Here is a 55231-nt window from a genome sequence, read left to right as displayed (position 1 = left end):
CCGCAACGGTCATCGTTCTCGTCGCTGGTGGCATCGGCTTCGTCGTCGGCACGACCGGCCAGAATCGCGGCAAGACGATGGACGTGCTCGGCGTTCCCCTGTTCGAGATGTCGCCAGTGACGATGGCGCTGTTCGGCATGGCGCTGACAGCGGTCGTACTGGCACTCCTGTTCGGTCTCGTCACCTACGCATCGCGGTACGACACCGAGCGCGCGACGTGACGAGTGGGGACTTCGCTACACCGTCGGCAGTTCCCACTCGTACCGAAGCGCGAGGAGTCGAAGCGTCAGGACGACCGCTGCACAGGCGATCGCACTTTCCTGGGTATCCACGCCAGCCTCTACCAACAGCCAGAACACCACTCCGCCGAACAGTGCGCAGGTCGCGTAGAAATCTTCGACCAGCACCGAGGGAACGTTCCGCAAGAGTAGGTCACTGATCAGACCACCACCGACACCCGTCACCGTGGCGAGCAACACGACGCCGAACGCGGTGAGTCCGGCGTCGGAGGCCACGAGTGCCCCGGTTGTGGCGAACGCTGAAAGGCCGATTGCATCCGGAATACGGACGACTGGGCGCTCGGTCAGGGTCTCGTCGAACTGCGAGAGGACGACGGCCAGCCCGACGCCTATCAGTGCGACGCTCACGTCGCCCATCGAGCGAAGTGCGACCGGCGTCGTGTTCACCAACAGGTCGCGGGTGACGCCGCCGCCGAGCGCCGTCATCACGCCGAGAACGGCGACGCCGAGCAGGTCGAGGTCGGCGTCACTCCCCCGGAGCGACCCGACGATGGCGAACGCCAGCAGGCCGACGATGTTCATCACACCGAACGCGTCTACGGTCATCTCGGTACTCCCATCACTCGCGTTCCCATCGTCATCGCTCCAATCGAATCTCGTCACCCAGTTCGACGCCGAACGCCTCGTCGCCGCGACCGCGATTCACCGCGAGTTCGACGTTGCCGTGGCTTCCGACGGTCACAAGTCGGTGCCCCGGTTCGACGTGTGCGTAGGAGGGTTCGACAGGTGCAGATTCGCCGTTCACCGCGAGCTGGTCTGCCGTATCGAGAAAGTCGCCGGGGACGTTCGTGATGGCGTTGCCGAAATCGTCCACGACGAGGATCTCTCCCGTGGCCTCGCGCTCGCTGACGCTCGGGTCCGGAAACACCAAGTCTTCGAAATCGTCCGCTGGAACGATGTCGGGCAGATCTTCGAAGGAATCGACGCCTGCTTCGTGGATTCTCGCGGCGGCGGGGGCGAACACGTCTCGTCCGTGGAACGTCGCGCTGTCGGTGTCCTGGTACTCCACCTCGAACACGTCGATGTCCCCCGGTTCGGAATCAGCCGATTCGGAATCCCCGTGTTCGGAGTCTACGTCTTCGGAGTTCGCCAGTTCGCGGGCAACCGGGAGTAGGACGCCGTTGTCTGGTCCGACGAGAACGTGGTCGCCCGCCCGAACTGCGAGGGCGGCACGGTCGGTGCCGACGCCGGGGTCGACGACGACGAGATGGACTGCGGGTGGAAAGTACGGGAGCACTTCGCGGAGCCAGAATGCGGTCGTTCGCACGTCCTGTCGCGGAAAATCGTGAGCAACGTCGACCAGTCGGGCGTCGGTGTGCTGGCAGATGACCCCTTTCATCGCCGCCGGATACGGCGTACCGAAGTCCGACGAGAGGGTTATCATTTGTCGCCGTTCGAGTCGGTCTGACTGACGCGCTGGATTCGCTCGATGCCGTCGATCTCGTCGATCACCTCGACGACGGAATCCGGCACGAGTTTCTGCCAGTCGTTCCCGTTGACCATCCGGTCGCGGACTTCGGTGCCTTCGAGCACCCCTCGATTGAACATCGGCGACTGACGCACTTCGACGCCAGCCTCCGTGAACAGTTGGATGACGAGCGGGTTGTTCGAGTAGGCCACGTCGAAATCGGGGCTCATACTCTGGACGTGACTCACCCACACCGAGTTCCTGTCCAGGTCCTCGATGGGAACCGCGTAGGTCACGAGGTCGAAGTCCACGAGCGATTTCGTGATCATCATGATTCGCTCGCCGGCCGTGAAGGGGTCGTGACGAGTGTGCGAGTCGCCCGCGCTCCCGATGCCGAGGACGAGTTCGTCGACTTCTTCGGCGATGGTTTCGACGACGCTGTGGTGGCCGTTGTGGTAGGGTTGGAAGCGCCCGATGTAGAACCCGCGAGTCATGGTGGATTCGACGGGGAACGTTTTTATAAGGGTGACGAGTCACGGTCGAAGAGATTCCTGAAGCGAATGGAACTGCTAGGGGTGGCATAACTGCCGCGAATGACGCTGTACGGGACGGACGTATGGGGTCAGCACGTACGGTCGGAGGGAGAAAGTATATCAGTTCGCCTGCCCTGTTTTCAATTACACCGAACGAATTCTATGAGTAACGACACCGAAGCTCCACCACCGGAGCAGGAGACCGAGCGGGAGTTCGAAAGCCTCGGTAGTGAAATGGACGTCGACCCCGACGACGTTTCCGAGGACGACTTGCTCGGCGGACTAGAAATAGAAAGCACGGAAGAGGTCGAGATACCCGACCGACTGGTCGATCAAGTCATCGGACAAGACCACGCCCGTGACGTGGTGATGAAAGCGGCAAAGCAGCGCCGCCACGTGATGATGATCGGCACGCCCGGTACCGGGAAGTCGATGCTGGCGAAAGCGATGAGCCAGCTCCTCCCCAAGGAGGACCTACAGGACGTGCTCGTCTACCACAACCCCGACGACGGGAACGAACCGAAGGTTCGGACGGTTCCCGCCGGGAAAGGCGAGCAGATCATCGACGCCCACAAAGAGGAAGCACGCAAGCGCAACCAGATGCGTTCGTTCCTCATGTGGGTCATCATCGCCATCGTGGTTGGTTACGCCCTGCTCATCGCTGGACGACCGCTCCTCGGCATCCTCGCAGCAGGTGTCATCTACCTCGCGTTCCGCTACGGTTCCCGCGGAAGCGACGCGATGATTCCGAACCTGCTGGTCAACAACAGCGACGTGACCAGCGCGCCTTTCGAAGACGCGACGGGTGCTCACGCTGGTGCGCTGCTGGGCGACGTTCGCCACGATCCGTTCCAGTCTGGCGGCATGGAGACGCCGAGCCACGACCGCGTCGAACCGGGTGCCATCCACAAGGCCAACAAGGGCGTGCTGTTCGTCGACGAGATCAACACGCTCGACATCCGCAGTCAGCAGAAGCTGATGACGGCCATTCAGGAAGGCGAGTTCGGCATCACTGGCCAGTCCGAACGCTCTTCGGGCGCGATGGTGCAGACCGAACCCGTCCCGACCGACTTCGTCATGGTCGCCGCCGGGAACCTGGACGCGATGGAGAACATGCACCCCGCGCTTCGCTCGCGTATCAAAGGGTACGGGTACGAAGTGTACATGGACGACACCATCGAGGACACGCCGGAGATGCGGCGCAAGTACTCGCGGTTCGTCGCACAGGAAGTCGAGAAGGACGGTCGGCTCCCGCACTTCGACGCGGATGCAGTCGAGGAGGTCATCCTCGAAGCCCAGCGTCGTGCCGGACGGAAAGACCACCTCACGCTCAAACTGCGTGACCTCGGTGGCCTCGTCCGCGTGGCTGGCGACATCGCCCGCGCAGAGGGAGCGGACTACACGACCCGCGACCACGTCCTGCAAGCCAAGCGCCGCTCGCGCTCCATCGAACAGCAGATCGCCGACGACTACATCGAGCGCCGCAAGGACTACGAACTCACCGTCTCCGACGGCGAGGTCATCGGGCGCGTCAACGGTCTCGCGGTCATGGGCGAAGACAGCGGTATCATGCTCCCCGTAATGGCCGAAGTGACGCCGTCGCAGGGGCCGGGCAACGTCATCGCCACTGGCCAACTCAAGGAGATGGCAGAGGAGTCCGTGAAGAACGTCTCGGCCATCATCAAGAAGTTCAGCGACGAGGATATCAGCGAGAAGGACGTTCACATCCAGTTCGTGCAGGCCGGACAGCAGGGTGTCGACGGCGACTCGGCGTCCATCACGGTCGCCACCGCCGTCATCAGCGCGCTGGAAGACGCGCCGGTGCAACAGGACGTTGCGATGACTGGTTCGCTGTCGGTGCGCGGCGACGTGCTCCCGGTCGGTGGCGTGACCCACAAGATCGAGGCCGCCGCGAAGGCTGGCATCAAGACGGTCATCATCCCGAAGTCCAACGAGCAAGACGTGATGATCGAAGAAGAGTACGAGGAGATGGTCGAGATCATCCCCGTCTCGCACATCAGCGAGGTGCTCGAAGTCGCGCTCGCTGGCGAACCCGAGAAGGACAGCCTCATCGACCGCCTGAAGAACATCACCGGAAGCGCCCTCGAACACGAGATCGGCGGCACCTCCGGCCCCGGCAGTCCCAGCCCGCAGTAAGCGGACACGCGGACTGATTCATTTTCATTTTCGTAACTCTGCGAAGCGTCGCGACGACCAGTTGTACTGAAATGTACTGATTCCTACTGAAATGTACTCGTGTCTGATTCGTCGCTCGTTCGCCCGTTGCCACCGGGAGAGGCAGATTCCATCGAAATCCGATCCACTCCTCGATTCTCGAAAACGGAGTAGACACCTTTTCCCCACCGGCCTTCGAACTCGCAGTCGAATGGCCGTGCCGAACTGGGACGCCTTCGCTGGCGTCACGCTCCTCGTCCTCGCCGTCCTGATAGCTCTGGCGCGGGCCTCACAGGCGATGTTGGCTGGTCCATCGGACGACCACGAAATCGAATCGCCCGACCACGAAACCGGCGACCGTCTCGACACCCCAGAGCAATCCAACGACGTGGAACGGTCTGACACCCCAGAACAGCTCGATACCGTGGAACAGTCCGACGCCGTGGAACACACTGACGATGTGGAACACACCGACGATGCCAGGGAGCACGCTGGACGGATGACCGCCGACGGCCCGATACCCAACACCTCCAACGAACCGGTCGCGCCGGCATCGCATAGCGAACCCGACGAACTCACGTCGGGGGCGCTTCTCCTGAACGTCGCGCTGAGTCAGGGGCTGTTCGGCGTGGTGCTGGTCGGTGCGGCGTGGTTCGCTGCGATTCCACAGACGGCACTGGGCGTCGAGGCGGTGGGCCTCTGGGAGGTTGGCACAGGTATCGCCCTCGGGGTGGCGCTGTTCGCGGCGAACGAACTCGGCCAGCACGGGGCGGATGCAGTGGGTATCGACTACGAAGACGGTCTGCGTGACCTGCTGATGCCCGAGACACCGACGGGATGGCTCGTGCTCCTCGGCGTCGTCCTCCCGATCATCGCCGGGTTCGAAGAATTCCTCTTCCGTGCGGCACTCGTCGGCGCGCTGGCCGCGGGCTACGGCATCTCGCCGTGGTTCCTCGTCGTCGGATCGACGGTCGCGTTCGCCGTGGGCCACGGCGCACAGGGGCCGGGCGGCATCCTCGTGACGGGGGCGCTGGGTGGCGTCCTCGCCACCGCGTTCGTGCTCTCCGGGAGTCTGCTGGTCGTCGTCGTTGCCCACTATCTCGTCAATGCACTGGAGTTCGTCGTCCACGCTGGACGAGAGACGTGAGAAAGTCGGTGAGTGGCTACCGCTCTTCTTTCGCTCACGGCTTCGCCGTTCGCTTCGAGGAACTACCGTTCCTCGCTATTCTCGTGAGCGACGGAAGGAGCGAACGAGAGTTAGAAGAGCTACCGCTCTTCGCTATCCAGCACGCGGATCTGGTCGCCACGCACCGTGACGGGGATCGGAACCGTCGCCTCGTACAGTTCGACCGTCACCTGGTCTTTGCCTTCGTCGATGCGCTGTACCTGCGCCTTCTCACCCTTGAACGGGCCAGCGATGAGTTCGACGATGTCGCCCTCCGCGATACCCTCCACGTCGGGGGTCGGGGAGAGGAAGTGCTCGACTTCGGAGATACTGCTTTCGCCGGGCACCATGCTTCTGGCGTGCGGGATCTCTTCCAGCACGCGCTGGATGACCGCATCATTGTCCGCTTCGACCATCACGTAACTCGTCAACGAGTCGGGGGCGAGGACGGCGTGAATCTCGTCCTCTTCGCGGTTGACGATCATGTCCGCGACGGTGCGTTCCTGACTTGCCGTGGTCTTTACTGCGTATATTGACATTTGATTCACCTACGCTGGGATGAAGCTCATGATCGCGAAGATGACGAAGCCGAGCAGACCGACGAGTAAGATACCGATACCTGCGATCTTCGAAATCTTCGAGAACTCGTCCCACGAGGGCGTACTCGCCAGTTTGAGCACGCGCACGTACGACGCGAGGTCGAGTTTGACATCCATTGTTGGTAATGCTTGGCTATCAGGCTTTTTCTATCTTTCCAAGGTCGTCCGTCGTTCGCCGGTTCGGGACATCATCATCGACAGGTGAAGATCGGGTGCATCTGCAGTGATATCTCGTTGAAACTAGATGAGCGACCGGAGTCGGGTCACGAGAACGGACGAGCGAAGAGCGAGTGAATCTATTCGACGTAGTCGATGTCTTCCATCCGGCTCTTGGCCTGTGCCTGCTCTGCCTCGTTGCGACCGTAGATCTGGGGCGACTGGACGCCAGTAACGACGATCATCGTCCGCATCGAGCCTTCCAGGTCTTCGTCGATAGACGTTCCCCAGATGATGCGGGCGTCGGGGTCGATGCGGTCGTAGATCTGCTCGACCACGCCTTCCGCCTCCTCGATGGACATGTCGTTGCCACCCGTAACGTTGACCAGCGCGGATTTCGCGCCGCTGATGTCTACGTCGAGAAGCGGCGAGCGCAGGGCACTCTTCACGGAGTCCTGTGCCTTCGAGTCGGAATCGCTCTCACCCAGACCGATCATCGCCACGCCGCCTTTCTCCATGACGGTGCGAACGTCGGCGAAGTCGAGGTTGACGAGTCCGGGTTTGGTGATGAGTTCCGTGATACCTTTCACGGAGCGCATGAGCACCTCGTCGGCCACCTTGAACGCCTGCTTGACGGGCAGTTTGCCCACGGAGTCCAGCAGTCGGTCGTTCGGGACGACGATGACGGTGTCGCTCACGTCGCGCAGTCGTTCCAGTCCGGCCTCGGCGTTGGTGCGCCGAACCTCACCCTCCGCCGTGAAGGGCGTGGTGACGATAGCGATGGTGAGTGCACCCGCTTCGCGGGCCGCTTTGGCGACGACCGGAGCGCTTCCGGTTCCCGTGCCACCGCCGAGTCCGGCGGTGACGAACACCATGTCCGATCCCTGGATCGCGTCGTAGATCTCCTCCTGACTTTCGAGGGCGGCCTCCTCGCCGACCTGCGGGAGCGACCCCGCGCCGCGCCCGTTGGTCTTCTGTTCGCCCATCAGGATCTTCGTGTCTGCTTCGATCTCTACGAGATGCTGTACGTCGGTGTTCGCCGCGACGAGTGACGCACCGTGGATGCCCTCCTCGGCCATCCGGCTCACTGTGTTTCCGCCACCGCCGCCACAGCCGACGACTGTGATGTTGGTCTGTAGATCTTTGAGTACGTCCTGAAGTTCCTCGTCGGTCATCGTGCCCGACGGGGTCGCTTTGTTGGTAGCACCACCCATCTGGTTCTGCTCGGGGGGCTGTTGCTCCCCCTCCGCCTCCTCTATGGCGTCTTCGACAATCGAATCCATCCTTGAAGCTTGAATTACGAACGCAGATTAATTATCTTTCCCCTCTGGCTGACGCATGTCAGACAATAGGTCACAAATGACATGGGCAGTGTCTCTACTCAGACGGAATAACGGTACGAACGCTCGGTCTGGACTGCCTCTGGCGGAATCGTCTCGTCGTTTATCGTCACCGCCACGCCGGACGAGAGTTTGCCGAAGGCAGGGCCCTCCGGAATACCCAGTTTGCGGGCTTTCTTCGGGTCGAAGGCGGCCTCGTGCGCGACGACTTCGTCCGCAGTCCGTTCGACCTCGTCGTACTTCTCACCGAGGATGGAGACCAGTCCGTCCACGAGCGCGTCGTAATCGCTCGAGTCACGAACTGCCGCGCTGCCTGCCGCCAGCGTTCCACCTTCGACCGTCTCGAACGCGATGGTGTGCTGTGCGACGAGATCGGACGTTGCCTCGCGGTCGATTCCCGAGACGCTGGCGATAAGTTCGTCGGGAAGTCGGACGACCTCGAACGTCGACGCCTCGCGCGCGAGATCGCCGAATCGAAGTCCCGATTCGACCGACGAGAGGTCGGATTCGAGTCGGTCGGCGAGTTCGAGCGAGACGCCGGACACCTCTCGAACCCACGTCTCGCTCACGACTCGATAGCCGATGTCGGCGATGACCGACGCTAGTTCGGGGTAGTCGCCTTCACAGACGGCGTAGGTCGCGTCGCTTTGCTCGAACGCTTGCCGGATCGTCTCCCGATTCGCTTCTGGCGGCCCCATCGCCTCCAGATTCCAGTCCGAAGCGATGTGCCCCACCGCCCAGTCCGTCTCCCGGACGATGCGCTCGAATCGTGGGACGTAGTGACCGCCACCGAACCCGACGAGCTGTCGCTCTCGGGTGGGTTCGACGTCCCGGAGGTCGAGGATGGCACGCGCGACGGCACGGGCAGCCGCCGAATCTCGCCACTGTTCCTCGTCGCTTCCGAGTTCGACGAACATCGACGGGACGCCCACGTTGCTCGGGCCGTGGTGGGTACACTCCATGCCGACGTCGTACTCCTCGGGCGCGTGTTCGTCGAACGCGCGGAGCAGACGAGCTTGTGCGTTCGGGCACGTGGCGGCGAGTCCTCCGTCCTCGCCGCCGTACTGCGCCGGACCGAAGTTCCCCGTGAAGTGGCCGGTGAGCAGTGGCCCGGTGTCGCCCGAATGCCGGGAAGCAAAAAAGAGCATGTCGGGGTCGGCGAACGCTGCTGCTGCGTCCTCGACGTCGAGGTGCAGGGCGTCGAACTCCCTGAGTTCGAACCCATCGGTGCGGTAGTAGCGACCCCCACCTTCGGCGTCGGGACGGGCTTCGTCTTCGTGTGCTGTCCACTCCGTTTCGGCGAGCAGGTGCTCGCCGATGTGTTCGGAGGCAGAATCGGCACGGCTGACGACGACGGCTATCACGACTTCGACTCAGCACTAAACCGGAAAAAGGGCGTCGATACCGTTAGATCTGTTCCGCCGATACTCGCTCTCGTCCAGCGATACGGTAGCAGACGCGTCCGACGAGGAGCTGGAACGCTTCACATCGAAGCGCGAGCAGGATAGTCAGGGGAACAAGAAGAACACGAAGATAGCGTATCCGACGATGAGAAACGCGCCGTTGAACCGCGACAGACGGTGTTGATGTGCCATGATACCCATGGCGACGACGGTGAACGCGACGAGGAACGGGAACTCGAACGCGCGAGTGCTCGCCGACACGTTCACCGGAACGATGATCGCCAACACGCCGATGACGGCGAGGATGTTGTAGATGTTGCTCCCGATGACGTTCCCGATGCTGAAGTCGGCTTCGCCTCGGACAGCACCGACGACGGACGCGGCGAGTTCGGGGAGCGAGGTACCGAACGCGACGACCGTCAGTCCGATGAACAAGTCGGTGAAGCCGAACTGACGGAGCAGATCCACGCTCCCCTCGATGAGGAACCGGGAGCCACCCAGCAAGACCAGACCGCCGAGGATGAACAGGCCGACGTTGCGTGCGTCGGTAGCGCCCTCTGTGTCTTCGACCTCTTCGGTGACGAGTCCGTCGTCGTCGACCTTCTTCACGTAGCGAAGGATGTAGACCGTGAAGAGGGCGAGGACAGCGAGCAAGAGCGCACCATCCTGCGAACCGAGCGTGCCGTCGCTTCCGAGGGCGACGAGAAGGACGACGGCGACGAGCATGAATGACCCGTGTCGTCGGAGGAGGTCACGGTTCACGGACATCGGCTGGACGAGTGCTGCTGCCCCCAACACGAGGCCGATGTTGGCGATGTTCGAGCCGACGATGTTCCCGAGACCGATACTCTCGGAGACGGTGATCGCCCCGATGACGCTGACGAACAGTCCCGGGGCGGTCGTCGCAAAGGCGATGATAGTCACCCCGATGGTGACCGGTGCGATGCCGAACCCCAGCGCGAGCGACGACGCGCTCTTGACCAGTATCTCGGCACCAACGTGCAGCAGAATGATACCGAGTAACAGATACAGCGTTTCTGTGGAGAATAGCCACGTCAGAAGTGGTGTGCCCATTGGTCACATGTTTTATTAAACTTGCTATATATAATATTACCGAACCATCCGAACTTATACACGCGGAGACACAGGGAGTGACATGGACGTGTATGGACTGGTCGGCGATCCGGTCGGCCACTCGCTCTCGCCGCCGATGCACGAAGCGGCCTACGACGAACTCGGTCTGGACGCACGCTACGTCACCTTCGAACCCGACGCTCTCGGCCCGGCGATCGAGGGGGCCGAGGCGCTCGGTATCCGGGGACTCAACGTCACCATTCCGTTCAAAGAGGAGGCTCTCGAACACGTCGAACCCGACCCACTCGCGGCGCGGATCGGCGCGGTGAACACGATCGATCTTTCGGAGACAGCAAGCGACAGTAGCCCGGTCGGCCACAACACAGACGCGGAAGGTGCGCGCCGGGCGTTCGAGCGCCACGACGTGACGCTCGACGGGCGATCTGCGGTCGTCGTCGGTGCAGGTGGCGCAGCCAGAGCGATCGCGTTCATGCTGGCCGACGAGGGGGCGACGGTCGAGATAGCGAACCGGACGGTCTCGCGCGCCGAGTCGCTGGCGGCGGACGTGTCGGGGGCGAGCGCGCACGGACTGGACGCACTGTCCGAGCTGGTTCCGGAGTCGGACGTGGTGGTCAACGCGACGAGCGTCGGGATGGAATCCGACGTTTCACCGGTTCCGGTGGAAGTGCTTCACGGCGACCTCGCGGTGATGGATGCGGTCTACCGCCCGCTCGATACGCGATTGCTTCGCGAGGCGGCGATGTGCGGGGCGACGACCATCGACGGGGCGTGGATGCTCCTCTTTCAGGGGGTGGCGGCGTTCGAACTCTGGACAGGTCGTGACCCGCCGGTAGACCGGATGGACGCCGCCCTGCGAAGACGCCTTTAAGTGAAGGGACTCTGTACTGTCTCACAATGGGGCTTATCACACGGCTGAAATCGTTGCTCGGTCTCGGCGAGGAACGGTCGCAGAAGCGTCAGCGCGACGCAGGCGTGACGATAGAGCGCGAACCGACCGAGACGACAGAACGACCCGATGCGACGAACGAGAGGGCAGTGAAACAGACAGACGAGTCCCCGGACGAAGACACGAGTGTCTCGACAGAAGACCTCGTTGACGAGGGTGAACCAACGGAACACATCGAAGAAGCCGAACCCGACACCGCCGCAGAACCGGCGGAGGCTACCGGGCCGGGAACCGAAGCGAGCCAACCGGCACAGACGGAATCGACCGAGCCGGAACCCGAACCGGAAGCGGTGGAGGAGGCGGAAGTCGACGAAGCGACGGACGAACCGGAAATCGAAGCGGAAGGAGAAGAACCAGCGGTCGAAGAATCCGAACCGGAAGTCGAAGAGGTGGACCAGACAGACGAATCCGAAGAAGCGGCGATAGAAGACGGGCGTCCCCTCGAAGACGTGAAAGGGATCGGCCCGGCGTACGCCGAGCGACTTCGGAACGCGGGCGTCGAGAACTCGGCGCAACTGGCAGTCGCCGACGCCGAAGAACTCGCGACGGAGACCGACCTCTCACCGAAACGGATCGAGGGCTGGATAGAACGTGCGAAGTCGATGTAAGAATCCGACCGTCGTCACCTCGCGGGCATCGTACCGTGAGACGGCCCGCGATGCACCGCCGGGGGCACGGATTCCGGTCGAGGTACAGGTGCAGGTGAGCGACCCGTTTCTCGCGTATCGACGGGCGCGTGACGGTGCTGGCGGCTTCTATCTGGCGACGACCGGTGGGCAATCCGGCTGGGGCTATTTCGGCGTCGAACCGGCACAGCGACTTCAAGCACGCCCGCAGGCAGCGTCGCTTACCGACGTGTCGGGACCGAGTCTCGACGCGGTGGCCGGTGTGCTAGACGACGAGCAACTGGTGCGCGGGGAGTGCAACGTGCCGTACCCCTGTGGGCTGTTCGGGTGGCTCTCGTACGACCTCGTGCGCGAACTCGAATCGCTTCCGGGGTCGGCGGACGACGACCGAGGATTACCGCGACTCCAGTTTGGCCTGTACGACCGCGTCGCGGCGTGGGAGACGCCGGACGATTCGGAGCACGTCACGCTTCGGGTGACCGCGTGCCCGCGACTCGATGACGGACACGAGATGGGTGATCTGGACGCGACCTACGACGCTGCTCGCGAGCAGGCGCTAGCGCTCGCGCGCGCGGCCACGCACGGAAACGCAAGCGTCGGCGCGCCACCCACCGACGAGCAGGGGTCGTTCGTGAGCGCGTGCGGAACTGAGGCGTTCGCTGAGCGCGTGCGGGCGGTCAAACGCTACGTCCGCGACGGCGAGACGTTCCAGGCGAACATCTCCCAGCGGCTCGAAGCACCGGCCAGCGTCCACCCGGTCGAGGCGTTCGACGCCTTGCGGCGAGTGAATCCGGCACCGTACTCCGCGCTGCTGGAGTTCCCCGGTATCGATCTGGTGAGCGCCAGCCCGGAACTCCTGCTCGACGTGGACGGTGACCGCGTCGTCACGGAACCCATCGCGGGGACGCGACCGCGGGGGGAAACGCCCGAGAAAGACGCCGAACTGGAAGCGGATCTACTGGGCGACGAGAAAGAACGCGCGGAACACGCGATGCTGGTCGATCTCGAACGGAACGACCTCGGGAAGATCGCCGAATACGGAAGCGTCGAGGTGACCGACTACCGCCGCGTGGACAGATACTCCGAGGTGATGCACCTCGTCTCGGAAGTAGCCGGACGGCGTCGCCCCGACGTGGGTCTCACGGACGCCATCGCGGCGGTGTTCCCCGGTGGCACCATCACGGGCGCCCCCAAACCCCGAACCATGGAGATCATCGACGAACTCGAATCGACGCGGCGGGGGCCGTACACCGGCAGTATCGGCATGTTCGGCTTCGACGACCGGGCGACCCTGAACATCGTCATCCGAACGCTGGTGCGCCACCGGGACGAGTACCACCTGCGCGTCGGCGCGGGCATCGTCCACGACTCGGTGCCTGAACTGGAATTCGAGGAGACGCTGGCGAAGGGGAAAGCGTTGGTAACGGCCGTCAACGAAGTTCTGGGTCGAGACGGCGGCTTTTCGGAGGAGTAGGGGATCCAGCGTCGTTCTCTACCGTCCTTCGGTTTGTACTGGAACGTACTGAAATGTACAGACTTTGGCGACGAATCCTCGAATATTCTCTTGGCAACGAACGAGTTATAGCGGTGTCTTCGAAAGCCCCGGTCGTTCACGGCGCTTCGCGCAGTGAGCTCCGGAGACGCAGTCTCCCGGTGCTCCCCCCGCCAGGCCGGATTCCCCCTGGCGGGCTGAAAGGGCGAGGAGTGCGAGGCGCGACGCGCCTCGGTTGGGAACGGTTAAACCGTGAGTGGGGTAGGCGAAGCCCGAACCCCCAAGCACCGCAGGAGCGAACGAAGTGAGCGACGGGTAGCGCAGGGCGGTTCGCGCGAGCCTAGTCCACGAGGGCTTTCTGGTACGCTGCTTCCTCGTTGTTGGTTTCCGTACGAAAAGATCGGCAGAGGCTTCGACGGATACTGGGAGAGAGAATCGTCCATCCCGAACGACGACCAGCACCTTTTACCTGTGAGACTTCCAACATCGACCAACACGTTCGTGCGCGGTTCACACACTACGCGAACCGCGCACGAACACTCCGCACACGAAAATGATCCTGGTCATCGACAACTACGACTCGTTCGCCTACAACCTCGTCCAATACGTCGGCGAGTTCGCCGACGAGGTGGTCGTCCGCCGTAACGACGCCATCGACGTCGCTGGTATCCGCGAACTCGACCCCGACGGAATCGTCGTCTCGCCCGGCCCCGGAACGCCGGCGGACGCTGGCGTCTCGGTCGCGGTGTTCGCGGAGACGACCTACCCCGCGCTGGGGGTCTGTCTCGGCCATCAGGCACTCTGTGCGGCCCACGGCGCACCGGTCGTTCACGCCCCCGAAGTCGTTCACGGCAAGCCCTCGACGGTAACCCACGACGGGAAGGGAATCTTCGCGGGATTACCGGACGAGTTCGAGGTCGGGCGCTACCACTCGCTCGCGGTCGAACGAGACGACATCCCCGACGTGCTGGTGGAGACGGCCCACACAGCGGACGAGCGCAAGATCATGATGGGCGTGCGACACGCCGACCGCCCCCACGTCGGCGTGCAGTTCCACCCCGAGAGCATCCTCACCGACGAGGGGAAGCGACTCGTTCAGAACTTCTGTGAGCAATGCGACAGCGCGACGGAAGACCGGCGACGTATCGCCTGAAGGACACCAGTATCGACCGAACTGAGATCCATGAATTTCGACCCATGCACTACCACGTGAACGGCGACCTCGTGCCCGCCGACGAAGCTACGGTGAGCGTCCGCGACCGTGGGTTCATGTACGGTGACGCGGCGTTCGAAACCCTGCGGACCTACGGCGGAGAAGTGTTCGAATGGGAGGCACACGCCGACCGCCTGCACGCGACCTGCGAGGCGCTCTCGCTCGACCACGGAATCGGCGACGACGACCTCCGAATGCGAATCCGCGAGACGCTCGACGCGAACGACCTGCGGGAGGCCTACGTCAAACTCTCGATTTCGAGAGGGGTACAACCGGGAAAACTCTCGCCCGGCCCTGTGGAAGACCCGACCGTCGTCGTCATCGTCGCCGAACTCCCGCGCGGAGGTAGAGGCGATCCTTCCGGCGGAACGGTGTGGGACGCCCCTGCCACTGCCGAGGTGGTCGAAACCCGGCGCATCCCCGACGCCGCGCTCCCCGCACACGCGAAGACACACAACTATCTGAACGGCATCCTCGCCCGACTCGAAACCGATGCCGACGAAGCACTCATGCTCGATTCGGACGGGGCTATCGCGGAGGGGGCGACGAGCAACCTGTTTTTCGTCCGCGACGGCGTGCTCCACACGCCCTTCCTCTCGGGGCCTGTCCTGCCGGGAGTCACGCGCCGGGTCGTCCTCGAACTCGTAGCAGACGCTGGAATCCCGACCGAGGAAGGCCGGTACGAACCTGACGACGTGCGGCACGCCGAGGAAGCCTTCCTGACGAACACGACGTGGGAAGTTCGACCCATCTCACGGATGGACGACAGCGAGTTCGAGGTCGGTCGCGTTACCCGGCAACTCGTGGACGCATTCGACGCGCTGGTCGAGTCACGTCACTATTGAAAACTCGTAGAATCGCGCCACTATTGAAAAGTCTCAAGCGTTCGCGTCGATAATCCGTATCCGATGGACGAGGACAGCCGAATCGCCGCCGTTGCCGAGATTCCGGACGACACGACCTTTCTGTTCACGATTCGAAACGGATTCGACGAAGAAGAGGCCATTCTCGTCGAGCAGGACGGCGAGATCGAGGCGTGGCGAAACTACTGTCAGCACTGGACCGACGTGCGCCTCGACAAGGGTGACGGCGCGACCGTGCGCGACGGCGAACTCGTCTGCGGGAAACACGGCGCGCTGTTCGAATCCGACTCAGGCGTCTGTACCTACGGTCCCTGCGAGGGTGCGGTGCTCGACGCGATAGAGATCACCGTCGAGGACGACGTGGTGTATCTCACCGACTCGGACTACGAGTTCGTCCAGCAGGGCTCGTCTCTGGAGTACGACCTCTCTTCGAATCGGTCGCTGGGATTCGATTAGGGTCCGAATATCCAACGGAGGCGAGCGCCAGCCATCGCTTCGACAGCGGCGAAGCCTGTGAGAGAACGAACGCACACAGTCAGTGAACCCCCGAGAACGGTACCACGAGTAACTGATCAAATATAAATTAACAGTATATACTACCGTCAGTATCGTGTTTGATTACGTTCATAAACTATACTTTCTTCATTTGATATACGTTCAGAAAATGCCCGTTAGCTTTCGAGGATGGGTTTCTGAATTTCGAGAGAACTTTCGAAAGAACCCCTCACGCGCACTGATGCAGGCCCTCTGGTGTACGTATCTCGGTTCGTGGTTCACCCTCACCTCGCGGCACTCGTTCGCGACGAACGTGTACGACCTCGATTGGGACGCGCTCATCATCCTCGACGCCTGCCGCGTCGATGCCTTACTAGCAGTCGCAGACGAGTACGACTTCCTCGACGAGGAGCGCATCGGCTCGATACTGTCTGTCGGCAGCGGCTCCTACGAATGGCTCGTCAAGACGTTCACTACCGACCATCTCTCGGACATTCGTGAAACGGCGCTCGTCACCGCCAACGGGTTCGACCGCAACGCCTTCATCGAGGAACGATACGCACCAAGCGTCTCGATGCCGTTCGGCTGGCCGCAAGATAACGTCGTCACCGACGACGACTTCAAAGCGTACGTCCCGGCGTGGCGACACGGCCACGACGACGACCTCGGTAACGTCCCGCCGCGGTTTCTCACCGACCGCGCCATCGAAACCGCCCGCGAGGTCGACGCCGAACGGTATCTGTTCCACTACGCACAGCCACACACGCCCTACATGTCCAGGGCGGCCCGTACCGGCGATCCGCTCACGCAGGTAGAGACGAAGCCCTGGCCAGCACTCCGCCGGGGCGACCTCAGCCGAGCGGAAGCGTGGGACATGTACCTCGAAAACCTGCGATACGTACTCGACGATGTCGAACTGCTCCTCGAAAACCTCGATGCAGAACGGGTCATCATCTCCGCCGACCACGGCGAGGCGTTCGGCGAAGGACGCATCCACGGCCATCCGACGGGCGTTCCGCTCTCGGTCGTCAAGCGGGTTCCCTGGGCCGTGACCACGGGCACTGACGCAGAGACCTACACCCCCGAAAGCGAGAATGGGGGCGAGGAAGAGAACGCGACCGCAGTCGAAGACCATCTCGAAGCGCTCGGGTATCGCTAAGTTGGGAAGCAACGAGCGTCCGTCTCAGAAAATCGGTTCGCCGATGGTGTCCTCTGGGCGCGTTCGGCGGTCACTCCTCACTGCGAATCGTGAAGGCGGGTTCTTCGATGGCCTCGCTCTTGCACTCCGGACACCGCGAGGGGCGATTTGCGGGGTCGTCGAAGGCGTCGAACCCACAGTCCTGACACGTTGGTGGAGCGACGAGGAGCTGTTCGCCACCCGATTCGACCGACCGGGCGACGTGTCTCACGTGTCGAATCGCCGCACCAGCAGTGATGTCGAACTCCCCTGCGAGCGTGCTCGGGGTGGCGGATTCCTGTCGGAGAAACGCCGCGATCTGCTCGCGGGTCGTCTCGTCGTCACGCATATCCCTCGGTTCGAGTCGCGTGTTCAAATTTCTACCGCGAGCAAAGTGACAAGGTAAACCGTTTTCCCATCTGGGTGCATGGGCTAACCTACGATGGGGAAGTGGCCGACCACTCCGAACGCATTCCGTATTCGACCTGCAGTTCGACCCCGCAGGCGATCCTCCTCACGACACGAACACAACCGACTTCACCATGCCGAGTAATCGTACCGTTCTCTTCGTGGAACACGAAACCGACGTCGCACCACGGTTCGACCGGGAACACGACGTGACCGTCTGCCTCGAATCGACCGCAGCGGACTGTCTCGCCCGTCTCGGAACCGAGGCGATCGACTGCATCGTCGCCAACTACGACCTCCCAGAAGGCGACGGACTCGAACTCCTCGAATCGGTGCGCGACGAGCATCCGAACCTCCCGTTCGTGCTGTTCACCGGCATGGGAAGCGAACGGATCGCCAGCGAAGCGATCGCAGCAGGAGTCAGCGACTATATCCCCCGAGATTCCGTCAGTGGGGGAGACGACCTTCTGGCACGAATCGATACCGCCATCGAGAAGCACCTCGGTGGCCGCGGTGAGAGCCGTATCGAGGCCATCATGACGGCGTTTCCGGACGTTGCGTTCCTCCTCGACGACGAAGGACGATACCGTGAGTTGCTGGTCGGGCCGAACACCGAACGACTCGCAACATCCACACCGGCAGATCTGGTCGGGCGACGACTCCACGACGTCTTTCCCGAGGAGCGGGCAGAGGAGTTTCTGAAACACATCCGCCGAACGCTGGAGACAGGCGAGATCGAGACGATGGAGTACCAACTGGACGTGACGATGGGACGACGGTGGTTCGAAGCGCGGACGACACCGCTCGGAACGAAGATCGACGGGCGAGACGCTGTCGTCTGGGTCGCGCGCGACGTGACCGACCGCCGGGAACGGGAGCGAAAACTGACTCGGCAACACGACGAACTGGAGACCCTGAACCAGATCCACCGGGTGATACAGGAGGTCATCCACGAACTCGTTCACGCCGCGACCCGCAACGACATCGAACAGTTGGTGTGCGAGCGGATGGTCGAATCGGGGCTGTACGAACTCGCGTGGACGGACGAGAGCGAAGTCAGCCGAGACGGCGTCACTCCCCGAAGCCGTGCTGGCGATATCGACGGCTACCTCGACACGCTCGTCTCGATAGGGGGGGCTATCGAAGAGGACCCTGCCGACATGGCGATGCGAACGGACGAATTACAGGTCATCCAGGACGTTCGGGAGACCGACCTGCTACCACGAACAGTGCAAGAAGAAGCACGGGATAGGGGAATCGAATCGGGGATCTCTATCCCACTCTCGTACGGAAACACGGTATATGGGACGCTCTCGCTCGTCTCGACGCACACGGGGGTTCTCAGCGAGCGAGCACAGGACGCGCTCGAAATCCTCGGCGATACGATTGGCTTCGCCATCAACGCCGCCAAGAACAAGAAGATCTTGCTGTCAGACACGTCCGTGGAACTGGAGTTCCAGGTGAACGACTCGCGAGAGGTGTTCCTGTCCGTCTCTCGTCGATTGGACTGTAGCTGTCACCTCCACGGTCTCGTGCCTGCCTCGGAAGGGCAGTTGCTCCACTACGTGCGCGTCGAAGGCGCACCGCCAGACCACGTCGAAGAGCTGGTTTCCGAGGCAGACCAGGTCACCGAATGTCGGCTCATTGATACCGACGAGTCAGGGTGCGTGCTCGAAACCGAGATGGGCGCCTCGACCGTCAAGCGATTAGTCGAGGCCGGTGCTGCGGTCCAGTCCGCCACTGCCGACGGTAGGACGGTATCCCTCGTCGCAGAGGTCCCCCACGACACGGACGTTCGGAGGGTCGTAGACACGTTCCAGGCCGCCTACCCCGATTCGGAACTGATCGGGAAACGCTCCGTCGACCGGCCCATCCAGACCGCCCAGGAGTTCCGGCAGGCACTCACCGAGCGCTTGACCGACCGACAGGAGACGGCGCTTCGAACCGCCTACTTCGCGGGCTACTACGACTGGCCGCGAGGGAGCACGGCGGAGGAGATCGCGGGATCGCTCGACATCGCATCGCCCACGCTCCACTATCACCTTCGGAAGGGTCAGTACGAACTGCTCACCGCCTTCTTCGACGATTAGGGTGTAACAGCTGACGATCAGGACGCTAACAGCCCGAGGGCGAGCAAGAGCGCGACGATAGCCAGCAGTCCGTAGCCGACACCCATCAACTGTTGGGTCGTCGCGTGGCCACCCGGCGTCACCGTCCAGACGAGATAGTAGTAGGTGCCCAGCACCGAGATGATGACCCCGACGGTCGAGAACACCAGCGAGTGCGAAAGAGGGAATCCGAGCGCCACGAGCGTCGGCGGCAACGACGAGTACCAGACCAGCATCCCGAGTCCCGAAACGACGAGAAACGGAACTGGGTCGACCGACAAGCCGTGACGGTTTCGAACCATCACAGAGCAGTACGGACGCGCTTGTCCTGACTCTGGTGGCCCTGCGAAAGATGAAAAAGGACTTACGGGTCCGGAGTGACGATGCGGCTATGAAAGCCGTCGTCCTCGCGGGCGGATACGCGACGCGCCTGTGGCCGATCACGAAACATCGGCCAAAGATGTTCCTGCCGATCGGCGAAACGACGGTCATCGACCGCATCTTCGCCGATCTCGAAGCAGACAACCGTATCGACACGGTCTACGTCAGCACGAACGAGCGCTTCGCCGACGATTTCCACACGCACCTCGATGAGAGTGAGTTCGAGAAACCGCAGTTGAGCGTCGAAGACACCTCGGAAGAGGACGAGAAGTTCGGCGTCGTCGGTGCATTAGCACAGCTGGTCGAACGCGAAGAGGTCGACGACGACCTGCTCGTCATCGCGGGTGACAACCTCATCAGCTTCGACATCGACGACTTCGTCGATTTCTTCGAAGCTAAAGATGCACCCTGTCTCGCGGCTTACGACGTAGGAAGCAAGGAACGGGCGAAATCCTACGGACTGGTCGAACTCGACGGCGAACGCGTCGTCGAGTTCCAGGAGAAACCCGACGATCCCAACTCGACGCTCGTCTCCATCGCCTGCTACGCCTTCACCCGCGAGAACCTTCCCTTGCTCGAACGGTATCTCGAGGACGGCAACAATCCCGACGAACCCGGCTGGTTTCTCCAGTGGTTACAGACCCGTGAACCGGTGTTCGCATACTCGTTCGAAGAAGCGTGGTTCGACATCGGGACGCCCGAGAGCTATCTCGACGCCGTCGCGTGGTATCTCGACGGCGGCACCTACGTCGCCGACTCAGCGACGGTAGAGGATGCCACCATCGGTGAAAACGTCCACGTGATGGACGGCTCGAAACTGGTCAACGCGAATCTCACCAACGCCATCATCTTCCCGGATGCGACCGTTCGCGATTGCGACGTGCGCGATTCGATCATCGACGAGAAGACGCACGTCGAGAACATGGATCTGGCGGGCGCACTCATCGGTGCTCACACACAGATCACGAACGGCGGACGAGACTGAGGATAACTGCAGCACGGTCTGTTTTCACGCACCAGCTTCCTCAATCGCACCTTCTTTCCGCTCGGGTGTCCTCGCGCCGTCGGCGCTGCGGGCACCGCTCGCACAACAAATCTGCACCAAAAAAGTCCGCTCGCTCACGACGTTCGCTCGCGGAGACGCTTAGCCTAACCGAGCATCCGTAACGCGCAGTGTTCCTCGTGTCCCATCCCATTCGGTCTCGTATTCCAACTCGATAGGTCGATCCATGTGCGGCGCGTCGGTCACGAGCGTCTCGAACTCTCCTCCCTCTCCCAGGACGTGGACGCCGTACTCGTCGTTGCGTCGTTCCAACTCGGCCAGTGCCTCTGCGTCCAGGGTTCGACCGAGCCACGACTCGTCGAGTCCGTAGGCAGCAACCTGTACGATTCGAATCTCGAAACCAGCGTCGACCATCGCGTGGCCGAGTTCGAGGGGGTCGCGCTGCCAGAGCGGAGCGAACAACTCGATGTCGAGACGGTCACAGAGCGCCTGGATTCGACTCGTCTGGAACTCGCTTTCGACCGCCCCCGCCGTGACGCCGCCGAGGTCGACTTCGAGGTCGCGGAGTGCGGTCTCCAGCGTCTCGATCTCTTTGTCCCCCTGTTCGCCCGCGTCTTCTGCCGATTCGGCGTCGAAGTCACCCGCCACCTCCACGAGCGGGATGCCGATACTCTCGGCGGCGAGGGCCGCGAGATCAGTCGCCGGAACGTGATACATGTACGAGTCGCCCGCCGGATGGACGGTGAGCAGTCGCTCGACGTTCAGACCTTCTTCGAGCGCCCGGTAGAGTGCCCATGAGGAGTCCTTGCCGCCGGAGAAGAGGCTGACCCACGCCTGCTGGTTCATGGCGGTGGGTTGCGGTTCCGGGGATAAATGGGACTCGGTTACTCGACCAGTTCTTCTTCCACCGTCGTTCCGCTCACGTAGGTGGCCACGCGAACGCCGAGCAGACTGACGAAGACGCCGAGGATGACGTACACCGCCAGTCGCGTGCCGGGGTCTAACGTGAACTGGTCGATGGTGGTCTGGCCGACCGAGATCTCCGGAACGACGACCGGGGCGATCTTCTCGGCCTGCTGTAAGAAGTACGCCGAGAAGCCGCGGACGACTAGCCCCACCGCGAGCACGCCGAAGGGCAGATTCAGATAGGAGTTGCGCACCCGGTCGTTGCGGATGGCTTCGTCCAGCAGGCGACCCATGCTCGCCGTGAGTGCGGCGACCGCGATCCACGGGACGCTCGCGAAGATGAACGCCATCGCTGGCATGAGAACGCCGTCGGAGGCATCCATCGGTGCGGCGTCGTACGCGCCAGCGAACACGCCGATGAGCGAGAGGCCCGCACCGACCACGTAGGTGACGATCGAAACCCGCCCGGAGTATAGCGCGTCGCGGGCCTGCGCGGGGAACTCCCGGAGGTAGTCACCGATGGCGAGTCCCTTGTAGAGCGTGAACAGACCGATGACTGCGGTGATGGCCGCCGCCGCCATCGCTGGTCCGGACAGCATGAGCAGGATCGGGAAGGCGATGAGCGCGATACCGGTCGGGACGAGCACGGTCTGGCGCAGTTCCTCGTCCGCGAGGAACTGCTTCAGCAGGTAGTAGGTCGATTCGATGTCGCGGGCCTGCCGGACGACGACTCGATCCACTGCATCGACGCGGACGCGACTCTCGACGATGGGGACGAGGCGTTCGTCCTCCGCACTGTCGATGACGATGATGGCGGAGTCCGGGTTGTGTTTTGCCACGAGTTCGTCCATCTGCATAGCGACGGCGCGGTCTGCGCCGACTCGCGTCTCGGCAGTGCCGGAGATGACCGCGACTGTCGTTTTCTCGTCTTCGTCGCGGAGGTCGCGCGCGACGCGGAGCGCTTCGAGCAGACAGTTGACACTCGAATCCTCCGGATCTGCGAGTCCGACGTCGGTGACGAGCGAGCGGACTGCCTCCCATCCGGCGACGGGCATCTCCAGTCCCGTCTTGCGACCGATGTCGTTGTTACGGTCGACACACACAACCAGCGTGCTCATTCGGTGTCTGCATCCAGACGGTCAGGGAATAAAAAGGTCGTCTTTATTCCACTATATTCGTATTCGAATATCACCACATTGATAGAGAGCCTCTAGCCTTTTGGCGCGCCTAAAAATCGGAATGTTTTAGTCATTTAGGTCTACCTAAACCAATATATGCAAACCGATAGACGGACTCTGTTGAAAGCGGGCGGCGTGACGCTTGCGAGTTCCCTGCTTGCTGGTTGTAACGCTCTCGGTGGCGAACAGGAGGAGAATGGAAACGGAAAACCGAACGGAAATTCGAACGGGAAACCGAAGAACGTCACGGCGAACGCAGCCGTCGCCGCCGAATGGAACGCCATGCGCGCACGACTGCACGATGCCTTCGCGCTCGGCATCGCAGGTGAGTTCGACGCAGGCGCGTCCGTCGCAGCAGACATCTTCGCTCGGTTCGAGAAATCGAGTGGTGAGTGGGGCGCACACGAGAAGCTCGAACATACGAGCGAGAAACATTACGAGGAGTTCGAGGAGGCGCTCGGACAGCTGAAGACCGCCCTGAAAGAGAAGAACCAGAAGGAGACGAAGATCGAACTCGATCTCGGCAACAAACACCTTCGAAAAGCACAGGTCGCGCTCGTCGGTGAGACGAACGTCGGCGCGCTCGACCTGCAACTGCTCGGCGCTCGCTTCGAGGACGCTGCCACGCTCGCCGGGGCCGGAAAATCGAGCGCAGCCAAGCGGATCGCAGAGCAAGCATTCTCCGAGTTCGAGAAAGGGAGCCTCCACGACGACCTCGAATCGGCGAGTTCGGAAACCTACGAATCGTTCGAGAGTGCGGCCAAGACGACGATTTCAGCTGCGAAGAAAGGAAAGCAAGCGGTCGTCAGAAAACAAGCGAACAACGCGGTCACCGCCGCAGTCTCGGGGTCGTACGAACTCGGTACCGAGAACACTGCCGGGGCAGGCCACCTCGCGGTGATGCAAGCGCAGGCCTTCGACGCGAAAGCACTCGCATCGCTCGGCGGCCCTTCCACTTCGTTCGCGCACGCGACGACACTGAACACGTATCGCACCCGTGCCGCAGACAGCGAGTGGTTGGCTGCTCAGGGAGCGACGAAGCAGGCGAAACAGATGGCCACCGACATCTACGCCCACTTCGAGGGCGCGAAAGCCCACGAAGCACTGGAGCACGCCGACCACGACGCCTACGAGAAGTTCGAGCACGGTCTCGAAGAGCTCGCACCTGCCGCAGGAAAGGGCAACTCGAAAGCCATCGAGCACTCGCTCGGAGAGATAGATAGCAGTCTCCGAAAGGGAATCGAAACGCTGGTCGGGGAAACCGAAGCCGCCATCCTCCAGTCTGGATTCTTCCGCGCACGCTTCGGGGACGCGATGGAACTCCACGCGCAAGGCAAGTCGAAGGCCGCCGCGACCATCGCCCAGTCGCTCTTCGAGCGCTTCGAGAAGGACGAACTCGGCTTCCACGAGACACTCGAACACGAGAGCGAGAAACTCTACGAACGCTTCGAACACGAGCACCTGAAAGAGGGGCTGATTCCGGCGCTGAAGAACGGAAACGACCCCGCGGCGAAGAAGCACTTCGAGGGCGTCCTATCGGCCTTGCTCGACTTCGAGAAGAAGGCCGGTAGTGCATCGCTCGTCTCCGGTGCAGAAGCGACGTTCATGGCCGGGCGGGCGTTCGACGCTGCGGAAGTCGCCACACTCGGCGACACGAAGCGTGCAAAGAGCGTCGTCGAATCGACGTACGAACACTTCGAGAACGGCGCTGGCGGCTATCACGAATCGCTGGAACACGCCAACCACGACCGCTACGAGTCGTTCGAGAAAGCACTCGGAAGCGTCGGTGGAGGGGACGACACCTATGCGAAATCGAAGCAGTTCGGCAACGAAGCGATCCAGTCGGTTTACACCATCGTGAAGAACGCTGGCGGTGACTTCAGCGGCCCCGCCACGACGGTCGTGCAGGACACTTTCAAGCAGTTCGAACAGGCGAAGGTTCACGAGGCACTCGAACACGCCAACCACGCAACCTACGAGACCTTCGAGAAGAAACTGATCGGCTACACCAAGGCGCTGAAATCGGGAGAGGGCGTCGATACTGCGAGCGAGGCGTTCGCCAGCGCCGCGCTTCGCGCCCAGTTCGCCGTCGTCGGCGAGGTCGGAAAGGCTCCTGTCGGAAAACGATCCGGCGAGAAAGAGTCGAAGAAGAAGCTGAAAGGCGGCCCGAACGTCCAGCAGGGCGTCGCCAGTGACGCAGACCACGTCGTCGAGATGAAGGCAGTCTCGTTCGCACCGAAGAAGCTGACGATCAAGAAGGGAGACACCGTCGCCTGGAAACACGTCGGTGGCGAACCCCACTCCGTCACCGCCTTCCAGGGCAAGATTCCCGACGGCGCGAACTACTGGGCGTCGGGTGGCTTCGAATCCGAAGATGCCGCCAAAGAGGGCTGGGAGAACGGCAAAGGCGCGGTGCAGTCCGGGCAATCGTTCGTCCATACGTTCGAGACGAAGGGAACGTACGAGTACTACTGCGTCCCCCACGAAGCGGCGGGCATGACGGGAACGATCGTCGTCGAGTGATCAGACGTTTCCGTTCAGTGCGTCGAAGATGCTGTCGGTGAACTCCCGATCGCTCCACAGGCTTCCCTCCAATCCGCCTGCCACGACCGCCGATTCGACCGGGACTTGCCCCCCGCCCATGCGTGCGTGGCCGCCCGCGTTGGCTCCGGGAATATCCGAGACGGCGGTCTGGAGTGCTTTTCCCATGTGAACGCGGTCGTCGCGTGATCGTCCCGAGAGGTGGAGCGTGTCTTCACGCCGCCCGTAAACGACGACGGCAGTCACTCCTTCTAACTGCATGAGTTCGTCTGCTGCCTGCGGGATGGCGTCCGCATTTGTCAGTTCACCGACGTTGCAGACCGCGAAGGAGCCACGAACCTCCCGTTCGGTGATGGCTCGCGATTTGACCTCCAGCACTTCTGCGCTCACCTGCGGGTTCGCGATCCGGTCGAGGCAGTGTTCGTCCACGCCCTGATAGAGAAATGCGCTCGCCGCGAAGTCGGCTTCGATACAGCCATTCGTGAGGTGTTTCGTGTCGGATTGGATGCCATAGAGAAGACCCGTGGCGATATCCGACGGCAAGACGAACTCGTCGTCGTCCGGTGAGACGTCCGGGCCGATGGGTGTCGCACCGAGTTCGACGAAGTACTCCGCGACGATGGTCGAACACGAGCCATAGTTCGTCCGTTTATCCGTGAACACTTCACCAGATCCGTTTCCGGGATGGTGGTCGATGACCGCATACGGTTCGATCCGTTCTGCGCCGTCGAAACCGCGAGGTGTATTGTGATCGACGAGGACGATGGTAGAAGCAGCGAGGTCGGTGACGTGTTCGACAGGTTCGAGTTCGAGGTCGAGAATCGTTCGAAACGCCCGATTCTCCTGATGACGAATCTGGCCGGAGTACTGGAGCGTCGTCTCTGTGCCGACCGTTTCGGCGAGATACGAGACGGCGATCGCACAGGCCATCGCGTCGGGATCTGGGTTCGGGTGCATCAGGACGACGAGTTCGTCGCGTTTCGCCAGTGCTCGTTTGAGTCTGGCTCCCATCGGTCGCCGAATCCAGCGAACGACTAGCCAGAGCGACACCGCGAGCACGACGACTCCGAGTGTGGCACCGACGATGAGCATCGGATTTTCGGTGCTGTAGACCTGCGCCGCCCGGAACAGTTCCCGAGCCGACTGGTCGGCCAGAAACTCCATACATCGTGGTCGATATGCGACGACAAGAACTTTTCCCAATGGTAACACTTGTCAGACGTTTGTGGTCTATCCGTATGACGAAACCACATCCCGATATCCTTCCCGAAACGTCGGATACCGAAGCTCGTAGCCCATCTCCCGCAATCTCTCGTTCGAACACCGCTTGCTCGAACGCGCTCGTTCCGAGGTCGCGGGTTCAATCGAGGGTCGTTCCACACCACATCGCTCCGCGAGCCACTCCGTGAACGTCGGTTTCCAAACCGGTTCGTCGTCGACGACGAGAACGACATCGTTCCGTGCTGTTCCTTCGTCCAGCATGAATCGTATCGCACCTGCCGCGTCGTCGCGGTGGACCAGGTTCAAGTACCGCTCCGACACCGACCCATCGAGATAGCGTTCCAGTCGGTATCGATTGGGCCCGTACAGCCCGGCGAATCGGGCGATCGTCCAGTCGGTTGCGCTCGCCTCGCGCACGATCCGCTCTGCTTCGGCCAGAATCTCCTCTCGCTCGGTTCGCGGTTCCAGTGTCGTCGATTCGTCCACCCACGACCCGTCTCGGTCGCCGTATACGCCCGTACTCGACGTGTAGACGAATCGTTTGGGTGACGAGTCACGCCCGGTGAACTGTTCGAGTGTCGTTCGAAGGCCATCGACGTACACGTTCCGTGCGGCGTCCGAGTCACGGGTATCCGCGCTCGCGGCGTAGACGACCGCGTCTGCGTCGGGAATCGACGAGAGGGAATCCGCATCTGTTGCGTCCGCCTGCACGCCATCGAATCCTGCCCGTTCGATCTCTCGAACCCCGTCGAGAGAGCGCCGGACACCGACCACGTCGTGGCCCGTTCGAACCAACTGCCGACCGAGTTCGAGACCGACGTACCCACACCCGATGATGGCGACGTTCATACGATTGCTTCGACCGGGTCGCGGATAACTCCGGTGTCTACCGATCTCCTCGTTCGGCGATGAAGTGGTGGACGAGGGCGTACTCTTCGAGCGTCATCGGGGCTCGCCCTTCGATCTTCTGTTGAATCGCTCGCGGGCCGAGGTCGCCATCGATAGCGGAGGCGAGCGTATCGACGTCGAGCAAGGCGGTCGTCATCCCCATCAGCAGATGGTCGCGCACTTCGAGCAGGATGTCATCTTTCGGAGGAGCGTCGTCGCTGGTAGCGAGGATGGCCGCAGCATCTTCGAGCGTGGTTTCGGGAGCATCGCCGTCGGCGATAGATTCGACCATCTCACGGTCGAGTGCCGTCTGCTCGACCACGTCGTCCGTACCGACCGATTCGACCGTCTCGGCGAGTTCCGCCACGTACTGTTCGCGCAGCGTTTCCGGCGTCGTCTCTCCCGGATCGTCGATCTCGTCGTAGAGCATGGTCGTCACGATGGTCGCGCGAGTCAAATGGGTTGTTACTCTGAATCGACCATCCTGGAGAGCGTTCGTCGGCATCACCGTCCACGTCGCCGACACCCGTCTTTCCGGGCGGTACCGCGACGAGGTCGGTCGTCGTCTTCGTCGGGTGGTGGAGTACTCCATCGTCACCATCATCTGGAAGTTCGTCTCGGTTGGTGAGTGTACGTTCGACGGCACGGAGGCGTTCGTCTACGGTTTCGAGGTCGGACATCGTCGAGGTTGGCTCGTTTCCCTACTTAAAATTGAGGTGTGTCGTGACAGAAAATTCATTACGGCTGAACGGGTGGGATGGCGCATGAAAGTCGTCCTGATCGGGTCGGTCAAGCTGGCGGTAAACTCACACAACGGCTCGTGGAATTCGACGCACAGATGGGGTTCGGTGCCATTCGCGGTGCCCTGGCGATCAACTCCGCGCGAACGGATCTACAGTCGCTCGACCTCGATACCGTGCTCGTCGGCCAAGACCGGGTGAAAGGTCACGGCGTCGGCAGAGACAACGAACTCGGTGCAGAAGTGATGCAAAGCGATTCGGGCGAGGTGATGAACGCTCTAGATGGCCGCATCACCGCTGAAGCAGAAGCGATCTTCGTCGTCGCGGGACTCGGTGGCGGTACCGGAAGCGGTGGCGCTCCGGTGCTCATCCACGAACTCCAGCGGATCTACGAGATGCCCGTCTACGCGCTCGGTGTCCTCCCCGGACGCGACGAGGGGTCGATGTATCAAGCGAACGCCGGTCGGTCGCTGAAGACCATCGTCCGCGAGGCGGACGCGACCCTCCTCATCGACAACGACGCGTGGCACGAGACGGGACAGAGCGTCGGCGAAGCGTTCGACGCGATCAACCAGCAGATCGCACAGCGCGTGGGGCTCCTCCTCGCGTCGGGTGAGGCAGTCGAAGGCGTCGGTGAGAGCGTGGTCGATTCGAGCGAGGTCATCAACACGCTTCGCTCCGGTGGCATAGCGGCGCTCGGATACGCGAGCGCGGAGGCGAGCGCGGAGAGCGGCGACAACATCAATGCCGTGACGAGCAACACCCGGCAAGCCATCCTGAGCAACCTCAGTCTACCGAACGCGACCGAGGCGGACTCCGCGCTCGTCGTCGTGGCTGGCGACCCCGACAGGATTCCACGGAAAGGGGTCGAACGAGCGCGGAGCTGGGTCGAAGAAGAGACCGGAAGTTTGCAGGTTCGCGGCGGGGACTTCCCGCTGGACAGCGACCGACTCGCATCACAGATACTGCTCGGCGGGATCGAGCGATCCCCGCGAATGACGGAGTTCATGGAGCGCGCGAAGGAAGCGAACAAGCAGTAGAGCGCAAGGAAGACCCCGCAGACCTGTTCCACAACGACCAACTAGACGACCTGTTCTGATCGGTGACTCGGCGATCGTTTTGCCAGGTGACGAGGCGGTCGTTCTGCTCACCGACACTCGTCTTCGACCATCCGTTCGAGACGATCGAGACCGAGTTCGATGCGCTCCATGCTGTTGGCGAAGCTCAGTCGCAGATAGTCCTCACCAGCATCGCCGAAACCGCCACCGGGTGCCGTGACGACACCGTACTCGGTGAGCAGTCGTTTGGCGATTTCGAAGCTGGTGCCATCGAACACGCTGACGTCGAGAAATGCGTAGAACGCGCCCTCCGGACGTGGACAGAAGATCTCGGGGATGTCCTCGATGCGCTCGACCAGAAAGTCTCGTCGCTCTCGGAACGCCGCACGCATCTCACGAACCGGTTCCTGTGGTCCCGTCAGTGCTGCCAACGCGGCGTGCTGGCCGATGCTCGACGGGCAGGCGGTCGTGCTCTCGCCGAGGTTCGTCGCCGCTTCGACGACGTCCTCAGGGCCGACGAGCCAACCGATCCGCCAACCGGTCATCGCGTACGTCTTCGAACAGGAGTCGACCGAGAGCAATCCCTCGTAATCCGTGTACGACGCGACTCGTCGGTGGTCGTCGCCGTAGGTCAGGCGGGCGTACACCTCGTCGGCGATGACGTAGGTGTCGTGCGCTTCGGCGGCCTCGACGACCGCTCTCACGGCGTCCTCGTCGTAGACTCGGCCCGTTGGATTCGAGGGTGTGGTCAGTATCACGGCAGCAGTGGCTTCGTTCATCCGTTCGACGACTCGTTTGGGTGCGAGGTCGAACCCATCCTCGGCTGGAAGCGGAACCTCGACCGGTCGAGCACCCGCCAGTTTCGCCTGATTTCGGTAGTTCGGCCACGCTGGCGTGGGAATCAACACCTCATCGTCCGGGTCTGCGACCGCCGCGAGTGCTAACGAAAGCGCCTCCATCGCACCGTTCGTGACCGAAACCTGCGTTTCGGGGTCGATGGCGACCCCCATCTCTCGTGTCGCTTGCTCGGCGATAGCTGCGCGGAGTTCGGGGATGCCAGCCCCGGACGTGTAGTGGGTCTGGCCATCCCGTGCGGCCTGTGCTGCCGCGTCGATGATGTGTCCGGGCGTGTCGAAATCCGGTTCGCCGACCTCCAGTCGGACGAGGTCACCCCCCTGTTGCTCCGCCAGTTCGAACATCACGCGGATCTGCGACCGCTCGAAATCGGTCGCACGCCCCGAAATCTTCATACTCGACCGTCGGTCTCTCGGGGCAAGTAGCTTCGCAGACCCCCCACGGGTTGCCGGGTTACCCCGTCGGTTCTCGAGATCGATCGGGATCGGAGTCGGACGGGTCGGAATCGGACGGGGGCAGACGGGATTCGGAGCGGACGGGAACCTATTAGGTCGCTCCGTCTGCAGTTTCGGGCATGGTATCCGAACTCTTCGACGGGAAATGCTGGGAGGAGATCACGGAGTTCGACTTCCGGGACATCACGTACCATCGAGCGAAAGAGCAGGGGACGGTGCGGATCGCTTTCGACCGCCCCGAGGTTCGCAACGCCTTCCGTCCTGGAACCGTAGACGAACTCTACCGCGCCTTAGACCACGCCAAGCGCCAGTCGGACGTGGGCTGTGTCCTACTGACCGGCAACGGCCCATCACCGAAAGACGGCGGGTGGGCGTTCTGCTCCGGCGGCGACCAGCGCGTGCGCGGTGGCTCCGGATACGAGTATCAGGGCGAGGACGAAGAGAGCGAGGATGCATCGGAGGCCGGGCGTTTGCACATCCTCGAAGTCCAGCGACTCATCCGCCACATCCCAAAGCCCGTCATCTGCGTGGTGCCGGGATGGGCCGTCGGCGGCGGCCACAGCCTCCACGTCGTCTGCGACATGACGCTCGCGTCGGAAGAGCACGCGAAGTTCCTCCAGACCGACCCCGACGTGGCGAGTTTCGACGGCGGGTTCGGTTCGGCCTACCTCGCCAAGCAGGTCGGCCAGAAGAAAGCTCGAGAGGTGTTCTTCGTTGGGAAGACCTACTCCGCCGAGGAAGCCGAGGAGATGGGCATGGTGAACGAATCGATACCCCACGAGGAACTTGAGGAGGTCGCGCTGGAGTGGGCTGACGAGATCAATACCAAGAGTCCGACCGCGATTCGGATGCTCAAATACGCCTTCAACATGACCGACGACGGGATGGTCGGCCAGCAGGTGTTCGCAGGTGAAGCCACGCGACTCGCCTACATGACCGACGAAGCGCAGGAGGGTCGGGACGCCTTCGTGGAGAAGCGCGACCCGGACTTCTCCGAGTACCCCTGGCACTACTAGCGTACCTTTTTCTGCGATCGGGTGCCGAGACGAACGCCACGTGGCGTTCGTCTCGGCCTTCCCCCCTGGAAAAATCTGCACCAAAAGCCTGCGCTCCTCCCTTCGGTCGCGGTGGAGCAGTTTATCGTCACTGCTAATTTCGCACTCATCGGTCGCTGGCCGCCAAATCGGCCAACCAGACCGGAGCATCGAGTGTACTGAAATGTACTGAAATGTACTATCAAGAACGACCATTCGATTCAGTCGAACTGCTTCGCGTAAACGTAGCGCAGAAGATCGAGTCGTTCGTCCATCTGTTCGCCGACTCGCTCGAATCCCCGCGATTCGTAGAACGCGATAGCATCCTCGTTCGGTTCGATGACCGACAGTCGCATCCGCCGTGCCGCGCGGTTCCGCACTTCGTCCTCGAACCGTCTCAGCAGTTGCGTTCCGATCCCTTCACCCCAGAAGTCCGGATGCACGTAGATTCGATAGAGGTGGAACGTCGCGTCTCGCTCTTCGTCCGGTATCCCGATGACGAATCCGACGACCTCGCTGTCTCGTTCGGCGACGAAGAACGGACGTTCGTCGCGGTTCACGTCCGCGACGACGTTCTCGGGGTCGAACCACGAATCGACGATCTCCTTGACTCTCGATTCGCCCAGAACCTCGTCGTAGGCGGCGTGCCACGAGGTACGGGCGACTCGTTGTACAGCCGAAGAGTCGTCGGGTATCGTTTTTCGTACGGATACGCTGTCACCCATGTGCATCACCTGTCTGGAAGTGAAGATAATACTGTCCCCCAGGTGTTACCCCGGCACACCCGACCTCGCTTTAAGTAGTTCTCGTGACAAGGTAGAGATATGGAGGAAGCGGAGTTCGTTCTGATGCACTCAATTCGTGGCCAGCAAACGCTATCTCCGCTGATTTCACTCCTCGGTCTTCTCGCAGCAGTATCTCACGGCATCACGCTCAGCGACCCTCACTCGAACGACTGTTCGAGACGGTCGTGCTCTCCGACTCGCTTTCGATTTAAGTAGTTCTCGTGATAAGGTAGAGATATGGACGGAGTGAAGCTGGTTCTGACGATAGTTGATTTTTCGTGAGCACCGCGTTTGGATAGCGGGTAGCGAAGCTGTCGATAGCGTACGAGGGCAATTACCTTGGCCCGACCTGCCTCGAACCTACCTTTGAACTACCTCGACCAAGTAGGGGAGAACGATGCGGCGAAGAGACGGCGACTCACAAGCAGCCAGTTGGCAGTGGCGGTCAGGAGCGACTGCCGAGCCGGACGACCCGCGAGACCGGCCACTCAGCCGACTGCCGGGGGATGGCGCAGTCCGGCGGGCGGATCTCCAGCGCGACGAGTCGGTTCGTAAGTGGGGGCCGGTCACACCGAGCGCGACGCTCATCGGACGCGCACAGTCGCCGGACGCGGACGTGAGCGAGAGCCTTCGCCGACTGCACGAGGAGCGCCACTCGGCGATGGCGGGCCACAGCAGTCGGATGCACCACCTCGACAAACTTCGAGTCAGCCACGCGCTCTGCAACGACCTCGCACTGACGCCGTGGCAACGCGACTGCGTTATCGGCGTCATGGCCGAACTCGACCTCAGAGCCTTCGGCAGCCAGCGGGCCATCCCGAAGGTTGCGCTGGTCGTCATCCGCCACGTCGTGGATCGGGAGCGCGAGCACTACCTCGGACTGCACGACAGTGAGTGGATTCGCCAGCTACCACCCGAACGGTTGAGCGACCTCTACGACCAGTTCGATTCGCTCACCGACGAAGCCCGGTTCACGAACCTCGCGGAGAAGCACGGACTGGACGTGACGAGCCTTAACCGACTCCGGCGGGTGCTCAAAGAGCAGATAGACGAACAGGGGATCGAGTTCGCCGTCCACGGTCGGAACCCGCACCGCGACCCGAACCTGCCGAGTCTGACGAGTCGAGGAGAGCGGAGCAATAAGTGAGAGCGAGGAAAGTGAACACTCGGCTGTAAGCCGGTTCTACCGGTTAGAATAGGAAAGAGAAGACGAAGGAACCTTCCTCGTATCTTTCCGTTGTCGCGAGAACCACTTAAATGGAAGACGCGTCCCGTCATTCGTCGCTTCGAATCGCTGTGAAGTTCGATCACTCATCAAGGAGGGTGAGGAGCCGTCTCGCCTCGGCGACCTTCTGGTCGACGCGATGGCAGTGGGACTTGACCGTGCCGACCTCCAGTCCGAGTTTATCGCCGATCTCCTCCTGCGTTGTCCCCTCCATTCGCAAGACCTGCACTTCGGCCTGTCGCGGCGAGAGTCCTGCGCGAACCAGTCGTGACAGGATGTGCGCTGGCATGACGAGCGCGTCCCGTCCGGCGAGCACGTGTTCTTCGGCACCGAGTCTTTTCGCGTAAGCGGCGTGGGCGGCCTTCGTAGCGGTCCCGATATCGTCCGAAAGACCGAGTCGCTCCGCCATCTGCGTCCATCTCTCGGGGTCGACGAAGATGACTTCGACGAGACCGTCGCCTCCGATAAGTGGTGCCCGATTCCCGTCGTTCTCACTCACGTAGTACTCGTGAATGGCGTCGGCACCATCTATCAGGTCGTCGTGGATCGTCGCCAATGCTTCGGTCAGGTCAGTATCGCTGACGGCCTGACGGTCTGCCACGTCACCGACGATATCTCTCGGTATCGGTACGTCTTCGACGAGCTGGGCCATCGTAATTTACACGTCGCGTCAACTGCAGATGTAGTTTACGGAAAGTGTAAACCAATCATCGTCGGCGTCTGTCGAATGTCTCTGGTACTGAACCGTAGACGCTATGGCCCTCACGTCAGAACTACCACAGTAATGACCGAAACGGCGACCGATATCTCTCGCACGAAGGCGTGGTTGATGGCGGCCAGACCGCACACCCTCCCCGCCGCCGCCGCGCCGATCTTCGTCGGCGTTGGGCTCGCCGTCCACGAGGGAGTGTTCGCCCCACTTCCCGCGCTCGCCGCCTTCGTCGGCGCGGCGCTCATCCAGATCGGCACTAACTTCGCCAACGACTACTACGACGCCGTGAAGGGCGTCGATACCGACGAACGGAAGGGATTCACGCGCGTCACGCAGTCGGGACTCATCCCACCGAGCGAGGTCAAACGCGCGATGTACGCCACCTTCCTGCTCGCCATCCTCGTCGGCGTCTATCTCGTCTACGTCGGCGGGCTACCGATCCTCGTCATCGGACTCGCCAGTGTCGTCAGTGGTATCGCCTACGCAGGCGGCCCGTACCCACTCGGCTCCCACGGACTGGGCGACCTCTTCGTCTTCGTCTTCTTCGGCGTCGTCGCCGTGATGGGAACCTTCTACGTGCAGGCCGCACAGGTACTCGCAGCGCCACTCGCGCTCACAGTCCCGGCAGGAACCGTGACGTGGACGTCCTTCCTCGCAAGCCTGCCCGTCGCGGCCATCTCGACGAACATCCTCGTCGTGAACAACCTCCGCGACCTGGAGACCGACCGGAAGGCTGGCAAGAAGACGCTCGCGGTGCTCATCGGCTACCGAGCCAGTCGCGCCGAGTACGTCGGGATGCTGGCGCTCACATACCTCGTTCCGATCTACTTCTGGACGAGCAGTGCGTTCGGAGTCGGTGTCCTCCTTCCCCTGCTCACGGGACCATACGCCGTGATGGTCGCTCGAACGGTACTCACGAAAACCTCCGGCGAGGCGCTCAATCCGGCACTCGAACAGACGGGCAAACTGCTGGCCATCCACTCCGCCCTGTTCGCCCTCGGAATGATGGTGTGAAGAACGACGAGACAGAACCATGAGAATCGAAACCCGCGAATTTTCGCTCCCCCTCGAATCCCCCCTCGCTACTGCGCGAGGTACGATCGAGCACCGAGAGGGAGTGCTCGTTCGGATCGAAGTCGGCGACCATGTCGGAATCGGCGAGGCGACACCGCTACCGGGATGGACCGAATCGCTTCCAGCCTGTCAGGCCGCACTGACAGACATAGACGACCGCGAAGAAAGCCCCGAGGACTCGGAAACCGCCCTTACCGATCTCGAAGCCACCCTCGACGACCTCGAATTGACGCCCGCAGCACGTCACGCGCTCGCACTCGCACTGGCCGACGTTCGAGCGAAACGGGCCGACGAACCGCTCTATCGACAGCTCGGCGGCCCCGAACACGTCGAAGCAGTCCCCCTCAACGCGACTGTGGGTGATTGTTCGCCCGACGAGACGGTCGCAGCGGTGAACGAAGCGGTGGAAGCAGGGTTCGAATCGGTGAAGATCAAGGTCGGTGTGCGCTCGGTCACGGACGACGTGGCCCGGCTGCGAGCAGTCCGTGACGAAGTCGGCTCCAACGTGGAACTCCGCGTAGACGCGAACGGGGCGTGGTCGCTCGCGCAGGCGCGCGAAGCATTCCACAAACTCGATCCACTGCAGGTGGCCTACGTCGAACAGCCCGTCGCAGCGGACGACCTCGAAGGACTTGCCGAACTTCGTGGCCGTTCGGTTCGCGTCGCGGCTGACGAATCGATAGCCGAAAGGTCGGTCGCAGCCGTGCTCGACGCGGATGCTGCCGACGTGATCGTCTGCAAACCGATGGTGCTCGGTGGACCGGACAAAGCGGTCTCGGTCGCAAAGCAGGCCCGTGATGCGGGGGTCACCCCGGTCGTGACGACGACCATCGACGCAGTGGTCGCTCGAACGGCGGCCATCCACGTCGCGGCAGCGATTCCCGACAGACCGGCCAGTGGTCTCGCAACCGGGACGATGCTGGCCCGCGACCTCGGCCCCGACCGCGCACGAATCGTGGATGGGTCGATCAGCGTCCCACAGGAACCGGGCAACGGCATCGCCGATACGTGGGGGCAATTATGAACGGAAACGAGACGAAGACGAACGATTGGCTCGCCCACCGTGCCGCGATATCGCCAGAAAAGGCCGCTATCGTCGAAGCCGCGGACGGAACCGAGTGGACGTACGCAGACCTCGATTCGGCGGTCGAGGAGACCGCGACGAAGCTCGCCCAACTGGGTCTTCGGACGGGAGACCACCTCGGCATCCTGATGGAGACCCGGATGGCGGCGGTTCGACTCGTCCACGCAACGATGCGACTTGGCTGTGTACTCGTCCCGCTGAACGTCCGCCTCGCCACACCCGAACTCGGGCGTCAGGTCGCGGCGACCGACCTGTCGGCACTCGTCTGCGAACGAGCGACCGAGTCGGTCGCCCGCGATGCCGTCGACGACGTTCCGTTCATCTCGGTCGATTCGTCGGACTGGGCGACACTCGGTGCAGGTGGTGAAGCGGATGGGACAGATGGGGAGTCGGATTCGGCGAGTAGGGGGTCAAATATCACCAGCCCAGAGTGGTCGCGCGACGACCCGCAGGTGATGTTGTTCACGTCGGGGACGACCGGGAATCCGAAGGCGGTCGTCCTCACGATGAGGAATCTGCTGGCGAGCGCGACTGCCTCCGCGTTTCGGCTGGGCGTCCTCTCCGACGACCGCTGGCACCTCTGTCTCTCGACGTACCACATGGGCGGTCTCGCGCCACTCCTGCGTTCGACGCTGTACGGAACGACGGTCGTCGTACAGGAGGGATTCGACCCCGAAGAAACGCTGGCACAGCTTCACGAACACGAAGCGACCGGCATCTCGCTCGTTCCGACGATGCTTCGGCGACTGCTGGAGACGGGCGACCTCCCCGACTCACTGCGGTTCGTCCTCCTCGGGGGTGCGCCCGCGCGTGACGACCTCATCCGGGAGTGCGAGCGGCGGGACGTTCCAGTCTGCCCCACCTACGGGATGACCGAGACTGCGTCACAGATCGCCACTGCACGACCAGACGAGGCGTTCTCTCACGTCGGAACCGTTGGGCGGCCGCTCCTGTTCACCGCGGTCACGGTCGTTGGCGACGATAGCGACCCGGTTCAGGTGGGTGAGCCGGGCGAACTCGTCGTCTCCGGACCGGCGGTGATGGCGGGCTACTACCGGAACCCAGACGCGACCGAGGACGCATTTGGAGAGTATGGATTCCACACAGGAGACGTCGGCTACCGCGACGAAGGTGGTCGAATCTGGGTGTTGAACCGGCGCTCCGACAGAATCGTCACCGGGGGCGAAAACGTCCATCCCGGCGAAGTCATCGACGTTTTGCTCGACCATCCCGAGATTCGGGAGGTGGCAGTCGTCGGCATCGAGGACGAAAAATGGGGTGAACGAGTCGGTGCGCTCGTGGTGCCAGCAACGGACGACGTGGTGACGGTCGAATCGATTCGAACCTTCTGTGACGGTCGGCTGGCTGGCTACAAACACCCTCGCGTGGTCGAAACCACGACAGAGTTGCCGCGAACCGCGTCGGGGACGGTCGACCGCGATGCAGTGCGCGAACGACTCCGGTAACCCAGTCGCTTCCGGCTCCGCTAACCCTGCTCCCGCCTCCGGCAACCGTCTCCGGCTCCCTACCGCTTCGAATCCTCGGTCTGTATTCCGTTATGATTCCTGAACCTGGAGGTTGATAGCGCGGTCGAGGCTGAACCCATCTCTCGTGTTCACACCGACTTGCTCTCGGAATCGAACCTGCGCGTTCGAAACTGGCGAGAGTCGGCCGCGAATCTCCCCCGCCGGGTTCGACTGCGTGTGGACGTTGACGTACGCGGCACCGTTCTCGATGGCACCGACCAGTGCGTCGAGCGAGTTTCCCTCCAGCGGGCCGACGAGATCGCCCGCGAAGAACCGCCCCATCGAGAGAATCCCGTCGAACCGACCTGGAATCCGTTGTTGATCTCGCGCCTGTGGGCCGGGATACAACCACGTGACGACGGGACCGTTCTCGCCCTCAGCTCCGCGGTGGATGTGTGCCTGTGTGACCCCCTCGATTCCGGTAACGAGCAGGACGAACCGCATCCCCTGTTCTTCTCGAACGAACACCGCCGCCCCCTCGGCGTTCGTCTCGACCGATTGCGGTTGCTGATCGGCCGTCAATCGTCCCGCGCTGAACGTCTCCCCGTCCTGTGACTGTGCAGTGACCACACCTGCCCCTATACTCAGTGATGCCCCCGATTTGAGCAACGTGCGTCTATCGAGCATGTGCTGACCCCCAAAAAATGACGAGGGGTGCAATCATAAGTGGTCGGGCCGTCGGCGACGAATCCTTTTATTCGATGCGGCCATACGATTCCTCGTGTGTACACTCATCGTCGCGTGGCAGGTGTTCGACGGGACGCCAGTCGTCGCTGGCGCGAACCGAGACGAAGCGTTGTCACGACCGTCACGACCGCCTGCGGTTCTCTCCCGTGAACCCGCTATCGTCGCTCCCCGGGACGAAGAGGCAGGTGGAACGTGGATCGGCTACAACGAACGCGGCGTGTTCGTCGGGATAACGAATCGCCGTGCGGAGGTAACGGGGGAACGCTCTCGTGGGCTACTGGTTCGAGACGCACTGGGCCACGGATCGGCGGCAGACGCCCTTCAGTTCGTCGAGGATGAACTCACGGAACGACAGTTCGAAGGGTTCAACCTCTTCATCGCGGACGCTCACGAGGCGACTGTGTTGGAGTGGGACGGTATCCTCGAAGCGAAGCACCTCGAACCGGGAATTCACGTCGTCGTCAACGAGGGGTTGAACGCCGGTGCGCAGAAATCCGAACGCATTCGTTCAGCAGTCCACCCCGAACCCGGTGAGGACGTACCGCTTGGGGAGTGGTGCGAACGGATGAAGGAGGTGCTCCGCGACCACGACATCGGTGCGTGCGTCCACGGCGAAGGGTACGGGACACGCTCGTCGTCCATCGTCACCATCGACGAAGACGAGCGGGGAAGCTACGAGTTTGCCGACGGCCCCCCGTGCGAAACGAACTACCACGGCGTGGAAAGTCACCTTTAAACGCCCGCCCGTCCCTGTATGGAACATGAGCACGGCAACGTCCGAGGAAGACCTCACCGAGGACGAGTTCGCAGGACTCGAACTCGTCCGCGAGACAGGCGGTATCCACCAGAGTGATTTCTGGAAACAGCTCGACGTCTCGTCACGGAAGGGAAGCCGGATCGTCGAGTCGCTGGTCGAGAAGGAGCTCGTTCAGCGACAAGAGACCGTCTACGACGGACACAACACCTACTTCATCACTCCCGCCGCGAGGGATCTCAACTTCTCGCTGTTGATGGCGGGCGATATGCTCTCACCGTTCATCGGGGAAGAGGAGATCGACCCCGAAAGTGACGCTTTCTCGCAGTGGATCATGAACCTCGCGTACGAAGAGTAATTCGGCTGACGACCGAAGTCGACATGGGGTCAGCGCGAATCGGCACGGATCGACGCGACGATTCCCTTATCGCCCTAACTGCTCGTTCAGTCCCCACTCTTCGGCGCGGCGCTCCGCTTCGGCCCGTGCCTGCTCCTGAATCGCGGCGATCTTCTCGTCGTCTTCGAGAAACGCCTCGACCGCACTGGTCGGTTCGTCCTCTCCCTCCTCTCTTTCCAGCCACGCTTCCGGTGCACAGTCGCGCGTCCGCACAGCCAGTTCTGGGTCACCCGCTAATCGCTCCGCAGGCATCCCCGGCGGGATCCGAAGGCCGTCCACGTCGTGAACGTCGTCGAGTTCTGCTGTGGAGAGTCGGTAGAGTTCCACGTTGTAAGGGCCGGGGACTGCGAGGTCGGCCAATGCTTCGGGACCGCCACGGTCGGTTCCGGTGTGATACGCGAGCACCGGCACGCCTGCCTCGAACGTGAGCACCCCCCGTCCGTCTCCGTCGAGGAGGAGCGAATCCTGTGGCTCGAATACGGCGTACCCGGTCAATTCGCGCTCCACGACTGTCGCAAGTGCCGTCGCAGGGTCACTGACGACGCGGGAGCGAACTAGTTCACCACGTGGAAGGTTCATGGCGAATCAGGGATGACGGCACTCCGAAACCGCTCTGCGACGGCCGCCGATTCACCCGCTTGAACGTCGAGCGCGGTGGCCGCGTCACGGTACGCTCGTGCCGCCGCGCTCTCGGGCGCGTGCGCGAGAAGTGGTTTTCCCGCCTGTCGTGCCGCACGCGCCGCGTCGTCGTCGGGAACTGCGGCGAGCGTCGGGCCGTCGAAGTAGCGTTCGCTCTTCTCCGAGACCACCGCCACGTCCTCGTCGTCGTGTACTTTGTTGAACAGGACTCCTGCCGTTCCCGTCCCGTACGACCGGGCGTACTCCTGTACTTTCAACCCGTCGCTCAGCGATGGTATCGTCGGTTGGAGGACGACGACGATTCGGTCGGCGAGGACGACGGGGAGGATGGCGCTCTTGCTGCCGAGGGTCGCGGGCGAATCGAGTAAGAGCACGTCAGTCGCCGCTGCAAGTTCGGCGACGACATCCTGCAAGCGGTCGGGGTCGGCTCGCTCGAAGGCGGACAAACTCGTGCCGCAGGGGACGACCCGCATCCCGAACCGTTCGTAGACGGCGTCTTCGACCGCAGCGTCGCGCTCTTCGACGAGGAGGTCGTGGAGCGTCGTGTCCACGTCGGTGAGTCCCGCGTGAAAGAGCAGGTTTGCCATCCCCGTGTCGGCATCGACGACGGTAACGTCGTACTCTTCGGACAGAGCCATCCCGAGCGAAAGCGTGCTCGTGGTCTTTCCAGTTCCACCTTTGCCGCTCGCGACCGCAAACGCCTCGACCATCGTTCTATATTCGGTTGGTCTTCCGTTAAAAAATCACGCACTTCGCTCGTGAACGATGTCGCCATCGATCGAGTACTAAACTGTTTGGAAGCTTCGGAGATGTACAGAAACCGATATAAACGTCACATGGAGCGTCAGTGGGACCGAAAGGCAAGGAAGCCAGTCAGCCGTGGCGTTTCGTGCTGACCGGCGACAGTGTCGGGATACGCGTCGCAGTGACAGACGACGATGCAGGCAAGGTGTCGCAATGCATCGATGTGCTCTTATGCTGGTTGAGCGGCGATGACCAGTTGGAGAGCCGTTCGTTTGAATCGAACGTTAGTGCGTTTCTCGCGCATCCCAGCATCAACTACAACCCCCATTGTCTAAAAATTTACGATTCTTTTGGGCGTATGTTAAGTGGGTTAGTATCGAGACGAAATTCGATATAGTTTTCAAACAAACATGTATTAGCATACCATATGGAGTCCCCTGACAGCAGGCTGACAACGCCCCCACTCTCACGCGTACTCACTTATCCCGCCCGTGTGAAATTCCTTGCAGTGCTCGCGGATAATCCCGAGGTGAGCTTTAGTGCAACCGAGCTGACAGACCACGCAGGGACTGCACCCAGTACGTGGACGACCCACCGCGACGACCTTCTCGAACTCGAACTGGTAGAAGAGATCGAGACGGACGGCGCATATCCGGAGTACAGACTCGCCTCGACACCCCACGCGCAACTGCTCCAGCGGCTGTCCGAGGATCTGGACGCCGTCCTCTACGAACTGAACGACCCTCTCTCGGACGCGATCGGTGGTTTTGCCCAGTGAGAACATGTGACACTAATTAGTGCTATTCTTAATCTATTTACTATTATTAAATTTAGTTATGAATTATTAAAAAAATTATATTTTATGGTAGTCGCTCTGTTCACTTGCAATGTCACAGAAAGGCAAGCTGTGTGGCAAACTGGCAAAGCACCCACGAATGATCGGCGTCCTGTTCACGCTCAGCGTCGTGCTGATGCAGGCAGGAGCAGTACTCGCACAAAATGGTGCGAATAGCGGACCGTAATTATTCGACACCTGACGAGCGTAGTTCGTCACTCCAATAGAGTTCGCTTCCGACTTCGACAGGGGTAATTGCATCCGAAAGACCGTAATCAAGTTCTTCTGCAGTCAGAGACAGTGTCGTTAACGGTGCAGAGGCGATATACCGTTGGCAAGACCAATCTCGGTGGAGGTTTACGTGAGTACCGAAGCCGTGCAGGTCGTTTGGATACGTGTCGATTTCGACCTCGAATCGGTCATCACCTGTTCGCTCGACCGTGAGATGATGCGGAATTCCACTCTCACTCTGTACGAGCGTCGTCCCACCATCCCCGAGCACCGTATACTGGTAGCCGTGCATAGAGTGGCGCTGGGCGATAGACAAGCCCGTACGGAGTGAAAACCCGCAGTTCAGGAGCCGAGCCAGCGTCTTCCCGAGTTCGGTCGCCATCGGGTTGCCGACCGGCGAGAGTGTGGCGACACCACCGCGACTTCCCTTCTTGACGAGTTCGTGACCCTGTTCGTACGATGCACAGGCGTTCAGGAGGAACGCCTTCACGTTGACCTCGTCCAGTGAGCGGGCGTCGAGCGAGCCATCGGTACAGAGGAATCCCTGGTCGTCGATGTGACCGATGTAGTGGAGGAGGTCGGCCTGTCTGGCGAGCAGGTCGGTCAGTTCGTCACACGACAGGTCGTAGTGCGCTGTGACGTCGAAATCGAGCATCTCACGCACGCCGTAGAGCTCTCGGACGACGTCCTCCCCCTGCATCTGTTCGTCGTTACAGACGACGTGGATGTCGATGGTATCGGACGACGGAACACGGTCGATGCGTCGTCGAAGCGCACTCAGATCGAGTTTGTTGACCTTCAGTGGGTAGCCTGGCCCGACCCACGCCTGTTCGATGACGTTCGCCATCGAATCGACCTGAAAGATGTCGCCACGGTCGATCGAGTCCCAACTACTCGTTCCGCGTACCAGCGCGTCCGACGGTGGTGAGCGGAAGAACTCGGCCTGTGCCTCGGACATCGGTGAAACCGATTCCGGAGTCGGGCGTTCTGGAATACGAACGAGTGCGAGATCCCTGGCGAGGTACGGTGCATACTCGACGTTCTCGACCGTCGGCGTGACGTCGACCCCAAGTCGCCAGTTCGGGATATGAGGTTCGAGCGTCTCGAATGGTACCGAGAGGTGGGTTTCGAGGCGTTCCGGCAGTGACGTGTCGTACAGCACCGCGAAATCTATGTCCACGAGGGGTTCGACCTGGTTGCGCTCGTGAAGGTCGACCTTGTAGTAGCCCTCGGTTCTCGTGAGGCAGTCGAGGAAGAACGTCTGTCGAAGGACGCGACGAACCGTCGATTCGTACCCACCTCCCCCGTCGAGCGGGTACTCGAACTCGCCCGCCACGAGCCGTGGGTCGGTTCCCGGCACGACCGCTGCGCCGAGATAGTAGGCGAGCGATACCACGGGATAGACGTGCTCTCGGTCGGGTGGGACGACGAGTTCGACACCCGTCTCGGGACGTTCCATGCCGACAGGGGCCGAAAACGACTCACCGCGCTCGATAAGCGGTGGATGACCACGAAGCGTTGGAAACGACCGCTCGGGACTCGTCGTCTTCAGTGCCGACCCGAACAGCGATACGCCACGCATCACGTCGCGCACGTCGTCGGAGACGGTTATCGTTCCCGCCGGACGGTCGTGATAGGAGCGTGCCCCTACACGAACCGTCCGGCGTTCGTCGAAGTGAAACACGACCGAGGAGTCGGTGTGTTCGAGCTGGATACGACTCTCGATGGCGAGATAGAGTTTCATCGGAGCCGTACTCAACTCGACGAGATATGCGCCGGTGTCGAGGGTTCGGTCACCACCGTCTGACGTTTCGGTGACCATCGTCCCGTCCTGTCGTCGAATCGTGACCGGAACCAGTTTCGGGACTTCGAGCGTCGTCGTTTCGATGGCGACGGCAGCGTCGACGGGAAAGTAAAACGACGCCGTATCGACGGATGTCGGTCGAACCGAACTGGGCGTAAACAGGGCGAATCGGACGTTCTCGATGGGATCGTGGATATCGAGACCAGTTCGGTCTGGATGCCGCCGAAACTCCATACGAGAGTAATGTGAGTCGGCTATGATAATTCTACCCAGTGAGTCGTCTCACCGAGCGTGGAAACATGCCACCGCTGTTGTGCTCGACCAGGTCGCTTGCGGAGTTCGATACGCGCGTCGAACAGCGGTGAAAGCTCGTCCACGAGTGGATCATCATCTGGCACACGAAGATGATAATGAGCCATCCCACAGACCCCACGAACGATTGCAGTGATGCTCCGGAGGAACTGATTGCGTGAGACGAGCTCGTCGTCTCCGGCGAGCACCTCGATCGAGTCGATGCCGAGTCGGAGTTCGGCGGGGTCGAATCCGCCGACCTCGTCGTCGAAGTGACCGATAGCCGAAATCAGTTCCGAACGGAGTGTCCGTCGGTCGAACTCCGGTTGGGCGGTGCTCGCGGTTGGCTCCGTCGCCGTTGCCCGGCTGTCGATGCGGTGATCGATGATGCGGGTGTTCGGGACGTCCGGTGAAACCGGAAGATGTTCGTCCGCATCGAGCGCAGTCGGATCGGTGAGTGCGAGGATTCGGGTTCGTCGCCCCTGTCCGAAGAGCGTCCGGCTGAACGTCGCGCTCGTCTCCTTTGGCACGGCTCCAGTGACGAGGAGATTGCTGCCGTGGGATTTCAACCCAGCGAGCCACTGGGTGAACGTCACGTCCATCTCGGTCGAACCCTCGCCCGACCGACTCCGAAATTCGAGGCGAGAAGCCATTGTTAAGGCGAACGTCCTGCACTAAAATAAGGGTTCGGGTCAGTTCAGTGAATCGAACAAGTCACTTCCGGACATCTTCTCGTCGTCGTCTTCATCGACGGAAATCGTTGTCGATATATTGATACTCGTCGGCTATCCCGGTCGAGAATCGAGCCGAGTAGTTACAACGAGCTATCCGGCTACCACGTGATGATGTTCGATTCGAGATCGCGGGGGAAGTAGGTCAACATCTCCGTCCCATCCTCTGTGATGGCGACGGTGTCGGAGTGACGGTACCCGTAGGTGTCGGTGTAAAGTCCCGGTTCGATAGTGTAAACGTGGCCGGGTTCCATCTCGGCGTCACCCTCGTCCACGTGTTCTCCCCATCCCCGGTCGATGTACGGCGGTTCGTGCCCACCCATCCCGATGTTGTGACCGACGTGGTGCTGTGCGAGGTCGGTGACGCCCTGCTCTTCGAAGTAGTCCCACACCTGTTGGTCGACGTACGACAGGGAGACACCCGGCCCCAGCGCATCGATGGCGATGGTCTGTGCTTCGAGCATCAACTCGAAGTAGTGCTCCTGTTCGTCCGTCGGGTCGCCGACGAACATCGTGCGTTCCAACTCGGAGTAGTAACCATCGACGTTCGCAGTCGCTCCCGTGACGAGTACATCACCCTCCTCGATCCGGCGGTTTGCGGTGTGCCCATGCGGGAGGGCCGTCTGCGGCCCGGTGATGTACCCCGCGTGTGCAGGGCCGTCCGCTCGCGTGCGCGCGACGTACCTATCACCTAATGTGTCTAGCATGGCGCGCGAAGCGTCCATCGATGCCCGCTGGCTGACGGTTGCCGGGTGGGAACCGGGTTCGGTGTAATCGGCGAGATACTGGTGGGCGAGGTTCCCCCACTTCGCCGACTCGCGGATGAGCGCGACTTCGGCTTCCGTCTTCGCCCAGCGCATCCGACTCACCCAGTCCTGGGATTCCACTTTGACGAATTCCGAGAGCGCGGGGCCGTCGTAGCCCATCGTCCCCGGCGCACCGTCGGCGTCTGCCACAACCGTCTCCACGTCGAGACCGGAAAGCATCTCCACGGCGACCTGGATCGGCTTTCCGCCGGGGTAGTCGAAGTAGTGATGTACCGCATCGATGCGCGGATTCGGCTGGACGCGCTCGACTTCCAGTCGCGGTACCGTGATCTCGATCCGGTCGTCTGTCACGGCGAGGACGACGGGGCGTTCGGTCTGGATGTGATCGAAACCGGTGAGATACTCGATGCTCGTCGCACCGAACCAGACGCCAGCGTCCGCATCCTGTTCACGTATCTTCTCGCGCACATCGGCGAGACGGGTTTCGAACTCCGAATCGGGAACTCGTGTCGACATACAGTAGCGTTTGCAAGTCTGGCGTAAAAGCGTTCACGTGGCGGAAATGTATCCCGGGCGTCGTGGTCGAACACCCGCCGAGTTAGGGTATCACGTCCACGCGCGCACCACCAGTCGAACTGTCGATAGTGATCACATTCGAAACCGCGGTGCTCCGGGCGTATGAAATCGTAATACGTCCATAATTCGAGAGGAAGTTGGGTCTCTTTTGCGCTCGATTCAGGCGCCCTCACAGGGTGAAGTTCGCGTTTACAGATCGAGTTTCAATGGATGGCCGGAACCCGAGAATCACCACCGATGATGCGCTCGAACGATTTCAGGAAAACGACGACCGCTGTGAACCGTTTACAGTTCCAGAGATTGCCGAGATGCTGAACTGCCATCGGACCACTGCCAGAGATAAACTGGAGGATCTGGTCTTCGTAGGTGACCTCGACAGCAAGAAGACAGGTGCGAAGGGTGGTGTGTACTGGATGCTCTGTGAAGATAGCTCGTAAATCGTCGGACTCTCGTAATCGCTTCGCTCGTTCGTACAGTATCGAAAGAAGAGTCCGCCCTCCCCGATTTGAACGGGGGACAAGTCGATCTACAGTCGACTGCTCTACCAGTCTGAGCTAAGGGCGGGCACGCACTCACACCTATCCCGCTAGCGGACTTAAGAATTATTATTCGGGGCCACGCATTGGGAAGACAGAAAGGTTAAAGTATGATTGACTGTGTGTTTCGGGACACGAACATAGATCGGTGGCCGACATGAGTAAGATAACATTTCGCGCGGACGACGACCTCGTCGAGCGGATAGAATCGCTCGACGCCTCCAAGAGTGAGGTGATGCGCGAGGCACTCCGCGAGTATCTCGACGGCCACACCGCGAGTGCGGAGCGCGCCGAGGGAACCCTTGACGCGGCTGTCGCAGAGCACGTGGACGCGCTCATCGACCAGCGACTCGGCACGCGCGGGGGCAATCGCGCGCAAGACATCAACGTAAACGTCACCGTCGAAGGATCTGGCGAGGTTCGTGCGGCTGAGAACGTGCCCGAGCCGGACGACGTCTCAGAAACGAGCCGTGCCGCGCGTCGGACAACCGCCGACACACCTCAGAAAACGAACACGTGCGGACAGTGTGGCGAATCGCTCGATTCGGGACACGTCTACTGCCCGAACTGCGGTGAGAAGGCGACCCACCGTGTGTTCTGTGATTGTGGCGACGAACTTCGCTCGGACTGGGCGTTCTGCCCCGGATGCGGTCGAAGGACGCCTTCCGCAGACGTTTTAGATTCCTCGTAAAACGCTTGTTTTACAAACGCCGTTAAGTATAAATACCGTGGCTTTGTGAATACTTTTACGTAAGACGAATGTCTTACGCCAAGAACCAAACGGTCGAATTGTGGAGCCTCGACCACCGCAACGGCGTAAGACAGACGATGCGGGGCCGCCGCGTGTCGTCTTACCGATAAAAGGGGAAGCTAACTATGGAGCGCGTGACACTACGAATCCCAAAACAGCAGATCGAAGAAGTCGAACAGATGGTCGAAACCGGCGAGTTCCCGAACCGGAGCGAAGCCATCCGGGCTGCCGTCCGTGACATGCTCAACGAGCACGACGGTACGGGAACTGAGACCACGAACAAACGCACGTGGGCGAAGGTGTAAACGATGCAGGACATCGTTCAGGAAGCACTAGAGAACGCCGAATCGGAACAACGTGAGATGGACGCCGCGACGGCGAGCGACGAGTTCGGCGACCCCCGAATCGTCATCGTCGGCTGTGGTGGCGCAGGGAACAACACCATCAACCGGCTGTACAACATCGGTGTCGATGGAGCTGACACGGTCGCTATCAACACCGACAAACAACACCTGAAGATGATCGAGGCCGACACGAAGATCCTCGTCGGGAAGTCCCTGACGTCTGGCCTCGGTGCTGGCGGTGACCCACAGATGGGAGAGCGTGCCACGGAGATGGCACAGGGAACCGTCAAGGAAGTGCTCGGTGACGCCGACCTCGTCTTCGTGACCGCAGGTATGGGCGGCGGAACGGGCACTGGTGCGGCACCGGTCGTCTCGAAGATCGCCAAAGACCAGGGTGCGATCGTCGTGGGCATGGTCTCGACGCCGTTCAACGTCGAGCGCGCACGCACGGTGAAAGCGGAAGAAGGTCTCGAAAACCTTCGTAACGAGGCCGATTCCATCATCGTCCTCGACAACAACCGCCTGCTCGATTACGTCCCGAACCTGCCGATCGGCAAAGCGTTCTCGGTGATGGACCAGATCATCGCCGAGACGGTAAAAGGTATCTCGGAGACGATCACCCAGCCGAGCCTCATCAATCTCGACTACGCCGACATGACGTCCATCATGAATCAGGGCGGCGTCGCGGTGATGCTGGTCGGCGAGACGCAGGACAAGAACAAGACCGAAGAAGTGGTACGCGACGCGATGAACCACCCACTCCTCGACGTCGACTATCGCGGTGCGTCGGGCGGACTCGTCCACATCACGGGTGGGCCTGACCTCACGCTCAAAGAGGCAGAGGGGATCGCAGCGAACATCACCGAACGCCTCGATGCGAGCGCAAACGTCATCTGGGGCGCACGCATCCAGGAGAACTACAAGAGCAAGGTTCGCGTCATGGCGATCATGACCGGCGTCCAGAGCGCCCAGGTGCTCGGCCCGACGACGCAGAAACAGGCAGACCGCTCGCGCGAGAAGATGCGCGACGTCGACACACAGTCGTACGACGCCAGCAACAACGTCGACAGCGTTCAGGGTAGAACCTTCGGTACGCAGAGCGACGGTGGACGTGACGAAGTCGAGAAGAACAACGGTCTCGACGTCATCCGATAGACGGTCGAGATTCGCTGTATTACGATCTATATTTTCGCAACCAACCGAACGAGAGACATCATTCGAACGCGAGAAGATGGAATTTGCGTCTCCCGGTCTGTGCCACGACGTAGAGAACGCCGTCGTCTAACACGGGGCCGGGACCGACGCGACCGTGAAACGATCTTTCGAATCGCTTCGCCGGTCCAGTTCCCGGTATGCGTAACGACGGGGTCGGGTCGAACGCGTACAATTTGTCGCCCCCGACGAACAGGGTGTCGCGTCCGAGGGCGGGAGCAGTCCACCGCCAATCGCCAGTGTCGTATTTCCACACCTGCTCGCCGTCGTCCGGGTCGATGGCGTGCAATCCACCTGTTCCGCTCGCGTAGAGATGCTTTTTGACCGCCAGTCCCCCACTAGCCCACCCTGTCTCTGCCTTCCAGTCGATGTTCAGGCGCGGTTGATTTTCGAGCGTGATTCCGTACGTATTCCCGTCGAGACAGTTGACGTAGACGCCTTCGGTGTCGGCAGTTGGCGAAGTCTGCGGTTTCGAGGGAAGGTTCCACTCACCTGCACCAGTGCCGTCCGGTGAGAGCAAATACAGTTTTCCGGCCTCCGTGGCAACTGCGACGTAGTAGCCGAGATAAATCGCCGGCGAACCGAGTAGGTTTCCGAGCAGCCGGCGCGACCACTCAACTTCACCCGTAAACGAACTCACTCGGTGGATCGTCTCTCCAGCAGGGACGTAGAGCCATTCAGGGTCGTACATCGAGGGCGTCCGAACGAACCCGTTCTCGCCGAGTGTTTTCTCCCACTTCGTCTCACCGGTTTTCGAATCGAGCGCGAGTAATCGGTTGCTGACGCCTGCATACACGAGATCACCACGAACGAGTGGTGTGGTTTTCACGTTCGCCCTCGTCCACAGTTCGGAGCCATCCGCCGCGTCGTAAACTCGCAGTTCTCTCGGAGTCGGTTGATATACATGCCCGTCTGCGACGAGTGGTTCGTGATACGCTATCTGTGGAACCTCGACTCGCCACCGTTCAGTCACGCCATCGACCGGAGCCTTTCCGTCGGCGACTCCGCGGGTGTTGCTGGCGTTACAGCCGAAACTCGACCACTCGCCGGTAGCCCCAAAGACGTGCTTGCCGGGGTTTATCGACTGCATCGAACCGGATTTCGGCGGGTCGTCCGCCATCGTCGTACACCCGGAGATTACAGAGCTGGTTGCACCGAGAACCGAGAGAAATCGTCGTCGTGAGGGCATATCTGCCGTGTCGATACAGCAGATGATAAGTTTTCTTCACGGGCGTTTTTGGTCACGAATCCTGTCCGGCTCGGTCGAGTCAGACCGCGTGAATCGCATCCACCAGTGAACATTTCCGACAGAGGTCGCGCGTCGTGGATGCCCCACAGCGTTCGCATTCACCGAGTTCTCGTTTTCCTTCGCCAGCACCGAACTCGTCAGCGGCGAGCGCAGCGAGTTCTTCGTATCCCGCCATGATGGAGTGACGGGTTCCGGGATGGTTCTCTTCGAGCGACAGCATCAACTGCTGAATCTCTCCGCGATAGGCTTCGCTGGAGTGCGGGCATTCGGTGATGTGAGCTGGGATGTTTTCGAGGTGCGCGTAGAGTGCGACTTCCTTCTCGGGAACGTCGCGGAGAGGTTTCGCACGCGGGACGAACGCATCCTGATCGCTTCTCGTCTGCGGGGAACTCCCGTTCCCTTCGTTCGTGGAGCGTGATTCGTGCTCCTCGAACCCGCCGAGACTCGCGTCGAAGTGTTTGGCGATCTGGGCGACGTCGCCTTCGAGGAAGTTCATCAGCGCAGTTTCGGCCTCGTCGTCGAGGTTGTGGCCCGTGAGTAGCTTGTCTGCACCGAACTCTTCGGCGTATTTCGAGAGCAGATCGCGTCGGAACACCCCACAGTAGGCGCAGGCCGCCATGTTCTCGGGATCTTTCTCGACCACGTCGTCCATCCGAACGTCGAACTCGTCCTCGTAGGTGACGACCTCGTGGCGGATGTCGAGCTCGTCGGTGAGTTCGAGGCAGGCGTCCAGACTCTTGTCGCGGTACTCTTCGATCCCCTCGTGGATCGTCAGCGCAACGAGTTCGACGCGAGGGTCGTTGGCGAACGTGTCGTGGAGAATCTGGGTGAGGACGACGCTGTCTTTCCCACCGGAGAGACCGATGAGCCACGTCTGGGGATTCTCGGGCGTGGCAGATGCAGGGAGCAGATTGTCGTCCCGGATTCGTCGCCGAACGCGCTTTTCGACCGACCGACAGAAGTGGTCGTCACAGAGGTGAAGCCCCGAGTACGCAGCATGCATGACGGCATCCCGGTCGCACTTGTCGCAGTCCATTACGTGTCGCTTGTCCCGCAGGCCGTTTCACGGTTTCGCTCCGGTGTAAATCGAATATCGCTATAGCAAATTCATCATTTGTAATGATACTGTCCATACGGGCTGTCCGGATTCGGCGCTCGTATCGACCAGACCTGATATATCAGAAATATTGATTAAAATGATGATGTATCTTCGACTGCGATCTCCCTCCTCCCGGCCCAGTGGTCGCCTCTTTTCGGCCAGTTCGTGGGAGTCGATTCAACGGAGGCCGGAGGGACGTAAGGGGTACTTGATTCTCGGTAGAGACCACCTGAAGGGTGCGGAACGAATACTATCTAACTGATAGGTATCGGGCAGTATGGTCAACTTAACGAACTAATAATAAACCTCGTAGTGGCCGTGGATTAACTTCATGGGTAGATTTGCCGATGGAACGAGAGCGTTCGTTTCTCAAACTAACTGGCGTCGCTCTCGGAGCGATTGGAGTTGCAGGAACTGCGACCTCCGACACGAGCACGACACACCGTGGCTGGTCGACGTTTCAATACGACACCGGTAATACAGGATATAGTCCGGTCGGGAACGACCCAGGTTCCGGGACGTGGATCGATTGGAGCGCACAGTTGAGCGAGAGACGACTCCACGCACCGACCGTGGTAGACGGCACTGCTTACGTCGTCGACACCGAAGGGCTACTGACCGCGTTCGACACGGACGCCCGGAAGACACGGTGGACGGTCGAACTCGGCGGCCAGGAGTACGCCCCGACTGTCGTCGACGATACCATCTACGTCACGGGGTCGGACGTGTTCGCCCTCTCGGCCACGGATGGAAGCGAACGGTGGCGATTCGAGTTGGATGTCGCCGAATCGTCTCCGGTGACGGCCACCGACGAAACGCTCTTCTTCAAGACGAGCGACGTGAACGGGCAAGGGACGTGTTGGGCGTTAGACGCGAAAACCGGAGAGGAACGCTGGCACCTCGGCGTCCCTAGCGGGAAAGAAGGGAGAACCCCGAGCGCCGAGAACGTTCCTCCGGCGGTCGTAGACGGAGTCGCATATTTCGCCGACAAAGAGACCGTCTACGCGATCGACGCTGAGAGCGGAACCCCGAGGTGGCAGGCAGACGCCGATGGGTTCATCGACCACGCACCGACCGTCGCCGACGGCACTGTTTACATCTGTGGGGAAAGCGTGTACGCCCTCTCGGCAGCCGATGGTAGCACGGCGTGGACAGCCACCGTCGGTGATTCCGCTCGACTCACCCAGTCACCCGCGATCGCAGACGAATCCCTCGTCGTCGCGGATGGGAGCCGTGCGCGCGTCTGGGCGCTCGCTCCCGACGACGGGACGCTCCAGTGGACGTTCGACGACGGAGAAGGAACCGCAGGAACGCCAACGATCGCCGGAGCAGTCTACGTTCCGCTTTCCGGTGACGGCGACGGACTGATCGCACTCGATTCGACGACCGGCGAGGAACGCTGGCGTGCACCGATCCGGAATCTCGGCAACTCGTGGCTCCCGTCCGCTGTCGACGACGCGATCTACATCACCGATCGCGAAGGATTCCTCTATGCCCTGACCGAACCCGACTGGTTGAAATGGCGAGTGGAAACGACTGGTTCGCTGGCAGTCGGCCAGCACGTCTGCGTATCGGACGGCGATCTGCAGGCATTCGACCCGGAGACGGGGTCGAAACAGTGGACGGCAGCCGCTGGGACGTCGCCGACCGTCGGAGACTGGCTCTACGTGACGGATGGGTCGGCGGTGGTCACCTATACCCCGGACGGGAGCGAACGGTGGCGAGCCGAGTGCGATGGGGATGTCCTCACTGACCCAGTGGTCACGAGTGAGCGCGTCTTCGTCGGTGGCGATGGCTGGGTCAGTTCGTTCGACGCGAAGACGGGCGAGCACTGCTGGACGTACCGGGGCGATTGCGACGGACTGGGAACGATCGATGCTCTCGCCGTACACGAGGAGTGGGCGTTCGCGGTGGTAGACGGCCGAGTGGTCGCGATCGATACCTGTGGAGAGATGTGGTCGGCAGGAACCGATGGCTGTGGCGTCGCCGTGGACGATGCAGTGTACGTCGGAACCGAGTCGAACGAGGTCGTCGCATACGATTTCGACGGAAGCGAAGCGTGGCGTGTCGAACTCGACCACGGGGAGTCGGTGTCGAGTCTCGTTGCCGAGGAGGGGGTGTACGCAGTAACGACGAAACCGACGAGCATGGGAACCGACAGCCGAGACTGGCTCGTATCGATAGACAGCGGCGATATCGCGTGGTCGTTCCAGCCGAAATTCCTCCCGTTCGGCACGCTCTGTGACCCGGTCGTCGCGGACGGGACAGTCTACGTCGGAGCGAGCGACCGTCGGGTGTACGCCCTCTCCGCGACCGAGGGAAGCGAACTCCGACGGTTCGAAACGGGTGGCGAAGTTACGAGTGTCGCGGTCGGCAACCGGGTGTATGCGTCGAGTGACGCAGTGTACGCCTTCCGATAGAACACCCATTTCGTGTCGTGTGAACGATGCAGTCCTACTCTCGGGAGAGCGTACACGAGTACCGGCCATCGAGGACGGATTCGTATTCGATATCCGCCCGATGATAGACGGTAGCAGGGATGGCGATGTCCGCGAGAAAGAGTTCGCCGGGAACGTCGGCAAGTCCGGTCTTCGGGAGTGCGAGCGTAAGCGTTCGGTCGGGAGTGACGACGACACCCGGCATCTCCCCAGTCGAGGCGTTCACCCCCGATGGTACGTCGAGTGAAAGGACTCTGTCTGCCTCTTCGGTCGCCTGTACGAGTTCCGCAACACGACCGCGCGGCGACCCATCGAGACCGTACCCGAGCACGGCGTCGACGGCGAGCGAGATATCCATCGGCGGCTCCTCCATGACGGGAACGTCCATCGAGTCGAGGATTCGATACTGGGTACGAGTCACACCCGTCAGTTCGTCGGCGTCACGGTCGAGGACGACACGTACCGAAACGCCGTGGTTTGCTAGATGTCGGGCCGAACAGAGACCACCACCGCCGTTTCCACCACCACCCGCGAACACGACGATCCCCACAGCCGATAGGTCGCGGGCGTGCCGGGCGAGCGTCCGACCCGCGTTCTCCATCATCGATAGCAACGGCAAACCGACGTCCTCGACCGCTACCCGGTCTATCTCACGCATCTCGTCCGCAGTGACTGCTGGTACCGAATCACCCCGGTCGGTTCGAAATTCGACCATGGTGGTTCGACGGTACCGTCCGATAGAAATCTCGCGGTCGTGGGAGACTGAGAACACCGCTGCGGAGACAGGTGTGAGATATGGAACCGGCGAGGGTTTCTCGATTCTTCGGGCTTAAGCATGGTAGAAAAGTATGTTAGTCGATGTCACACATCGAACTACACACCAACCCTGAAGTACACCAGCCAGTCGTTGTCGAGGGGTTGCCGGGGGTGGGTCTCGTGGGAAAGCTCGCGACCGACCACGTCATCTCGGAACTCGACA

Annotated in this window: 56 protein-coding genes, 1 tRNA gene and 1 pseudogene (2 of these 58 cut by a window edge); 29 read left to right on the top strand and 29 right to left on the bottom strand. The window is 61.5% G+C overall.

Features of this window, described 5'->3' with window-relative positions; all coding sequences use genetic code 11:
* Positions 1 to 221 carry the 3' portion of a DUF7520 family protein gene (locus ACR3FE_RS05965; RefSeq protein WP_458206172.1) on the top strand. It extends 43 nt beyond the left edge of the window, so the window shows 221 of its 264 coding nt (coding positions 44–264); the start codon falls outside the window, past its left edge; the stop codon is at positions 219 to 221.
* 15 nt (positions 222 to 236) lie between these two features.
* Here ACR3FE_RS05965 and ACR3FE_RS05960 read toward each other — a convergent pair whose 3' ends face one another.
* From ACR3FE_RS05960 to ACR3FE_RS05950, 3 genes are read right to left on the bottom strand one after another with little or no spacing between them, the layout of a single operon-like run.
* Positions 237 to 845 (bottom strand): trimeric intracellular cation channel family protein, encoded by a 609-nt coding sequence (locus ACR3FE_RS05960; protein WP_458206171.1) that lies wholly within the window; start codon positions 843 to 845, stop codon positions 237 to 239.
* A 31-nt stretch (positions 846 to 876) separates the two neighbouring features.
* Complete coding sequence (locus tag ACR3FE_RS05955; protein WP_458206170.1) at positions 877 to 1683, bottom strand: SAM hydrolase/SAM-dependent halogenase family protein; 807 nt, start codon at positions 1681 to 1683, stop codon at positions 877 to 879.
* A complete protein-coding gene (locus ACR3FE_RS05950; RefSeq protein WP_458206169.1) occupies positions 1680 to 2201 on the bottom strand; it encodes a nicotinamide-nucleotide adenylyltransferase in 522 nt (173 codons plus the stop codon). The genes ACR3FE_RS05955 and ACR3FE_RS05950 overlap by 4 nt, the downstream gene beginning before the upstream one ends.
* 201 nt (positions 2202 to 2402) lie before the next feature.
* On the opposite strand from ACR3FE_RS05950, the gene lonB reads away from it, so the two are divergent.
* Together lonB and ACR3FE_RS05940 are read left to right on the top strand one after the other, a co-directional pair.
* Entirely contained in the window at positions 2403 to 4397 is a 1995-nt protein-coding gene (gene lonB, locus ACR3FE_RS05945) for an ATP-dependent protease LonB (protein ID WP_458206168.1), read from the top strand.
* Between the two features lie 229 nt (positions 4398 to 4626).
* Positions 4627 to 5562 carry a CPBP family intramembrane glutamic endopeptidase gene (locus ACR3FE_RS05940; protein WP_458206167.1) on the top strand — a complete coding sequence of 312 codons (936 nt, stop codon included), beginning with the start codon at positions 4627 to 4629 and terminating at the stop codon, positions 5560 to 5562.
* A gap of 119 nt (positions 5563 to 5681) precedes the next feature.
* Here the strand turns inward: ACR3FE_RS05940 and ACR3FE_RS05935 are convergent, their stop codons facing one another.
* The 5 genes from ACR3FE_RS05935 to ACR3FE_RS05915 form a co-directional block, all read right to left on the bottom strand.
* Positions 5682 to 6119 carry a transcription elongation factor Spt5 gene (locus ACR3FE_RS05935; RefSeq protein ID WP_458206166.1) on the bottom strand — a complete coding sequence of 146 codons (438 nt, stop codon included), beginning with the start codon at positions 6117 to 6119 and terminating at the stop codon, positions 5682 to 5684.
* A 9-nt stretch (positions 6120 to 6128) separates the two neighbouring features.
* Positions 6129 to 6296: a protein translocase SEC61 complex subunit gamma gene (locus tag ACR3FE_RS05930; protein ID WP_458206165.1), complete on the bottom strand. Its 168-nt coding sequence runs from the start codon at positions 6294 to 6296 to the stop codon at positions 6129 to 6131.
* Positions 6297 to 6475: 179 nt separating this feature from the next.
* Entirely contained in the window at positions 6476 to 7618 is a 1143-nt protein-coding gene (gene ftsZ, locus ACR3FE_RS05925; protein ID WP_458206164.1) for a cell division protein FtsZ, read from the bottom strand.
* 98 nt (positions 7619 to 7716) lie between these two features.
* A complete protein-coding gene (locus ACR3FE_RS05920; protein ID WP_458206163.1) occupies positions 7717 to 9039 on the bottom strand; it encodes a D-aminoacyl-tRNA deacylase in 1323 nt (440 codons plus the stop codon).
* Between the two features lie 144 nt (positions 9040 to 9183).
* Positions 9184 to 10152 carry a calcium/sodium antiporter gene (locus ACR3FE_RS05915; RefSeq protein ID WP_458206162.1) on the bottom strand — a complete coding sequence of 323 codons (969 nt, stop codon included), beginning with the start codon at positions 10150 to 10152 and terminating at the stop codon, positions 9184 to 9186.
* A gap of 82 nt (positions 10153 to 10234) precedes the next feature.
* On the opposite strand from ACR3FE_RS05915, the gene ACR3FE_RS05910 reads away from it, so the two are divergent.
* From ACR3FE_RS05910 to ACR3FE_RS05880, 7 genes are all read left to right on the top strand, one after another.
* Positions 10235 to 11041 carry a shikimate dehydrogenase gene (locus ACR3FE_RS05910; protein ID WP_458206161.1) on the top strand — a complete coding sequence of 269 codons (807 nt, stop codon included), beginning with the start codon at positions 10235 to 10237 and terminating at the stop codon, positions 11039 to 11041.
* A 26-nt stretch (positions 11042 to 11067) separates the two neighbouring features.
* Positions 11068 to 11727: a helix-hairpin-helix domain-containing protein gene (locus ACR3FE_RS05905; RefSeq protein ID WP_458206160.1), complete on the top strand. Its 660-nt coding sequence runs from the start codon at positions 11068 to 11070 to the stop codon at positions 11725 to 11727.
* Positions 11711 to 13219 carry an anthranilate synthase component I family protein gene (locus tag ACR3FE_RS05900; protein WP_458206159.1) on the top strand — a complete coding sequence of 503 codons (1509 nt, stop codon included), beginning with the start codon at positions 11711 to 11713 and terminating at the stop codon, positions 13217 to 13219. The genes ACR3FE_RS05905 and ACR3FE_RS05900 overlap by 17 nt, the downstream gene beginning before the upstream one ends.
* A gap of 571 nt (positions 13220 to 13790) precedes the next feature.
* A complete protein-coding gene (locus ACR3FE_RS05895; RefSeq protein ID WP_458206158.1) occupies positions 13791 to 14390 on the top strand; it encodes an anthranilate synthase component II in 600 nt (199 codons plus the stop codon).
* 44 nt (positions 14391 to 14434) lie between these two features.
* Positions 14435 to 15295 (top strand): aminotransferase class IV, encoded by an 861-nt coding sequence (locus ACR3FE_RS05890; protein ID WP_458206722.1) that lies wholly within the window; start codon positions 14435 to 14437, stop codon positions 15293 to 15295.
* 63 nt (positions 15296 to 15358) lie between these two features.
* A complete protein-coding gene (locus tag ACR3FE_RS05885; RefSeq protein WP_458206157.1) occupies positions 15359 to 15769 on the top strand; it encodes a Rieske (2Fe-2S) protein in 411 nt (136 codons plus the stop codon).
* 280 nt (positions 15770 to 16049) lie between these two features.
* Positions 16050 to 16967 (top strand): alkaline phosphatase family protein, encoded by a 918-nt coding sequence (locus ACR3FE_RS05880; protein WP_458206156.1) that lies wholly within the window; start codon positions 16050 to 16052, stop codon positions 16965 to 16967.
* Between the two features lie 70 nt (positions 16968 to 17037).
* On the opposite strand, the gene ACR3FE_RS05875 is transcribed toward ACR3FE_RS05880, so the two are convergent.
* Complete coding sequence (locus ACR3FE_RS05875; RefSeq protein WP_458206155.1) at positions 17038 to 17334, bottom strand: transcriptional regulator; 297 nt, start codon at positions 17332 to 17334, stop codon at positions 17038 to 17040.
* Between the two features lie 193 nt (positions 17335 to 17527).
* Between ACR3FE_RS05875 and ACR3FE_RS05870 the strand changes: the two genes are divergently transcribed.
* Complete coding sequence (locus ACR3FE_RS05870) at positions 17528 to 19483, top strand: bacterio-opsin activator domain-containing protein (protein WP_458206154.1); 1956 nt, start codon at positions 17528 to 17530, stop codon at positions 19481 to 19483.
* 17 nt (positions 19484 to 19500) lie between these two features.
* Here the strand turns inward: ACR3FE_RS05870 and ACR3FE_RS05865 are convergent, their stop codons facing one another.
* Positions 19501 to 19803 carry a hypothetical protein gene (locus tag ACR3FE_RS05865; RefSeq protein ID WP_458206153.1) on the bottom strand — a complete coding sequence of 101 codons (303 nt, stop codon included), beginning with the start codon at positions 19801 to 19803 and terminating at the stop codon, positions 19501 to 19503.
* An 89-nt stretch (positions 19804 to 19892) separates the two neighbouring features.
* Between ACR3FE_RS05865 and ACR3FE_RS05860 the strand changes: the two genes are divergently transcribed.
* Complete coding sequence (locus ACR3FE_RS05860; RefSeq protein WP_458206152.1) at positions 19893 to 20867, top strand: sugar phosphate nucleotidyltransferase; 975 nt, start codon at positions 19893 to 19895, stop codon at positions 20865 to 20867.
* Positions 20868 to 21026: 159 nt separating this feature from the next.
* Here ACR3FE_RS05860 and ACR3FE_RS05855 read toward each other — a convergent pair whose 3' ends face one another.
* Together ACR3FE_RS05855 and ACR3FE_RS05850 are read right to left on the bottom strand one after the other, a co-directional pair.
* Positions 21027 to 21731 (bottom strand): diphthine--ammonia ligase, encoded by a 705-nt coding sequence (locus tag ACR3FE_RS05855; RefSeq protein WP_458206151.1) that lies wholly within the window; start codon positions 21729 to 21731, stop codon positions 21027 to 21029.
* Positions 21732 to 21769: 38 nt separating this feature from the next.
* Entirely contained in the window at positions 21770 to 22909 is a 1140-nt protein-coding gene (locus ACR3FE_RS05850; protein ID WP_458206150.1) for a DUF373 family protein, read from the bottom strand.
* Between the two features lie 156 nt (positions 22910 to 23065).
* On the opposite strand from ACR3FE_RS05850, the gene ACR3FE_RS05845 reads away from it, so the two are divergent.
* Entirely contained in the window at positions 23066 to 25492 is a 2427-nt protein-coding gene (locus ACR3FE_RS05845) for a DUF5059 domain-containing protein (protein WP_458206149.1), read from the top strand.
* On the opposite strand, the gene ACR3FE_RS05840 is transcribed toward ACR3FE_RS05845, so the two are convergent.
* The 4 genes from ACR3FE_RS05840 to ACR3FE_RS05825 all read right to left on the bottom strand — a co-directional run bounded on the left by ACR3FE_RS05840 (position 25493) and on the right by ACR3FE_RS05825 (position 28299).
* On the bottom strand, positions 25493 to 26674 hold the full coding sequence (locus ACR3FE_RS05840) for a DHH family phosphoesterase (protein WP_458206148.1): 1182 nt from the start codon (positions 26672 to 26674) through the stop codon (positions 25493 to 25495).
* Between the two features lie 66 nt (positions 26675 to 26740).
* The gene (locus tag ACR3FE_RS05835) at positions 26741 to 27580 is read right to left on the bottom strand and encodes an SDR family oxidoreductase (protein ID WP_458206147.1); all 840 of its coding nucleotides are present in this window, start codon (positions 27578 to 27580) and stop codon (positions 26741 to 26743) included.
* Positions 27581 to 27617: 37 nt separating this feature from the next.
* Positions 27618 to 27986 (bottom strand): DUF5791 family protein, encoded by a 369-nt coding sequence (locus ACR3FE_RS05830; RefSeq protein WP_458206721.1) that lies wholly within the window; start codon positions 27984 to 27986, stop codon positions 27618 to 27620.
* Positions 27913 to 28299: a DUF7286 family protein gene (locus ACR3FE_RS05825; RefSeq protein ID WP_458206146.1), complete on the bottom strand. Its 387-nt coding sequence runs from the start codon at positions 28297 to 28299 to the stop codon at positions 27913 to 27915. Before ACR3FE_RS05825 ends, ACR3FE_RS05830 begins: the two co-directional genes overlap by 74 nt.
* Positions 28300 to 28383: 84 nt before the next feature.
* Between ACR3FE_RS05825 and ACR3FE_RS05820 the strand changes: the two are divergent.
* Positions 28384 to 29458 (top strand): annotated as a pseudogene (locus tag ACR3FE_RS05820) (tubulin/FtsZ family protein).
* 48 nt (positions 29459 to 29506) lie between these two features.
* On the opposite strand, the gene ACR3FE_RS05815 reads toward ACR3FE_RS05820, so the two are convergent.
* On the bottom strand, positions 29507 to 30667 hold the full coding sequence (locus ACR3FE_RS05815; protein ID WP_458206145.1) for a pyridoxal phosphate-dependent aminotransferase: 1161 nt from the start codon (positions 30665 to 30667) through the stop codon (positions 29507 to 29509).
* A 179-nt stretch (positions 30668 to 30846) separates the two neighbouring features.
* Here ACR3FE_RS05815 and ACR3FE_RS05810 point away from each other — a divergent pair, with 179 nt between their 5' ends.
* Positions 30847 to 31743: a 1,4-dihydroxy-2-naphthoyl-CoA synthase gene (locus tag ACR3FE_RS05810; protein ID WP_458206144.1), complete on the top strand. Its 897-nt coding sequence runs from the start codon at positions 30847 to 30849 to the stop codon at positions 31741 to 31743.
* A gap of 239 nt (positions 31744 to 31982) precedes the next feature.
* On the opposite strand, the gene ACR3FE_RS05805 is transcribed toward ACR3FE_RS05810, so the two are convergent.
* Positions 31983 to 32486, bottom strand: coding sequence for a GNAT family N-acetyltransferase (locus tag ACR3FE_RS05805; protein WP_458206143.1), 504 nt, complete (start codon positions 32484 to 32486; stop codon positions 31983 to 31985).
* 457 nt (positions 32487 to 32943) lie between these two features.
* Here ACR3FE_RS05805 and ACR3FE_RS05800 point away from each other — a divergent pair, with 457 nt between their 5' ends.
* On the top strand, positions 32944 to 33693 hold the full coding sequence (locus ACR3FE_RS05800; RefSeq protein WP_458206142.1) for a DNA-directed RNA polymerase subunit epsilon: 750 nt from the start codon (positions 32944 to 32946) through the stop codon (positions 33691 to 33693).
* Between the two features lie 160 nt (positions 33694 to 33853).
* On the opposite strand, the gene ACR3FE_RS05795 is transcribed toward ACR3FE_RS05800, so the two are convergent.
* The gene (locus ACR3FE_RS05795; protein ID WP_458206141.1) at positions 33854 to 34423 is read right to left on the bottom strand and encodes a helix-turn-helix transcriptional regulator; all 570 of its coding nucleotides are present in this window, start codon (positions 34421 to 34423) and stop codon (positions 33854 to 33856) included.
* A 132-nt stretch (positions 34424 to 34555) separates the two neighbouring features.
* On the opposite strand from ACR3FE_RS05795, the gene ACR3FE_RS05790 reads away from it, so the two are divergent.
* The 3 genes from ACR3FE_RS05790 to menE are packed head-to-tail and all read left to right on the top strand — an operon-like array spanning position 34556 to position 38107.
* Positions 34556 to 35497: a 1,4-dihydroxy-2-naphthoate polyprenyltransferase gene (locus ACR3FE_RS05790; protein WP_458206140.1), complete on the top strand. Its 942-nt coding sequence runs from the start codon at positions 34556 to 34558 to the stop codon at positions 35495 to 35497.
* A gap of 19 nt (positions 35498 to 35516) precedes the next feature.
* Positions 35517 to 36581 carry a mandelate racemase/muconate lactonizing enzyme family protein gene (locus ACR3FE_RS05785; protein WP_458206139.1) on the top strand — a complete coding sequence of 355 codons (1065 nt, stop codon included), beginning with the start codon at positions 35517 to 35519 and terminating at the stop codon, positions 36579 to 36581.
* Positions 36578 to 38107: an o-succinylbenzoate--CoA ligase gene (menE, locus tag ACR3FE_RS05780; protein WP_458206138.1), complete on the top strand. Its 1530-nt coding sequence runs from the start codon at positions 36578 to 36580 to the stop codon at positions 38105 to 38107. The genes ACR3FE_RS05785 and menE overlap by 4 nt, the downstream gene beginning before the upstream one ends.
* A 90-nt stretch (positions 38108 to 38197) precedes the next feature.
* Here menE and ACR3FE_RS05775 read toward each other — a convergent pair whose 3' ends face one another.
* Positions 38198 to 38794 carry a CHRD domain-containing protein gene (locus ACR3FE_RS05775; protein WP_458206137.1) on the bottom strand — a complete coding sequence of 199 codons (597 nt, stop codon included), beginning with the start codon at positions 38792 to 38794 and terminating at the stop codon, positions 38198 to 38200.
* 94 nt (positions 38795 to 38888) lie between these two features.
* Here ACR3FE_RS05775 and ACR3FE_RS05770 point away from each other — a divergent pair, with 94 nt between their 5' ends.
* On the top strand, positions 38889 to 39590 hold the full coding sequence (locus ACR3FE_RS05770) for an NRDE family protein (RefSeq protein ID WP_458206136.1): 702 nt from the start codon (positions 38889 to 38891) through the stop codon (positions 39588 to 39590).
* Positions 39591 to 39615: 25 nt separating this feature from the next.
* Positions 39616 to 39966: a helix-turn-helix transcriptional regulator gene (locus ACR3FE_RS05765; RefSeq protein ID WP_458206135.1), complete on the top strand. Its 351-nt coding sequence runs from the start codon at positions 39616 to 39618 to the stop codon at positions 39964 to 39966.
* Positions 39967 to 40032: 66 nt separating this feature from the next.
* Here the strand turns inward: ACR3FE_RS05765 and ACR3FE_RS05760 are convergent, their stop codons facing one another.
* Both ACR3FE_RS05760 and ACR3FE_RS05755 read right to left on the bottom strand, forming a co-directional pair.
* A complete protein-coding gene (locus ACR3FE_RS05760) occupies positions 40033 to 40584 on the bottom strand; it encodes a DUF8054 family protein (protein WP_458206134.1) in 552 nt (183 codons plus the stop codon).
* A complete protein-coding gene (locus tag ACR3FE_RS05755; protein ID WP_458206133.1) occupies positions 40581 to 41354 on the bottom strand; it encodes a nucleotide-binding protein in 774 nt (257 codons plus the stop codon). The genes ACR3FE_RS05760 and ACR3FE_RS05755 overlap by 4 nt, the downstream gene beginning before the upstream one ends.
* Before the next feature lie 461 nt (positions 41355 to 41815).
* Between ACR3FE_RS05755 and ACR3FE_RS05750 the strand changes: the two genes are divergently transcribed.
* Together ACR3FE_RS05750 and ACR3FE_RS05745 are read left to right on the top strand one after the other, a co-directional pair.
* Positions 41816 to 42166 carry a histidine kinase gene (locus ACR3FE_RS05750; protein ID WP_458206132.1) on the top strand — a complete coding sequence of 117 codons (351 nt, stop codon included), beginning with the start codon at positions 41816 to 41818 and terminating at the stop codon, positions 42164 to 42166.
* A 109-nt stretch (positions 42167 to 42275) separates the two neighbouring features.
* On the top strand, positions 42276 to 42410 hold the full coding sequence (locus tag ACR3FE_RS05745; RefSeq protein ID WP_458206131.1) for a DUF7503 family protein: 135 nt from the start codon (positions 42276 to 42278) through the stop codon (positions 42408 to 42410).
* On the opposite strand, the gene ACR3FE_RS05740 is transcribed toward ACR3FE_RS05745, so the two are convergent.
* The 3 genes from ACR3FE_RS05740 to ACR3FE_RS05730 all read right to left on the bottom strand — a co-directional run bounded on the left by ACR3FE_RS05740 (position 42411) and on the right by ACR3FE_RS05730 (position 46563).
* On the bottom strand, positions 42411 to 44492 hold the full coding sequence (locus tag ACR3FE_RS05740; RefSeq protein WP_458206130.1) for a hypothetical protein: 2082 nt from the start codon (positions 44490 to 44492) through the stop codon (positions 42411 to 42413). It lies immediately after the preceding gene.
* Positions 44493 to 44512: 20 nt separating this feature from the next.
* Entirely contained in the window at positions 44513 to 45202 is a 690-nt protein-coding gene (locus tag ACR3FE_RS05735; protein WP_458206129.1) for a DUF7504 family protein, read from the bottom strand.
* 179 nt (positions 45203 to 45381) lie between these two features.
* The gene (locus ACR3FE_RS05730) at positions 45382 to 46563 is read right to left on the bottom strand and encodes a M24 family metallopeptidase (RefSeq protein ID WP_458206128.1); all 1182 of its coding nucleotides are present in this window, start codon (positions 46561 to 46563) and stop codon (positions 45382 to 45384) included.
* 266 nt (positions 46564 to 46829) lie between these two features.
* Between ACR3FE_RS05730 and ACR3FE_RS05725 the strand changes: the two genes are divergently transcribed.
* Positions 46830 to 47060 carry a hypothetical protein gene (locus ACR3FE_RS05725; protein WP_458206127.1) on the top strand — a complete coding sequence of 77 codons (231 nt, stop codon included), beginning with the start codon at positions 46830 to 46832 and terminating at the stop codon, positions 47058 to 47060.
* Positions 47061 to 47113: 53 nt separating this feature from the next.
* Here the strand turns inward: ACR3FE_RS05725 and ACR3FE_RS05720 are convergent.
* Positions 47114 to 47187, bottom strand: a tRNA-Tyr gene (locus ACR3FE_RS05720).
* Positions 47188 to 47316: 129 nt separating this feature from the next.
* Between ACR3FE_RS05720 and ACR3FE_RS05715 the strand changes: the two genes are divergently transcribed.
* From ACR3FE_RS05715 to ftsZ (ACR3FE_RS05705), 3 genes are all read left to right on the top strand, one after another.
* The gene (locus ACR3FE_RS05715; protein ID WP_458206126.1) at positions 47317 to 47850 is read left to right on the top strand and encodes a double zinc ribbon domain-containing protein; all 534 of its coding nucleotides are present in this window, start codon (positions 47317 to 47319) and stop codon (positions 47848 to 47850) included.
* 185 nt (positions 47851 to 48035) lie between these two features.
* Positions 48036 to 48215, top strand: coding sequence for a ribbon-helix-helix domain-containing protein (locus ACR3FE_RS05710; RefSeq protein ID WP_458206125.1), 180 nt, complete (start codon positions 48036 to 48038; stop codon positions 48213 to 48215).
* A gap of 3 nt (positions 48216 to 48218) precedes the next feature.
* Entirely contained in the window at positions 48219 to 49409 is a 1191-nt protein-coding gene (gene ftsZ, locus ACR3FE_RS05705) for a cell division protein FtsZ (protein ID WP_458206124.1), read from the top strand.
* 58 nt (positions 49410 to 49467) lie between these two features.
* On the opposite strand, the gene ACR3FE_RS05700 is transcribed toward ftsZ (ACR3FE_RS05705), so the two are convergent.
* Together ACR3FE_RS05700 and ncsA are read right to left on the bottom strand one after the other, a co-directional pair.
* Positions 49468 to 50655, bottom strand: a complete 1188-nt coding sequence (locus tag ACR3FE_RS05700; protein WP_458206123.1) for an outer membrane protein assembly factor BamB family protein — start codon at positions 50653 to 50655, stop codon at positions 49468 to 49470.
* Between the two features lie 79 nt (positions 50656 to 50734).
* Positions 50735 to 51751 carry a tRNA 2-thiolation protein NcsA gene (ncsA, locus tag ACR3FE_RS05695; protein WP_458206122.1) on the bottom strand — a complete coding sequence of 339 codons (1017 nt, stop codon included), beginning with the start codon at positions 51749 to 51751 and terminating at the stop codon, positions 50735 to 50737.
* Between the two features lie 410 nt (positions 51752 to 52161).
* Here ncsA and ACR3FE_RS05690 point away from each other — a divergent pair, with 410 nt between their 5' ends.
* Entirely contained in the window at positions 52162 to 54234 is a 2073-nt protein-coding gene (locus tag ACR3FE_RS05690) for an outer membrane protein assembly factor BamB family protein (RefSeq protein ID WP_458206121.1), read from the top strand.
* A 34-nt stretch (positions 54235 to 54268) separates the two neighbouring features.
* On the opposite strand, the gene ACR3FE_RS05685 is transcribed toward ACR3FE_RS05690, so the two are convergent.
* Positions 54269 to 54967 (bottom strand): NAD(P)H-hydrate epimerase, encoded by a 699-nt coding sequence (locus tag ACR3FE_RS05685; protein ID WP_458206120.1) that lies wholly within the window; start codon positions 54965 to 54967, stop codon positions 54269 to 54271.
* Positions 54968 to 55110: 143 nt separating this feature from the next.
* Here ACR3FE_RS05685 and ACR3FE_RS05680 point away from each other — a divergent pair, with 143 nt between their 5' ends.
* A protein-coding gene (locus tag ACR3FE_RS05680; protein WP_458206119.1) for a proteasome assembly chaperone family protein crosses the window boundary here: on the top strand, positions 55111 to 55231 show its beginning. 617 nt of this gene lie beyond the right edge of the window; only the first 121 of its 738 coding nucleotides appear in the window; it begins with the start codon at positions 55111 to 55113; its stop codon lies off the right edge, out of view.

This window comes from Haladaptatus rarus (genome assembly GCF_054177585.1).
The sequence above is the reverse complement of the archived record's forward strand: the minus strand, read 5'-3'. Positions and strand labels throughout refer to the sequence as shown.

What these genes read in the sequence shown, in the direction of transcription:
- ftsZ (WP_458206124.1), top strand. Translation starts at nt 48,219, where the DNA reads ATGCAGGACATCGTTCAGGAAGCACTAGAGAACGCCGAATCGGAACAA.
- ACR3FE_RS05910 (WP_458206161.1), top strand. Translation starts at nt 10,235, where the DNA reads ATGGACGTGTATGGACTGGTCGGCGATCCGGTCGGCCACTCGCTCTCG.
- ACR3FE_RS05940 (WP_458206167.1), top strand. Translation starts at nt 4,627, where the DNA reads ATGGCCGTGCCGAACTGGGACGCCTTCGCTGGCGTCACGCTCCTCGTC.
- ACR3FE_RS05745 (WP_458206131.1), top strand. Translation starts at nt 42,276, where the DNA reads ATGTCACAGAAAGGCAAGCTGTGTGGCAAACTGGCAAAGCACCCACGA.
- ACR3FE_RS05880 (WP_458206156.1), top strand. Translation starts at nt 16,050, where the DNA reads ATGCAGGCCCTCTGGTGTACGTATCTCGGTTCGTGGTTCACCCTCACC.
- ACR3FE_RS05775 (WP_458206137.1), bottom strand. Translation starts at nt 38,794, where the DNA reads ATGCTCGATAGACGCACGTTGCTCAAATCGGGGGCATCACTGAGTATA.
- ACR3FE_RS05795 (WP_458206141.1), bottom strand. Translation starts at nt 34,423, where the DNA reads ATGGCCCAGCTCGTCGAAGACGTACCGATACCGAGAGATATCGTCGGT.
- ACR3FE_RS05700 (WP_458206123.1), bottom strand. Translation starts at nt 50,655, where the DNA reads ATGCCCTCACGACGACGATTTCTCTCGGTTCTCGGTGCAACCAGCTCT.
- ACR3FE_RS05725 (WP_458206127.1), top strand. Translation starts at nt 46,830, where the DNA reads ATGGATGGCCGGAACCCGAGAATCACCACCGATGATGCGCTCGAACGA.
- ACR3FE_RS05800 (WP_458206142.1), top strand. Translation starts at nt 32,944, where the DNA reads ATGCGGCGAAGAGACGGCGACTCACAAGCAGCCAGTTGGCAGTGGCGG.
- ACR3FE_RS05885 (WP_458206157.1), top strand. Translation starts at nt 15,359, where the DNA reads ATGGACGAGGACAGCCGAATCGCCGCCGTTGCCGAGATTCCGGACGAC.
- lonB (WP_458206168.1), top strand. Translation starts at nt 2,403, where the DNA reads ATGAGTAACGACACCGAAGCTCCACCACCGGAGCAGGAGACCGAGCGG.
- ACR3FE_RS05785 (WP_458206139.1), top strand. Translation starts at nt 35,517, where the DNA reads ATGAGAATCGAAACCCGCGAATTTTCGCTCCCCCTCGAATCCCCCCTC.
- ACR3FE_RS05750 (WP_458206132.1), top strand. Translation starts at nt 41,816, where the DNA reads ATGGAGTCCCCTGACAGCAGGCTGACAACGCCCCCACTCTCACGCGTA.
- ftsZ (WP_458206164.1), bottom strand. Translation starts at nt 7,618, where the DNA reads ATGGATTCGATTGTCGAAGACGCCATAGAGGAGGCGGAGGGGGAGCAA.
- ACR3FE_RS05810 (WP_458206144.1), top strand. Translation starts at nt 30,847, where the DNA reads ATGGTATCCGAACTCTTCGACGGGAAATGCTGGGAGGAGATCACGGAG.
- ACR3FE_RS05855 (WP_458206151.1), bottom strand. Translation starts at nt 21,731, where the DNA reads ATGAACCAGCAGGCGTGGGTCAGCCTCTTCTCCGGCGGCAAGGACTCC.
- ACR3FE_RS05805 (WP_458206143.1), bottom strand. Translation starts at nt 32,486, where the DNA reads ATGGGTGACAGCGTATCCGTACGAAAAACGATACCCGACGACTCTTCG.
- ncsA (WP_458206122.1), bottom strand. Translation starts at nt 51,751, where the DNA reads ATGGACTGCGACAAGTGCGACCGGGATGCCGTCATGCATGCTGCGTAC.
- ACR3FE_RS05685 (WP_458206120.1), bottom strand. Translation starts at nt 54,967, where the DNA reads ATGGTCGAATTTCGAACCGACCGGGGTGATTCGGTACCAGCAGTCACT.
- ACR3FE_RS05760 (WP_458206134.1), bottom strand. Translation starts at nt 40,584, where the DNA reads ATGAACCTTCCACGTGGTGAACTAGTTCGCTCCCGCGTCGTCAGTGAC.
- ACR3FE_RS05935 (WP_458206166.1), bottom strand. Translation starts at nt 6,119, where the DNA reads ATGTCAATATACGCAGTAAAGACCACGGCAAGTCAGGAACGCACCGTC.
- ACR3FE_RS05860 (WP_458206152.1), top strand. Translation starts at nt 19,893, where the DNA reads ATGAAAGCCGTCGTCCTCGCGGGCGGATACGCGACGCGCCTGTGGCCG.
- ACR3FE_RS05715 (WP_458206126.1), top strand. Translation starts at nt 47,317, where the DNA reads ATGAGTAAGATAACATTTCGCGCGGACGACGACCTCGTCGAGCGGATA.
- ACR3FE_RS05735 (WP_458206129.1), bottom strand. Translation starts at nt 45,202, where the DNA reads ATGGCTTCTCGCCTCGAATTTCGGAGTCGGTCGGGCGAGGGTTCGACC.
- ACR3FE_RS05930 (WP_458206165.1), bottom strand. Translation starts at nt 6,296, where the DNA reads ATGGATGTCAAACTCGACCTCGCGTCGTACGTGCGCGTGCTCAAACTG.
- ACR3FE_RS05950 (WP_458206169.1), bottom strand. Translation starts at nt 2,201, where the DNA reads ATGACTCGCGGGTTCTACATCGGGCGCTTCCAACCCTACCACAACGGC.
- ACR3FE_RS05875 (WP_458206155.1), bottom strand. Translation starts at nt 17,334, where the DNA reads ATGCGTGACGACGAGACGACCCGCGAGCAGATCGCGGCGTTTCTCCGA.
- ACR3FE_RS05850 (WP_458206150.1), bottom strand. Translation starts at nt 22,909, where the DNA reads ATGAGCACGCTGGTTGTGTGTGTCGACCGTAACAACGACATCGGTCGC.
- ACR3FE_RS05790 (WP_458206140.1), top strand. Translation starts at nt 34,556, where the DNA reads ATGACCGAAACGGCGACCGATATCTCTCGCACGAAGGCGTGGTTGATG.
- ACR3FE_RS05815 (WP_458206145.1), bottom strand. Translation starts at nt 30,667, where the DNA reads ATGAAGATTTCGGGGCGTGCGACCGATTTCGAGCGGTCGCAGATCCGC.
- ACR3FE_RS05960 (WP_458206171.1), bottom strand. Translation starts at nt 845, where the DNA reads ATGACCGTAGACGCGTTCGGTGTGATGAACATCGTCGGCCTGCTGGCG.
- ACR3FE_RS05905 (WP_458206160.1), top strand. Translation starts at nt 11,068, where the DNA reads ATGGGGCTTATCACACGGCTGAAATCGTTGCTCGGTCTCGGCGAGGAA.
- ACR3FE_RS05840 (WP_458206148.1), bottom strand. Translation starts at nt 26,674, where the DNA reads ATGGAGTTTCTGGCCGACCAGTCGGCTCGGGAACTGTTCCGGGCGGCG.
- ACR3FE_RS05710 (WP_458206125.1), top strand. Translation starts at nt 48,036, where the DNA reads ATGGAGCGCGTGACACTACGAATCCCAAAACAGCAGATCGAAGAAGTC.
- ACR3FE_RS05690 (WP_458206121.1), top strand. Translation starts at nt 52,162, where the DNA reads ATGGAACGAGAGCGTTCGTTTCTCAAACTAACTGGCGTCGCTCTCGGA.
- ACR3FE_RS05895 (WP_458206158.1), top strand. Translation starts at nt 13,791, where the DNA reads ATGATCCTGGTCATCGACAACTACGACTCGTTCGCCTACAACCTCGTC.
- ACR3FE_RS05870 (WP_458206154.1), top strand. Translation starts at nt 17,528, where the DNA reads ATGCCGAGTAATCGTACCGTTCTCTTCGTGGAACACGAAACCGACGTC.
- ACR3FE_RS05845 (WP_458206149.1), top strand. Translation starts at nt 23,066, where the DNA reads ATGCAAACCGATAGACGGACTCTGTTGAAAGCGGGCGGCGTGACGCTT.
- ACR3FE_RS05835 (WP_458206147.1), bottom strand. Translation starts at nt 27,580, where the DNA reads ATGAACGTCGCCATCATCGGGTGTGGGTACGTCGGTCTCGAACTCGGT.
- ACR3FE_RS05915 (WP_458206162.1), bottom strand. Translation starts at nt 10,152, where the DNA reads ATGGGCACACCACTTCTGACGTGGCTATTCTCCACAGAAACGCTGTAT.
- ACR3FE_RS05825 (WP_458206146.1), bottom strand. Translation starts at nt 28,299, where the DNA reads ATGTCCGACCTCGAAACCGTAGACGAACGCCTCCGTGCCGTCGAACGT.
- ACR3FE_RS05890 (WP_458206722.1), top strand. Translation starts at nt 14,435, where the DNA reads ATGCACTACCACGTGAACGGCGACCTCGTGCCCGCCGACGAAGCTACG.
- ACR3FE_RS05755 (WP_458206133.1), bottom strand. Translation starts at nt 41,354, where the DNA reads ATGGTCGAGGCGTTTGCGGTCGCGAGCGGCAAAGGTGGAACTGGAAAG.
- ACR3FE_RS05955 (WP_458206170.1), bottom strand. Translation starts at nt 1,683, where the DNA reads ATGATAACCCTCTCGTCGGACTTCGGTACGCCGTATCCGGCGGCGATG.
- menE (WP_458206138.1), top strand. Translation starts at nt 36,578, where the DNA reads ATGAACGGAAACGAGACGAAGACGAACGATTGGCTCGCCCACCGTGCC.
- ACR3FE_RS05730 (WP_458206128.1), bottom strand. Translation starts at nt 46,563, where the DNA reads ATGTCGACACGAGTTCCCGATTCGGAGTTCGAAACCCGTCTCGCCGAT.
- ACR3FE_RS05765 (WP_458206135.1), top strand. Translation starts at nt 39,616, where the DNA reads ATGAGCACGGCAACGTCCGAGGAAGACCTCACCGAGGACGAGTTCGCA.
- ACR3FE_RS05865 (WP_458206153.1), bottom strand. Translation starts at nt 19,803, where the DNA reads ATGGTTCGAAACCGTCACGGCTTGTCGGTCGACCCAGTTCCGTTTCTC.
- ACR3FE_RS05740 (WP_458206130.1), bottom strand. Translation starts at nt 44,492, where the DNA reads ATGGAGTTTCGGCGGCATCCAGACCGAACTGGTCTCGATATCCACGAT.